At 28.2% G+C, this 57671-nt stretch carries 37 protein-coding genes (2 of these 37 cut by a window edge); 33 read left to right on the top strand and 4 right to left on the bottom strand.

All coding sequences use genetic code 11. The annotated features are described in order from the left end of the window. The 4 genes from pepT to ACY1IQ_RS12900 form a co-directional block, all read left to right on the top strand. Positions 1-524, top strand: the 3' portion of a protein-coding gene (gene pepT / locus ACY1IQ_RS12915; RefSeq protein WP_461614326.1) for a peptidase T. It extends 697 nt beyond the left edge of the window; the window shows 524 of its 1221 coding nt (coding positions 698-1221); the start codon falls outside the window, past its left edge; the stop codon is at positions 522-524. Positions 525-881: 357 nt separating this feature from the next. Then, positions 882-2063, top strand: a complete 1182-nt coding sequence (locus tag ACY1IQ_RS12910; RefSeq protein WP_461614319.1) for a S1C family serine protease — start codon at positions 882-884, stop codon at positions 2061-2063. A 979-nt stretch (positions 2064-3042) separates the two neighbouring features. Then, entirely contained in the window at positions 3043-4221 is a 1179-nt protein-coding gene (locus ACY1IQ_RS12905) for a S1C family serine protease (RefSeq protein ID WP_461614318.1), read from the top strand. A gap of 376 nt (positions 4222-4597) precedes the next feature. After that, positions 4598-4723, top strand: coding sequence for a hypothetical protein (locus ACY1IQ_RS12900; protein WP_461614317.1), 126 nt, complete (start codon positions 4598-4600; stop codon positions 4721-4723). A gap of 188 nt (positions 4724-4911) precedes the next feature. Here the strand turns inward: ACY1IQ_RS12900 and ACY1IQ_RS12895 are convergent, their stop codons facing one another. Further along, the gene (locus ACY1IQ_RS12895) at positions 4912-6900 is read right to left on the bottom strand and encodes a fructose-1,6-bisphosphatase (protein ID WP_461614316.1); all 1989 of its coding nucleotides are present in this window, start codon (positions 6898-6900) and stop codon (positions 4912-4914) included. Between the two features lie 783 nt (positions 6901-7683). Here ACY1IQ_RS12895 and ACY1IQ_RS12890 point away from each other — a divergent pair. The 3 genes from ACY1IQ_RS12890 to ACY1IQ_RS12880 all read left to right on the top strand — a co-directional run bounded on the left by ACY1IQ_RS12890 (position 7684) and on the right by ACY1IQ_RS12880 (position 9692). Further along, positions 7684-8061, top strand: coding sequence for a CoA-binding protein (locus ACY1IQ_RS12890; RefSeq protein ID WP_461614315.1), 378 nt, complete (start codon positions 7684-7686; stop codon positions 8059-8061). Positions 8062-8326: 265 nt separating this feature from the next. Beyond that, positions 8327-8893, top strand: coding sequence for a LemA family protein (locus ACY1IQ_RS12885; protein ID WP_461614314.1), 567 nt, complete (start codon positions 8327-8329; stop codon positions 8891-8893). Between the two features lie 10 nt (positions 8894-8903). Beyond that, entirely contained in the window at positions 8904-9692 is a 789-nt protein-coding gene (locus ACY1IQ_RS12880) for a TPM domain-containing protein (RefSeq protein ID WP_461614313.1), read from the top strand. A 216-nt stretch (positions 9693-9908) separates the two neighbouring features. On the opposite strand, the gene ACY1IQ_RS12875 is transcribed toward ACY1IQ_RS12880, so the two are convergent. Next, positions 9909-10439 (bottom strand): DUF4230 domain-containing protein, encoded by a 531-nt coding sequence (locus ACY1IQ_RS12875; RefSeq protein WP_461614312.1) that lies wholly within the window; start codon positions 10437-10439, stop codon positions 9909-9911. A gap of 613 nt (positions 10440-11052) precedes the next feature. After that, positions 11053-11286 carry a hypothetical protein gene (locus tag ACY1IQ_RS12870; RefSeq protein WP_461614311.1) on the bottom strand — a complete coding sequence of 78 codons (234 nt, stop codon included), beginning with the start codon at positions 11284-11286 and terminating at the stop codon, positions 11053-11055. Positions 11287-11522: 236 nt separating this feature from the next. Between ACY1IQ_RS12870 and ACY1IQ_RS12865 the strand changes: the two genes are divergently transcribed. From ACY1IQ_RS12865 to ACY1IQ_RS12810, 12 genes are all read left to right on the top strand, one after another. After that, positions 11523-12149 (top strand): RusA family crossover junction endodeoxyribonuclease, encoded by a 627-nt coding sequence (locus ACY1IQ_RS12865; RefSeq protein WP_461614310.1) that lies wholly within the window; start codon positions 11523-11525, stop codon positions 12147-12149. Positions 12150-12237: 88 nt separating this feature from the next. Then, on the top strand, positions 12238-13260 hold the full coding sequence (gene tsaD / locus ACY1IQ_RS12860; RefSeq protein WP_461614309.1) for a tRNA (adenosine(37)-N6)-threonylcarbamoyltransferase complex transferase subunit TsaD: 1023 nt from the start codon (positions 12238-12240) through the stop codon (positions 13258-13260). 400 nt (positions 13261-13660) lie between these two features. Beyond that, the gene (locus ACY1IQ_RS12855) at positions 13661-15667 is read left to right on the top strand and encodes an aminopeptidase (protein WP_461614308.1); all 2007 of its coding nucleotides are present in this window, start codon (positions 13661-13663) and stop codon (positions 15665-15667) included. A 1388-nt stretch (positions 15668-17055) separates the two neighbouring features. Continuing rightward, positions 17056-19083 carry a urocanate hydratase gene (locus tag ACY1IQ_RS12850; RefSeq protein WP_461614307.1) on the top strand — a complete coding sequence of 676 codons (2028 nt, stop codon included), beginning with the start codon at positions 17056-17058 and terminating at the stop codon, positions 19081-19083. Positions 19084-19752: 669 nt separating this feature from the next. Beyond that, complete coding sequence (locus ACY1IQ_RS12845) at positions 19753-20787, top strand: hypothetical protein (RefSeq protein ID WP_461614306.1); 1035 nt, start codon at positions 19753-19755, stop codon at positions 20785-20787. Between the two features lie 210 nt (positions 20788-20997). Beyond that, positions 20998-21357 (top strand): four helix bundle protein, encoded by a 360-nt coding sequence (locus tag ACY1IQ_RS12840; protein ID WP_461614305.1) that lies wholly within the window; start codon positions 20998-21000, stop codon positions 21355-21357. A gap of 355 nt (positions 21358-21712) precedes the next feature. Further along, positions 21713-22573 carry a formate/nitrite transporter family protein gene (locus tag ACY1IQ_RS12835; protein ID WP_461614304.1) on the top strand — a complete coding sequence of 287 codons (861 nt, stop codon included), beginning with the start codon at positions 21713-21715 and terminating at the stop codon, positions 22571-22573. A 628-nt stretch (positions 22574-23201) separates the two neighbouring features. Then, positions 23202-24110 carry a Yip1 family protein gene (locus tag ACY1IQ_RS12830; protein WP_461614303.1) on the top strand — a complete coding sequence of 303 codons (909 nt, stop codon included), beginning with the start codon at positions 23202-23204 and terminating at the stop codon, positions 24108-24110. Positions 24111-24597: 487 nt separating this feature from the next. Then, positions 24598-25185, top strand: a complete 588-nt coding sequence (locus tag ACY1IQ_RS12825; RefSeq protein WP_461614302.1) for an Ig-like domain-containing protein — start codon at positions 24598-24600, stop codon at positions 25183-25185. Between the two features lie 944 nt (positions 25186-26129). Continuing rightward, a complete protein-coding gene (locus ACY1IQ_RS12820; RefSeq protein WP_461614301.1) occupies positions 26130-29810 on the top strand; it encodes a cell wall-binding repeat-containing protein in 3681 nt (1226 codons plus the stop codon). A gap of 970 nt (positions 29811-30780) precedes the next feature. Then, a complete protein-coding gene (locus ACY1IQ_RS12815; protein ID WP_461614300.1) occupies positions 30781-30942 on the top strand; it encodes a hypothetical protein in 162 nt (53 codons plus the stop codon). Between the two features lie 83 nt (positions 30943-31025). After that, positions 31026-31382, top strand: a complete 357-nt coding sequence (locus ACY1IQ_RS12810) for a hypothetical protein (protein ID WP_461614299.1) — start codon at positions 31026-31028, stop codon at positions 31380-31382. 289 nt (positions 31383-31671) lie between these two features. Here ACY1IQ_RS12810 and ACY1IQ_RS12805 read toward each other — a convergent pair whose 3' ends face one another. Further along, complete coding sequence (locus tag ACY1IQ_RS12805) at positions 31672-32580, bottom strand: alpha/beta hydrolase family protein (RefSeq protein WP_461614298.1); 909 nt, start codon at positions 32578-32580, stop codon at positions 31672-31674. A 952-nt stretch (positions 32581-33532) separates the two neighbouring features. Between ACY1IQ_RS12805 and ACY1IQ_RS12800 the strand changes: the two genes are divergently transcribed. The 14 genes from ACY1IQ_RS12800 to ACY1IQ_RS12735 all read left to right on the top strand — a co-directional run. Beyond that, positions 33533-34090, top strand: a complete 558-nt coding sequence (locus tag ACY1IQ_RS12800; protein ID WP_461614297.1) for a sigma-70 family RNA polymerase sigma factor — start codon at positions 33533-33535, stop codon at positions 34088-34090. Between the two features lie 409 nt (positions 34091-34499). Continuing rightward, complete coding sequence (locus ACY1IQ_RS12795; RefSeq protein ID WP_461614296.1) at positions 34500-38420, top strand: cell wall-binding repeat-containing protein; 3921 nt, start codon at positions 34500-34502, stop codon at positions 38418-38420. Positions 38421-38675: 255 nt separating this feature from the next. After that, positions 38676-38897 carry a hypothetical protein gene (locus ACY1IQ_RS12790; protein WP_461614295.1) on the top strand — a complete coding sequence of 74 codons (222 nt, stop codon included), beginning with the start codon at positions 38676-38678 and terminating at the stop codon, positions 38895-38897. A 435-nt stretch (positions 38898-39332) separates the two neighbouring features. After that, positions 39333-40226, top strand: a complete 894-nt coding sequence (locus ACY1IQ_RS12785; RefSeq protein ID WP_461614294.1) for a hypothetical protein — start codon at positions 39333-39335, stop codon at positions 40224-40226. A gap of 962 nt (positions 40227-41188) precedes the next feature. Then, entirely contained in the window at positions 41189-44395 is a 3207-nt protein-coding gene (locus tag ACY1IQ_RS12780; protein ID WP_461614293.1) for a cell wall-binding repeat-containing protein, read from the top strand. Between the two features lie 380 nt (positions 44396-44775). Then, complete coding sequence (locus ACY1IQ_RS12775; protein WP_461614292.1) at positions 44776-45000, top strand: DUF1659 domain-containing protein; 225 nt, start codon at positions 44776-44778, stop codon at positions 44998-45000. Between the two features lie 185 nt (positions 45001-45185). Further along, a complete protein-coding gene (locus ACY1IQ_RS12770; RefSeq protein WP_461614291.1) occupies positions 45186-45407 on the top strand; it encodes a DUF2922 domain-containing protein in 222 nt (73 codons plus the stop codon). 93 nt (positions 45408-45500) lie between these two features. Then, positions 45501-46928, top strand: a complete 1428-nt coding sequence (locus ACY1IQ_RS12765; protein WP_461614290.1) for a cell wall-binding repeat-containing protein — start codon at positions 45501-45503, stop codon at positions 46926-46928. A 373-nt stretch (positions 46929-47301) separates the two neighbouring features. Continuing rightward, the gene (locus tag ACY1IQ_RS12760; protein WP_461614289.1) at positions 47302-49953 is read left to right on the top strand and encodes a cell wall-binding repeat-containing protein; all 2652 of its coding nucleotides are present in this window, start codon (positions 47302-47304) and stop codon (positions 49951-49953) included. 408 nt (positions 49954-50361) lie between these two features. Then, the gene (locus ACY1IQ_RS12755) at positions 50362-51900 is read left to right on the top strand and encodes a YifB family Mg chelatase-like AAA ATPase (RefSeq protein WP_461614288.1); all 1539 of its coding nucleotides are present in this window, start codon (positions 50362-50364) and stop codon (positions 51898-51900) included. Continuing rightward, positions 51901-52983, top strand: coding sequence for a DNA-processing protein DprA (dprA, locus tag ACY1IQ_RS12750; RefSeq protein WP_461614287.1), 1083 nt, complete (start codon positions 51901-51903; stop codon positions 52981-52983). A 987-nt stretch (positions 52984-53970) separates the two neighbouring features. After that, positions 53971-54519: a hypothetical protein gene (locus tag ACY1IQ_RS12745; protein WP_461614286.1), complete on the top strand. Its 549-nt coding sequence runs from the start codon at positions 53971-53973 to the stop codon at positions 54517-54519. Between the two features lie 403 nt (positions 54520-54922). After that, positions 54923-55171, top strand: a complete 249-nt coding sequence (locus tag ACY1IQ_RS12740; protein WP_461614285.1) for a hypothetical protein — start codon at positions 54923-54925, stop codon at positions 55169-55171. Between the two features lie 463 nt (positions 55172-55634). Next, positions 55635-57671, top strand: partial view of a cell wall-binding repeat-containing protein gene (locus tag ACY1IQ_RS12735; protein ID WP_461614284.1) — the 5' portion only. It continues 861 nt past the right edge of the window; the window shows 2037 of its 2898 coding nt (coding positions 1-2037); its start codon is at positions 55635-55637; its stop codon lies beyond the right edge, outside the window.

The raw sequence follows: 57671 nt of genomic DNA, 5'->3' as shown, positions 1-57671 counted from the left end.
ATGCTAGCTTAATAGCTATGGAATATATAAATAAACTTCCTGAAAATGAAAGACCTGAAACTACAGAAGGATATGAGGGTTTTTATATGCTTGACGAAATTCATGGGGAAGTAGAAGAAGCGAAAGCATCTTTCCTAATAAGAGACTTTTATATGGATAAATTCCAAGCTAGAAAGAACTATATGAAAGAAATAGCTTCAGAACTAAATAAAAAATATGGTGAAGGAATTGTTGAAATAGATATAAGTGATACTTATTATAATATGAGAGAAAAAATTGAAGCTGAAATGCATATAGTTGAAACTGTAATAGAAGCTATGAAGCAATTAAATGTAGAACCACTTGTAATACCTGTAAGAGGAGGTACAGATGGATCAAAGCTTTCTTACATGGGATTACCAACTCCAAATATATTTACTGGTGGACATAACTTCCACGGCAAATTTGAATACATTGTAATTGAATCAATGGAAAAAGCTGTTGAAGTAATACTAAAAATTATAGAGATTTATGCAAATAAATAAAACAGTTTAGTCAATTCAGAATTGACAATGGATAATTGAAAATTAAGGAGAAATTTAATTTTAACCAAATTAATTTCTTTAAATATATTTTTTGTAGCGGCGAACATTGTTCGCCATTTTTCTTTTGTACATAAAATTCTTCATTCTTCATCATTAATTTTTAATTAATAGGTTGTGAATTAAGCTCATAATGATAAGAAATCTATCTCAAAAATTATTAAAAAAGATTAACTATATTTAATTTTATTAAAAATAAAATTTTTATAATGACACAGAATTGACATTATACAGACACAAAAAAAACATATAACTATACTAACATTTAGTTATAACATTAACGGAAGGAGATTATATATCATGAATGAGTTTAACGATTCTAACAATACAACTGGTAAAGAGGTAGAAAAAACCTACATATATGATGCGAAGTTTACAGTAGACAACCCTAAAAGACAAAAAAAGAGTAAAAAAGCTGGAAGTCTTATAGCAATAGCACTTATTTGTTCATTACTTGGAGGGGCTGTAGGAGGTACAGCTACTTATACTGTAATAAATAATATTAATAATAATAGTTCAGTTTCTAATAAAGAGACAGTTACTAATACTTCTACTACAGTAGACAATACATCACCCATGAGTATACCAGAAATTGCTAAAAAAGCTTCGCCAGCAGTTGTAGGAGTTGCTACAAAATCTATAAATCAAAATTCTCTTAGATGGCAATCTGAATTACAAGAAGGAATTGGATCAGGATTCATATTTAATGAGGAAGGATATGTATTAACTAATTATCATGTTATTGAAGGTGCTTCTGAAGTTAAAGTAATATTCTATGATGGCAAAGAAGTCACAGCTAAAGTCGTAAATTACCAAGAAGATGCAGACTTAGCTGTTGTTAAAATAACAGAAGAAGTTGAATTGCCAGGAGTATTAGAGATTGGTAATTCAGATGAATTAGAAGTTGGAGAACAGGTTGTAGCTATAGGAAATCCGTTAGGAAAAGAATTTTCTGGTTCTGTAACAACAGGTATTATAAGTGCTTTAAATAGAGAAATACAATTTGATGGTGGTAAAACATTAAAATTAATACAAACTGATACTGCTATTAATCCAGGAAATAGTGGAGGTCCATTGCTAAATTCTAAGGGACAAGTAATTGGTATAAATACTGCTAAAATAGGCCAAGAGGGAGTTGAAGGTTTAGGATTTTCAATACCAATAAATGAAGCATCTAATAAACTTGATAACTTATTAAAACCAATATTAAAGTTAGGTATCACTGCTTTAAATCTTAATGAAGAAACAGCAAAAGCTAATAATTTACCTGTTGGAATTTATATAGAAAATGTACAAAGTTTAAGTGTAGCTCAAAAAGGTGGACTTCAACCAGGAGATGTAATAGTTAAATTTGACGGTAAAAAGGTAAGTACAGTTGAAGAGCTAAATAAGATTAAAGAATCTCACAATGAAGGGGACGTAGTATCCGTAGAACTTATGAGAAACGGAAAAACAATGAAAGTTAATTTAACATTAGAATAGATTAGACATATAAAATAATTAGTCAAAGATGCTAAAAACCAATTAATTTACGCAATTAGTTAACCTTAGATAATTAATATCTATCCCCCTTTTTTAATATTAAAATATTAAAAAACCGAAACACAAGCAATACCCACAACAAGATAGCCTCCTTGTTGTGGGTATTGTTTTTTGCTTAATCGGTACACAACTTAGAATAATTTACAATCTAAAATTCACTATTTTTTCACCTCTAGGGAACTTAATTAATGGAGAATTGAGAATGGAAAATTGATAATTATAGTTGAAATTAATTTTGTAAATTAATTTCTTTACATAGATTTTTAATAAAACAATTTAAGATTTTTCCATAAAGGAGAAGTATCAATAAGTACCCATTGTCAATAGTCAATTCTCAATTGTATAAGGGTTCCACTGAGGTACAGTATAGTTTGGAGCAATACACGATAAATTTAACTAATTTTATGGAGGATTTATGATAATTAAAAATTAAGTATAAAGAATGAAGAATTATGGTTAAAATTATTTTTGAACCAAATAATTTTTTTAACACATTATTGTAGCGGCGAACATTGTTCGCCACTTTAAGTAGAACTTTTTATTAGCAATATAGCTGTCATCTTTTACAAAAAGTTACTATGTAATTTCAAAAATTCAATTTTCAATTTCTCAATTTTTGCTGAGAAATGTCTATGATTGTCCATTGACAATTTTCCATTATCCATTGTAGAAGGGGGAGGTTTACACAAATTCTTATTCTTCGTTATTAATTAATAGAGTATTATCTTTAATTAACATAGAGATAATACTAATAAAATAATGTTTTGAATAACATTTTCACATACAATATAGGGGGAAAGATTTTATAAAATTTTAAAGTTTTTTATAATGACATTGAAATGTCATTGTAAAGACACAAAATTGACATATAACTATACTAATATTTAGTTACAGGGTTGAGATAAGGAGGTTAAATACTATGAGTGAGTTTAATAATTCTAATGACTCAAATAATGAAGTGGAAAAAACCTATATATATGATACTAGTTTTACAGTAGAGAAACCTGTAAAACAAAAAAAGAATAGAAAATTTGGTGCTTATATAGCTATAGCTCTTATTTGCTCACTCTTAGGTGGAGCAGTAGGAGGTACTATAACTTACAGCATAATAAATAATAGCAATAATAAAAATATATCTTCTAAACCACAAACAAATAATGATACCTCTGCACCATTGACTAATACAGCTTCAATGAACATACCGGAGATTGCTAAGAAAGTTTCTCCAGCAGTTGTAGGGGTTGCTACTAAAACTGTAAGTTCGAACTTCTTTGGATGGCAATTTGAACCTCAAGAAGGAATTGGTTCGGGATTTATATTTAACGAAAATGGAACTGTTTTAACTAACTATCACGTTATTAAAGGGGCTTCAGAAGTTAAAGTAATATTCCATAATGGTAAAGAAGTTTCTGCTAAAGTTGTAAATTATCAAGAAGATGCAGATTTGGCAGTTCTTAAAATAACAGAAAAAGTAGAAATGCCAGGAGTATTAGAGTTTGGTGATTCAGATGCACTAGAAGTTGGAGAGCAGGTTGTAGCTATAGGAAATCCATTAGGAAAGGAATTCTCTGGTTCAGTAACAACAGGTATTATAAGTGCCTTAAACAGAGAAATGAAGTTTGAAGATGGTAAAACATTAAAGCTAATACAAACTGATACTGCTATCAACCCAGGTAATAGTGGTGGACCACTAATTAATTCTAAAGGTCAAGTAATTGGAATAAATACTGCTAAAATAGGTAAGCAGGGAGTAGAAGGTTTAGGATTCTCAATTCCAATAAATGAAGTACTTGATAAACTTGATAATTTAACAAAACCAGTACTAAAGTTAGGAATTTCCTGTATAAATCTTAATGAAGAATTAGCAAAGGCTAATAAGTTACCTGTTGGAATTTATATAGAAAAGGTAGAAAGCCTAAGTGTAGCTCAAAAAGGTGGGCTTCAACCAGGAGATGTAATAGTCAAATTTGCTAATAAAAAGGTAAGTACAGTTCAAGAAATAAATAAAATTAAAGACTCTTACAAAGAAGGGGATGTAGTACCTGTAGAATTTGTAAGAGATGGAAAGACAATGACAGCTAACTTAAAATTAGAATAGATTAGGCATCTAAAATAATTAGTAAAGATGCCAAAAACCAATTAATTTACGCAATTAGTTAACCTTAGATAATTAATTGACGCTAGTTGATAAATTATCTTTAGGTAATTAATATCTATCCCCTTTTTAATATTAAAATATTAAAAAACCGAAACACAAGCAATGTCCACAACAAGATAGCCTCCTTGTTGTGGGTATTGTTTTTTTTGCTTAATCAACGCGCAACTTAGAATAATTCACAATCTAAGGAGGAATTTAGTATTAGCTGAACTAATTTCTTTAATAGATTCTGTAGCGGCGAACATTGTTCGCCATTTTTTTCACCTCTGGGGAACAGTAGTGAAGCCCTTTAGGGTTCCCTTGAGGTGCAGTATGGTTGGAACAATACGTGATAATTTTACTAGTACTATGGAGAATCTATAAGAATGAAGAGTTAAGTATGAAGAATGAAAAATTAGATAACAATACAATTGATATTTTATTAGAAAAAGTTACTGTGTAACTTTAGGATAAATCAATTAAAAACTTCTCCTATAAGCAAGAAGTATCCATAAATTTTTCATTCTTCATTATTAATTTTTAAGATGTGAATTGTGAATTGAATTAAATAAAGTAAAGTTTTCATATAAAAAAATAGGGGTCAGCTTTCACCTTCCCCTTTTGGATTGTTAAGAATTTTTAAATATATATTTATTTAAGCTCCTTAATAAGACCTTTTCTATAAGCCATAAGGAGTTTTTCTAAATCATTAATTTGAGTTATTAACTCTTTTCCTATGTCTGTATCTCTTATTTTTTGCCTTGATTTTGTAGTTTCAAGTATTATAGAGGAAGATAATATATCTTTTCCTTCTTCTATTGCTTTTTGTGTAGATTCAAATGGTTCATGTGATACAAGCTGTAATCCATAGGAGTTATAAATTAGTGTATATCCTGCAAGTCCCGTTTCAGGCTGATATGCCTTTGAAAAGCCTCCATCTATAACTAGCAATTTACCATTAGCTTTTATAGGACTTTCTCCCTTAACAGCTTTAACAGGAACGTGTCCATTTATAATATGAGAACTAGTTGGATCTAATCCAAACTCTTCTAATATCTTATTACAAATTTCTTCTTTATCTCTAAATCCAAAATAAGGATCCTTACATTCTTTATGAGTTGTTTTATCATTAATAAAATATCTTTCAAATGTTGCCATTTTATTTTTCCCAAATAGAGGAGAATCTTCTCCACACCATAAATACCATAAATAATCTATGGCATATAGGTCTGTTTCTGAATTGCCTTTATTAAAATAACCTTCTCTTGCAATTCTATCAGCTATATCTAAATAAGCTTTACCACTATATTGTCTTCCAGCAACTTTACTTTTTCTAAATTTACCATTTTCATCTAGTGGAATGCAAGCATGATATAAAAGATTTGAGTTATAAGTTAAATATAGACTTCCTTTAGAAAATAAATATCTAGTGTGTCTTTGAAGCTTTTCACTACTTAAAAATGAAGATTTTAATCTAGAAACTAATTCTTTTTCCTCATCATTAAGTTTATATGGATTTTTAGGATCGATGGTAGGAAAGTTTATATCGTTAAGCTCATATTCTTTATCATCTACCATTACCGTACCTTTTTCAAAATTAATTTTATCTAAAAGTAATCTATTTTTCATATTAAAGCTTGGTCTTCTTTGGATTATTTCTCCTTCAAGCTTAAATTGAATTATGGAAATTGCTTTATGCATTTGAGACATAAGCTTTAAATCTTTTTCTTTATAATTCCCAGCAGTATCTTTTGGTTTAAAAGATTTACAAGGGTCATCTTTATAAGTGTTCATAGCAAAGGTAGCTAGTGGCAATAAATTAATGCCATAACCTTCTTCTAATGTCTCTAAATTAGCATATCTTGTAGAAATACGGATAACATTGGCAATGCAACTTTCACAGCCAGCAGCAGCTCCCATCCATAATATGTCATGATTGCCCCATTGAATGTCTATATTATCATATTTCATTAAACTTTCCATTATGATATGAGCTCCAGGGCCTCGATCATAAATATCTCCAACTATGTGAAGTCTATCAACTATAAGTTTCTGGATAACATGAGAAATAGCAATAATAAATTCCTTTGCTCTTCCAATTCTTATAATTGTATCTAATATACCATTAAAATAATCTTGTTTATTTGGTCTGATTTGCTGTTCATGTAATAGTTCTTCAATAATATATGCAAAATCAGGTGGTAAAGCTTTTCTGACTTTAGATCTAGTATATTTAGAAGAAACCAATTTACATATCTCTATAAGATGATATAGATTTATTCTATACCAATCATCAAGTTCCTTTTCTTCTTGCATTACAAGCTCAAGCTTTTGTTCAGGGTAATATATTAATGTACATAACTCCTTTTTTTCGCTCTCTCTTAGAGTATTTCCAAAAATATCATTAACTTTTCTTTTAATTACTCCTGAAGCATTTTTTAAAACATGATTAAAAGCTTCATATTCACCATGAATATCTGTAAGAAAGTGCTCCGTTCCTTTTGGTAAGTTCAATATAGCTTGAAGATTTATAATTTCCGTACAAGCATCTGAAATTGTAGGGAACTTGTGAGATAAAAGTTTAAGATATCTTAAATCATCCTCAATTATATCAACACTTATTTCATTTAATGGCAACATTTTAAATCTCCTTTTCTATTGCTTAACTTAATTAATTAACCAGCGAGAGAAAACAACTTAATCAATGCATAATGCACAATTCACAATGCAAAATTAAGGTAGAAATTAATTCTTTACGAATTAATTTCTTAAATAAACTTTTTACTAGCAATTTTATTGCTAGTTTTTTATAAGAAGTTACTGCGTAACTTCAAAAAATTAATTCTAAATTTCTCAGCTATTGCTGAGAAATATCCAAAATTGCGAATTTTGCATTGTGAACTGTGAATTATATAAGACTGTTCTCCAACGGTTCTATCTCCATTAAATAATGTGTTACACTATATACACAATAATATAGCACTTATTTTATATATTATATTATATAACAAAGATTGGATTAGTGCTAACACAAAAATATTAGATTTTTATACATTATTTACAAAAATCTTTAATAGGTATAATATAATATAAATATATTGTGATATTTTAGAATAATGGTTAAATTTTATATCGCTAGAGCTAATAATTTTATAAATTGTTAGATGTTTTTGTAATAAGATGATGATTATTTTAAAATATAAACATTATATATGAGTTTACTGGAGATAATAATTTAATAAATATTAATTAAGGTATTGATAAATAGCTATTCAATATGATATGTATTTTCTTTTAATTTGATTTAGTGTAATTTGCTTATATATCATTATTAGTGTAAATTATTCTGTATTCAACAGAAAATATTCTTATTATATTTAACTAGTTATTTTATTACAAATACCTAAGGAGGAGAGATGTATTATGAATAAAATGCTTGAGATAAAAAAGTGGGCTGTTTTAGGTGCAACAGATGATCAAAGTAAATTTGGATACAAAATATTAAAAAGGTTAGGAGAAAAAGGTTATACAGTATATGGTATAAACCCTAAATATGATGAAATTGAAGGAATAAAAATAGCTTCTTCTGTAGAACAATTACCAGAAAAGGTGGAAGGTATAAGTGTAATTGTAAATCCTAAAATTGCATTAAATTCTCTAGAAACTATAAAAGAACATGGAATAAACAACCTTTGGTTCCAACCAGGTTCCTATAATGATGAAGTAATAAATAAAGCAAAGGAATTAGGATTCAACATAGAAAATAATCAATGTTTATTTGTTGAACTTGGAAAACTGTAAAACAATGCAGAATTTATAATTCACAACTTAATCAATGGAAAATGGGCAATTGACGATTGACAATTAAGGATGAAATTATTTTTAAATAAAATAATTTCTTTTAAATAGATTTTTTGATTAGCAATGTTATTGCTAATCTTTCATAAAAAGTTACTCTGTAGCTTCAAAAAACAATTAATTTTGAATTTCTCAGCTTTTGCTGAGAAATATCCACAATTGTCCATTGTCAATCGTCCATTGTCAATTGTTAAAGGAGGTTTTTAAAATGGGAAAAACTTTAAGAACAGTATTAATAGTAGTTGTTGTATTTGTTATTATGTTATTTCCAGTAGTGGGAACATATAATAAACTTGTTTCATTAGATCAGCAGGTAAAAACTGCTGAAGCAAATATCGATGCTCAGCTTCAAAGAAGATCAGATTTAATACCAAATTTGGTATCTACCGTTCAGGGTTATGCATCACAAGAAAAAGAAATTTTTACATCAATTGCAGAATCTAGAGCAAAATTATCTGGTGCTCAAACAGTAGAAGAAAGAGCGAATGCAGATGCAGAGCTTTCAAGTGCATTATCAAGACTTTTAGTAGTTGTAGAAAGGTATCCAGAATTAAAATCAAATCAAAACTTTAAGGATTTAACTATTGCCTTAGAAGGAACAGAAAATAGAATAGCAATTGGAAGAGAAGATTATAATAGAATTGTATCTGAGTATAATAGTAAAAGAAGAAAATTTCCAACTAATATTGTAGCTTCTATGTTTGGATTTGATGAAAAACCATTCTATAAAGCAGCTGAAGGTGCTAAAGAAGTTCCAAAAGTTGAGTTTAAGTAAGTGATAATCTATGAGAAGGCTAATTAAAAATAATAAGTTAAAAACTTTAATTTTAAGCTTTTTTTTATTAATTACTTTTATACTTCCTAAAGCTGCGTCGGCAATAGATTTTCCTAAAGTTACAGAATATGAATATATAAATGACTATGTAGGAATAACTGATAAAAGCACTAAAGCACAGTTTATAGCAATAGGAGGGGAAGTTGAAAGGAAAACTTCTGCAGAAATGACCACTGTAATAATAAAATCTTTAGAGGATTATCCTATTGAAGATTATGCTAATAAGCTTTTTAGAGCTTGGGGAGTAGGTAAGAAAGATAAAGACAATGGGCTTTTAATACTTGTAGCAGTAGAAGATAGAAAATGGAGAGTTGAAGTAGGGAGAGGTCTTGAAGGAGCTATACCAGACATATACTCAAATCAAGTGATGGAAGAGGTTGCAAAACCTAGATTTCAAAATGGAGAATATAGTTTAGGGCTCTTAGAAGCATATAGTACATTTGCTGATGCTATTGCCAAAGAATATAATGTAACCTTAGAAAAAAATTTGAAAGTTTCTCGTCCTCAAGAAAGTGGAAACTCTATTTTAGGAAATATAGGTATAGGTTTTATAATATTCTTAATAATAATAGATGTTATATTTAATAGAGGAAGAATATGTAGAATGTTATTCTTTAGTGGGATTGGACGAAGAGGCGGAAGAGGTGGCTCTGGTGGTTTCGGAGGTGGATCCTCAGGAGGTGGTGGCGGCTTCGGTGGAGGCTCATCCGGTGGAGGAGGTTCATCTGGAAGCTGGTAGTTAGACAATTGAGAATTGAAAATGGACAATTGACAATTAAAGATGAAATTAGTTTTAATCAAACTAATTTCTTTAATAAATTTCTAAACTAGCAATTACATTGCTAGTTTTTTTTATAAAAAGTTACTGTGTAACTTAAAAAACAATCAATTTTAAATTTCTCAGCAATTGCTGAGAAATATCCTCCATTCTCCATTGTCAATTGTCAATTCTCAATTATTTAAACTCCACTATTACCTCATAATTAAGTTCTTCAAAGAAATTTTTTAAGAATTCTTCAGTGGTGGCATTTGCTTCATTTAAAAAACCACTTTTAATTAGTTCTTCTTCTCTTTCTTTTTTAGATTTTAAAATTTCTTCGAATACATCATTGCTTTGAATTGGATTAAATATAGAAGTTCTTTCATCCAGTATTGATATATCGTCCTCGTTTATAATATGGTCCAATATAATCGAATTAGGTAAGGTGATAATTAGTTTATTACCTTTTAGCGTTATCTCTGATTTATCTAAAATTACCCCAGCCTTTATATAACCATCATATTTCAAAATAAGAGATTTTTCAGTAAAAGGAATTACTAAATCATTAAATTTAAAACTATCTTTTAGTGATATTATATGAGAATAATTATATTTAACAGTAATAAGTTCTTTAACATCTATTAATTGATGGTATATCATTTCTTTTTTTACTTCTCTATTATTTTTTATAGATAAATTAATAGAAAAAATTATAACTAAAATCAAAAGAAAAATAGCAACTAATGATATTAATTTAGTTTTTAAAGAAATATTTTTTAATCTAATAAAATCACCACCTTTTAGTTATTTATATGTATAATTAATTTGGTAAATAACTATTGAATTATTAATAAATTATTTTTAGTAATCGTAAGTTTTGAACTGGGCACTGTGAATTTAATTCACCTCAAGGAACAATCTAATTAATGGAGAATGGACAATTGATAATTGAAAATTTAGGTTGAAATTAGTTTTGATAAAACTAATTTCTTTAATTGATTTTTTTCTAGCAATACAATTGCTAGCTTTTTTCACTCTGGGGAACAGTAGTGAAGCCCTTTAGGGTTCCCATGAGGTGCAGTATAGCTTTGAACAGTGTCTAATAAATTTAACTAATACTATGGAGAAACTACAATTACTAGTTTTTTATAAAAAGTTACTGTGTAACTTCAAAAAAGAAATCAGTTTAAAACTTCTCTTTATAGAAGAGAAGTATCCACGATTGTCCATTGTCAATCGTCAATTTTCAATTGCATAACTTTGTTAATTAAAAAAGGATACCTGAAGTATTCAGATATCCTTTTGGTTAAGTAACATTAATTATTTTTATAAAAAGTCTCTAAGTATTTTTTTTATTTTTAGTTTCAGGTTCAACAATAGCTCCTTTTTCTTCTAACTTACAAGTTATAACCTGAACTACATATATAACTCCAAAATAAATAGCACCAGCTATAAAGATTTCATGTATTGCTTCATTTCTTCTATAAGAATCAATAAGAAGGAGAAATCCTATAAATACTATAGTATTAATAAGAGTTACTGAAAGACTTTTTGTATATTTGTTTTTTGCCATAATGTGCCCCCTGATTGCTTAAATACCTATTATTAGGTTATGTTATTTAAATATATATTATATATTAAGCCCAATATTAATTCAAATTCAAGTTATTTTAATGTTAAATAGGTCATGAAAATGTTAAATTTTATGAAGTAAATTATGTGCAAACATATGTTTTGTGTTATAATTTTAGAATTAGGAAAACAATTATTTATAATTTAGTAATGTTAATTGATCGAAAAGGAGTATTTATGAGTAAGAATTATGCAAAAGTTATAGTAAAAGGTTCACCCATTTCTAAATCTAATTTTAAGCTTTTTAATATAAATGGTAGAGCTATACTTCCTTATAGATCAGGAAAATATCATGATAGATATGCACTTTATGAGGAAGAAATAGCTTATGAATGTAGAATACAAAATCCTAATATAGTACTTAGCGAATCATTAATCGCAATTTTAAAAGTTTATTATAAATCTCGAAAGCGTCATCCTGATACAAATAATATAACTAAAAGTATTTTTGATGGTGTAGAGAAAAGTGGACTTATTATAAATGATGCTCAAGTTAGAAGAATTATAATAGAAGAATTTTATGACGAAAAAAATCCTCGTTTTGAGCTTGAATTATTTGGAGAAAGTATCTATAAAATGAATTATTCCATAGAGAAATTAGATAATCCTCAAGAACCTATAGAATATTCGCCGCCTTCAAATAAAAAAAATCAGATAGGTAACAATAATTTAAAAGAAAAGAAAGAAAATAATAATACTCTACTTTGTGAAATTTGTGGGAAGGGCATTTCAAGAGAAAATGCTATATCTGCAAACAAAGGCAAAACTCTTTTATGTAAAGCATGCTTTAAAAAGTTGTTCTAGAAAAATTGATTACAAACATAATGAAAGTGTATAATAGTAAGGATTAATAACTTTTTTAATCAAACAAAGTAAAAAAGTAGGTGACATTATGAAGAAGGATTTTAAAATACTTGCCATAGAGTCAAGTTGTGATGAAACTTCTGCAGCGGTAGTGGTTAATGGAAGAGAGGTATTATCTAATATAATATCTTCTCAGATAGATATACATCAAAAATTTGGAGGAGTAGTTCCAGAGGTAGCTTCAAGAAAACATATAGAAGCCATAAGTGCAGTGGTTCAAGAAGCATTAGATGAAGCTAATTTAACTTTTCAAGATATAAGTGCAATAGGAGTAACTTATGGACCAGGATTAGTTGGGGCATTATTAGTTGGACTTCAATATGCTAAATCTTTAGCTTATTCCTTAAACATACCGTTAATTGGAGTAAATCATATAGAAGGACATATAAGCGCAAATTTTATAGAATATAAAGAGTTAGAACCGCCTTTTGTAACTCTTGTAGTATCAGGTGGACATACTTTTGTAGTACATATGAAAGACTATGGAGATTTTGAAGTAATGGGAGAAACTAGAGATGATGCAGCAGGGGAAGCCTTTGATAAAGTTGCTCGTGCTTTAGGACTTGGATATCCTGGAGGACCTAAAATTGATAAAATTGCCAAGGAAGGAAATGAAAATGCAATAAAGTTTCCTAGAGCAAACTTCCATGAAGAAAGCTTAGACTTTTCTTTTAGTGGAATAAAATCGTCAGTTTTAAACTATTTAAACAAAATGAAAATGAAAAATGAAGAAATAAACGTAGCTGATACTGCTGCATCTTTTCAAAAGGCAGTAGTAGATGTACTTGTAGATAATGCTATAAAAGCTTGCAAAATAAAAAAAGTAGACAAAATTGCTATAGCTGGAGGGGTTGCAGCTAACTCTGCTTTAAGAGAAGCCATGATAAAAGCTGGAGAGCAAAATGATATAAAAGTATTGTTCCCTCCAATGGTGTTATGTACCGACAACGCAGCTATGATAGGAAGCGCAGCATATTTTGAATACTTAAATGGAAGAACCTCAGACTTAACCTTAAATGCCATACCAAATTTAAAACTTGGAGAAAGATAGTTAGGCAATTAAGAATTGTCAATTCTCAATTCTCAATTGTTGAAGGGTGCAGTACAGTTCGGAATAATACCCAAAATTTAAGCTAATATTAGTGGAGATAAGCAATATAATTTAGATATTAATTAATATAAATATTGCAGTATATTACACTGCACCTCAGGGATGGAGGATAATTTTGTAGCGGCGAACATTGTTCGCCATTTTTTATGCATATCATAATGTAATAGTTATGGCAAACACTATTCATCGCTACAGTTAATCAATTTTAAATTTCTCAGTTTTCACTGAGAAATATCCACAATTGTCCATAATTGTGAACTATGCATTGTGAATTGATTTATACGTTGTCTATTTTCTCAATATATGGTAGTATTTTATACAATAAAAGGGGGGACGCACTATGAATCTTTGCGATTTTAATGAGGTAGATTATAAAAACTCTGTAGCTATAATAAAATCTATAGCTGCAAAAGAAAAATGTTGTTGTGATATTAGTAAGTTTTGCTTATTTTTAAGAGAAATAGCAGCATTTATATCTAATCTTTGTGATTTGGAAGAAAAATTAAATGATGAGTATTTCAAATCTAAAAGCTTTGAAGAATTACTTGAAGAAAATCATAAACTTTACGAGCCTATAAGAGGTGAAAATTACAAGACAAGCTATTGTAATCCAAGCTATGCTGTTGAGGTTTTTGGGGAAGAATTAGGTAAAATAGCCTCAATGTTAGCTAATAAATACAGAGAATATATAAAATATGCTTTTTTGCATAAAAAAGCTAGAATTAATGCTTACAACAAATTATTTTTAGATTTATATAATTATGTTATAAATCATGAAGTCAATGCAGAACAAATAAAAAATCTTATTTTTGAATTTGAAAAATCAGTTGTAGAATTTGAAGCTAAAGAAAGATTATCAGATTTATTTATAAACACAAGTTCTTATGTAAAAACTATAGTTGAAAATGAAGATTTATCAGATTTAAGATATCTATTTAAATATGGTGAATATATAAGTGACAATGAAATAAAAACTGCTAAATTTTTAAATGATTATGACAAGATAGATACAATAGCAAATACAGTATGTGAAGCTTATATTAGTGGATTTAAAAGGGATAATAAAGATTACACTAAAAAATCTACAGCTTTACTTATAGTTTATGTAGGACAAGAACAAATAACTAGAGCTCTTATTAAAAAGCTTAAAGTATATGGACTGGATTCAATTTTACCAAAGGCAACTACTACAGATGCTAATAAGCAATTAACTTACGACCATAGGTTTGATATTGGATTATTCTTTAATAAAGAATATGCTGATTTAAAAATAGAAGCTTCTAAGAAAAAACTAGAAGAATTTAAAGAAGATCTTGCAAAATATTCAGGAATATTAGTTTTTGAAAGTTTTGGAGAAATACCTTTCGCGCCAGAAAGTAAAAAAGAAGCTTTAAAATTGAGTGAAGAACAATCAGAGTTATTCCAAGAATGTAATAATAATATCAGAAGAGAACAAGATAAGTATCTTCCGGAGTCAGAGACAAGTTTTACAATTATAGCTTTCCCAACTCCTGAAATAGGAGAAAAATTTGAGGAAATCTTTGAAGATACATTAGAAATAAACATGTTAGAGAGTAAGAAGTATGAAGTAATTCAACAAAAAATTATAGATGTATTAGATAAGGGTGAATTTGTTCATGTAAAAGGAAAAGGTACAAATAAAACAGATATAATGGTTAAAATGCATGAGCTTAAAAATCCAGAAAAAGAAACTAACTTTGAAAATTGTGTTGCTGATGTTAATATTCCAGTAGGAGAGGTATTTACGTCTCCAGTATTAAAAGATACTAACGGAATACTTCATGTTGAAGAAGTTTATTTAGATGATTTAAAATACAATAATCTTGAACTAAAATTTAAGGATGGATTTATTGAGGAATACAATTGTACTAATTTTGAAGAGGAAGAAGAAAATAAAAAATATATTCAAGAAAATTTATTATTCCCAAATAAAACTCTTCCATTAGGGGAATTTGCTATAGGCACTAATACACTTGCCTATGTTATAGCACAAAAGTATGGAATAGTTAATTTACTTCCAATACTAATAGTTGAAAAAATGGGACCTCACTTTGCAGTAGGTGATACTTGTTTCTCATATTGCGAGGATTTACCTGTTTATAATCCGGACAATAAAGAAATTATTGCCCGTGATAATGAAAAATCTATATTAAGAAAAACAAATCCAAAGGAAGCATATACAGGTTGTCATACAGATATAACCCTTCCGTATGATGGACTAGAGTTTATCTCGGTAATAACAAAAGATGGAGAGAAAATAGATATAATTAGAGATGGAAGATTTGTAGTTGAAGGAACAGAAGAATTAAATAAAGTTTTTAAATAGAGAAACAACTTAATCAATGGAAAATTGACAATTGACAATTGAAGTAGAAATTAGTTTTGATCAAACTAATTTCTTTAATAGATTTTTGTAATGGCGAACATTGTTCGCTATTTTTTATAAATATCATAATGTAATAGTTATGGCGAACACTATTCGCCGCTACAGTTAGGTAATTAACAAGAAAATTAATTTTCACTAGCGATATAATTGCTAGTTTTTTCACCTCTGGGGAACAGTAGTGAAACCCTTTAGGGTTCCCCTGAGGTGCAGTATAGTTCAGAACAATACCCAAAATTTAAGCTAACATTAGTTAAGAGAATCAATATAATACAAATACTAACTAATATAAATATTGTGTTATATTATACTGCACATCAGTGATAGAAGATAATTTTGTAGCGGCGAACATTGTTCGCCATTTTTTATATATATTACAATATAATGGTTATGGCGAATACTGTTCGCTACTGTGGTTTAGGTAATTAACATAAAAATTAATTTTTACTAGCAATATAATTATTAATTCTTTATAAAAAAGTTACTGTGTAACTTCAAAAAAATAATCAATTTTAAATTTCTCAGTTTCTACTGAGAAATATCTGCAATTCTCCATTTTCAATCGTCAATTCTCAATTGCATAAGTCACTTTAACGCGTTAATGTAATAAAGTAAAAATAATGAATTTATGTATCAAAAAGATATAATGTACTAATTTGTGAAAAAAGTTAGTATTTTTGGAAGGATTTTTTGAGTTTATAAAGAATATAGAGTAATGTGTAGTTTAATATTTCTTTGTAATGCATTATTTTATTATTTTATCAATTAAGATAATGTCATAGACAATTGATAATGATATGCAAATGATATTAAAAACATAATAATTTGAAAAAATAATTATGTAAAGTAAAATCATAATATCAAATTTAAAAGTTCTCAATTATTTTTGAGAATTATATGCAGTTGACAATTAAGAAAGATAATTTTGTACAATTAAGAATTCATAATGGGGTAAAGACAATTCTTTAAAGTTTAGTTAATTTATATATTGTAAATTGTATTTTGGAAATTAATTTTTAATATATTAATTTCTTATTATAAAAGTAATTTTTAAGTAATTTATAGAAATTATACACAATTGATGATTGAGAGAAATAACTTTGTACAATTAAAAACTTGTAATAAGGTACTTGAAAAAATAAGCAGCCACTATATTAGCTTATTTTACATCATATTATGTTGTCAGATATTACTATGAGTATAAACTGATAATTTGTTCGATATAAAATAAACTAATATCTTTGACTTGTTGTTTTCTTTCAGATACCTGTAAAAGGTAATTTTAGAGATAGAATTATTTTAAATTGTAAATTGTATTTGGGGGTGGCTATATGTTAAATAATTTAGATATTGAAAAAGCTATGATTATTAAATTAGAAGATGAACTACCTAATATGCCAAAATTTCAAGACGATATTAGAAGAGCTCCGGATAGAGGCTTTACATTAACAAAAGCTCAAGCAGAACTTGCGCTTAAAAATGCACTAAGATACATACCAGAAAAGTATCATGCAGAGCTAGCTCCAGAGTTTATGGAAGAATTATTAACAAGAGGAAGAATTTATGGTTACCGTTTCAGACCAGAGGGAAGAATTTATGGTAAATCTATAGATGAATATAAAGGAAATTGTATGGAAGGTAAAGCCTTCCAAGTAATGATAGATAATAACCTAGATTTTGATGTAGCATTATATCCTTATGAGCTTGTTACTTATGGGGAGACAGGACAAGTATGTCAAAACTGGATGCAATATAGACTTATAATGAAATACTTAGAAAATATTACTGATGAACAAACTTTAGTTGTTGAATCAGGACATCCATTAGGACTATTTAGAAGTTCTAAGAAGGCTCCAAGAGTTATAACTACTAATGGGCTTATGATAGGTATGTTTGATAATCCAGAAGATTTTCATACAGCTACCCAATTAGGGGTTGCCAACTATGGTCAAATGACTGCAGGAGGATGGATGTATATAGGACCTCAAGGTATAGTACATGGAACCTTCAATACTATATTAAATGCAGGAAGGTCAAAACTTGGAGTTCCTCAAGATGGAGATTTAAGAGGAAAAATATTTGTAACATCAGGACTTGGAGGAATGAGTGGTGCACAGCCTAAGGCTATAGAAATAGCTAATGGTGTTGGAATAGTTGCAGAAGTTGATTATTCAAGAATAAAAACAAGATTAGACCAAGGCTGGGTATCAATGGCTTCAGATAATCTTGATGAAATATTTAAAGTAGCTTTAGAAAAAGTTAAAAACGAAGAAGCAATTTCAATTGCTTATCATGGAAATGTTGTTGATTTACTACAATATATTGTAGATAAAAATATTAAAATAGATTTATTATCAGATCAAACCTCATGCCATGCTCCTTATGAAGGTGGATATGCACCTATGGGCATAAGTTTTGAGGAAAGAACTAGACTTTTAAAAGAAGATAGAAAGAAATTTAAAGAATTAGTAGATAAAACCCTGCTTAAACATTATGAACTGATTAAGATATTGGATTCTAGAGGAGTATATTTCTTTGATTATGGTAACGCCTTTATGAAAGCAGTATATGATGCAGGAGCAAAAGATATTGCTAAAAATGGTGTAGATGAGAAAGATGGTTTTATATTCCCATCTTATGTAGAAGATATAATGGGACCTATGTTATTTGATTATGGCTATGGACCATTTAGATGGGTTTGTTTAAGTAGAAATCATGAAGATTTAATAAAAACTGATAAAGCAGCTATGGAATGTATTGATCCAAATAGAAGAGGACAAGATAGAGATAACTACATCTGGATTAAAGATGCAGAGAAAAATAAGCTAGTAGTTGGAACAGAAGCTAGAATACTATATCAAGATGCACAAGGAAGAATAGATATAGCATTAAAGTTCAACGACATGGTAAGAAAAGGTGAAGTTGGACCAATAATGTTAGGTCGTGACCATCACGATGTAAGTGGAACAGACTCTCCATTTAGAGAAACTTCTAATATAAAAGATGGAAGTAATATTATGGCTGATATGGCTGTTCAATGCTTTGCAGGAAATGCGGCAAGGGGCATGAGTCTTATAGCACTTCACAATGGTGGAGGAGTAGGAACAAGCAAATCGATAAATGGTGGATTTGGTCTTGTGCTTGATGGTAGTGAAAGAGTAGACGATATAATTAAATCTTCTATGGCATGGGATGTTATGGGAGGAGTTGCTAGAAGAGCTTGGGCAAGAAACCCTCACTCAATAGAAACTTCTATAGAATACAATCAAAAACATTCATCAACAGATCATATTACATTACCATATATAACTGATGAAAACCTAATTTCATCAGTGGTAGAAAAAGCTTTAAATAAATAAGCATTTAATTTTAAATAGGGAATAGAATATAAAGATGAAACTATTTTTAATTTTTAATTGATAACACTTGAACTTAAATATAAATTAAAGGGATACCTAAAGTAATTTAGGTGTTCTTTTTTTATATGCATAAAAAAGTTAGTCAATTAAATTCCACCTTTGGGGAACAGTTTAATCAATGGAGAATTGAGAATGGACAATGCATAATTATGGTTGAAATTAATTTGATAAATTAATTTCTTTAAATAGATTTTTTAATAAAAGTGACTGCGTCACTTTTAAAAGAAATGAATTCAAAACTTCTCTTGCAAAAGAGAAGTATAAATAATTGTCCATTGTCAATAGTCAATTTTCAATTCTCAATTGTTTAAGGGTTCAGCATAGTTTGAAGCAACATTAATAAACTTAGCTAATACTATAGAAAAAATTATAGTTGCTAGTTCTTTATAGGGAGTTACTATGTAACTTAAAAAAGAATCGATTTTAAATTTCTCAGTTTTTGCTGAGAAATGTCCATAATTGTCAATTGTCAACTTTCAATTCTCAATTGTATAACTTTTATTATTAAAATTACCTTAAATAAAACCTTTCTGTATTGATACACGTATATATTAAGGAGTATAATTATTCTCGTGATGTAGGAAAAGTATGAGTAAGGGAGTAGAGGAAATGCTAGTTAAGAAAGGAAGTAAAAGTAAGAAGTTTGTTAATTTATTATTGCTTTTTGTCGTGTTAGCTTCCTGCTTATTATATGGTTGTGATAAGAAAGATGATAACAAGGTTAAATTGACAGAAAAAGCACATCTAAAAGCTGTTTTTGAAAGAAACAACAATATATACATTTATGATGAAAAGAAAGAAGAAATAAAAGTAGTAGGAGATCCAAGTAAAAGAAAAGAATTACTTGTTCTAAGTCCTAATCATAAAAACATAGCCTATAAATTTCAACAAGATCAAAATACGATAAATAATTCACAAATTGTGATTCAAAATATAAAAAAAGAAAAAATAGATGTTATAGATATAGAGGATGAAGATTTAAAAAACATAACAGAGATTAAATGGTTAGATGATGAACATATATTAGTTACAGCTCATATAAATCCATCTGTATTATCTTATGGAATATATGATATAAATTCTAAAAAGCAAGTGAATTCTGTTAAAGGCATTTTAATGGGAATATATAATGATGGTCAAGAACTATTATATAGTAAAACTAAAAGAAATGATCCTAGCCATAAATCTAATTTATATATAAATGATAAGTTAATATATGAGATGGAAAACAATGAAGAACAAATACAAGATGCTGTAATTTCAAAAGACTATAGTAAAATAGTATTTAAAACATTTTCCTTAAATTTAGAGACTGGTGAGGTAAAAGATTGTATATATAGTGCAAATTTTAACAAAGACTATAAAATCTCTAATATCGAAAGAACAGAATTACCTCCAACTGTATTTGGTAACTTAAAATTAGATGAAGAAAATAACCTATATATAATAAATCATGAAACTGCCTATAAAGTTCAAGGAACCTTCTTCACAGAAACAGAATACAAAGAAGAAGGATTAGAAAAGCCAACGGAAGAAAAGCTAACAAAATTCAAACAAATACTAGCTAAAACCTTCCCAAAAGAATTCATAACAGACTACCTGCAACTAGATGAACTGCAGATATATAATATACAATGGTTTTAGCAATGGAGAATTGACGATGGACAATTGACAATTAAGGAGGAAATTAATTCTTAACGAATTAATTTCTTTAACTGATTTTTTTACTAGCAATATAATTGCTAGTTTTTTTCATAAATTATCCATTATCAATTTTTAATTCTCAATTGTATAATGTATAGTATTTCCTATTTATGTTAATTATCTATATAAATTAAATTTAGGAGGTTTACTGTGAGAACTAATTTAATAGAGGAAAAATCCTTTAGATTTTCTATCTTAGTTATAAATTTGTATAGATATTTAAGTGAGGAGAAAAAAGAGTTTATTTTATCAAAGCAATTATTAAAATCAGGTACAAGTATAGGTGCAAATATAAAAGAAGCATTAGAAGCACAAAGTAAAAAAGACTTTTTATCAAAAATGAACTTATCTCTTAAAGAAGCAAGAGAATCAGAATATTGGCTGGAACTATTAATAGAAACAAAATATTTAGAAACAGAAGAAGCAAGGCATCTATTAACGGAATGTAATGAAATATGTAGAATCCTTAACTCTATAGTAAAAACAACAAAAGAAAATTTAGCCAATTAAGGACTTAGTCAATGGAAAATTGACTATGGACAATTGACAATTAAAGAGGAAATTAATTCTTAAAGAATTAATTTCTTTAACTAATTTTTAACTAGCAATGCAATTGCTAGTTTTTTTCATAAAAAGTTGCCGTGCAACTTTAAAAAGAATCAATTCTAAATTTCTCAGTCTTTACTGAGAAATATCCACAATTGTCCATTGTCAATTTTCAATTCTCAATTGTCAATTGTCTAACCTTGACTTCCTTCTAAAGCTAAAATATAATAATCACGGTGCTGTTTAATATAACGATTATGAAAACCTTTAAATGTGTTAAATACATGCTTTAGAGGGGTAAAGTGAAAGGGGCAAGTAAATGGAAAAGTTGATGTTATCACCACTAGAGATAACAGAGTATGTTGAAGAAATGGGGGTTAAAAAAGCTAAAAATAGGACATCTCAGACATTGCTTCTTGGAATGTTGGCAGGAGTATTTATAGCGTTAGGAGCATACGGATCAGCGGTGGCTTCACATAGCATAACTAATTTCGGATTACAAAAAGTTATGGCCGGTATAGTTTTCCCAGTAGGATTAGTATTTGTTTTGGTATGTGGAGCAGAGTTATTTACTGGAAACTGCTTATTATCAGTAGCAGTAGCACAAAAGAGAATATCAATTAGTGATATGATAAGAAACTTAAGCTTAGTTTATATAGGTAATTTTATAGGAGCAGCAATAATAGCAGGACTTGTGTATGGAGCAGGATTACTTGAGTTAAATGGAGGAGCCGTTGGGGGATATGCCATAAAGGTTGCAGCTACAAAAGCAAATCTTACATTATCTCAAGGATTCTTTAGTGGAATTTTATGCAACATAATAGTATGTCTTAGTGTATGGGGTACATATGCAGCAAAAGAAGTGCCAGGAAAAGTATTAATGGGGTTTATACCAATTTTCGTATTTGTTATAGCTGGATTTGAACACTGTGTAGCAAACATGTATTATTTTTCAATAGGCTTACTTGCAAAAGGTAATGCATTATTTGTTGAAGCATCTCATGTAACACCAGAAAAATTATCTAACTTAACAATAAAAGGAGCAGCACACAATTTATTACCAGTAACTCTAGGAAATATGTTAGGTGGAGCTATAATGGTAGGAATAACCTACTGGTTAATATATAAAAAGCTATCACATAAGAAGCATATTACTAATAAAAAGGACATAGCAGCGTAAGGCAATTGAGAATGGAAAATTGACAATTGACAACTTATTCAATGGAGAATTGACAAAGGACAATTGACAATTAAGGTGGAAATTATTTTTAATCAAAATAATTTCTTTAATAGATTTTTTATAACGGTGAACATTGTTCATCGTTTTTTCACCTCTGGGGAACTTAATCAATGGAGAATTGAGAATGGAAAATTGATAATTATGGTTGAAATTAATTTTGCAAATTAATTTCTTTAGAGAGATTCTTAATAAAACAATTTAAAACTTCTTCATAAAGGAGAAGTATCAATAATTGTCCATTGTCAATAGTCAATTCTCAATTGTTTAAGGGTGCAGTATGATTTGGAGCAAGACCTAATAAACTTAGCTAATCTTATGGAGAAACTATAATAATTAAGAATTAAGAATGAAGAATGAAGAATTAAGGTTGAAATTATTTTAATCAAAATAATTTCTTTAATAGATTTATTATAGCGGCGAACAGTGTTCGCCACTTTATTGTCCACTGTCCATTGTCAATTTTCAATTGCCTAACGTTTATAAAATAAGAATCTTTTGCAAAGGATATATGTAAATATAATTGTATAAGTTACAATTATAGTAAATACTAAAATAAGGAGGAAGTAAAATGAAGCGTTGTAAAAACTGTGACATACGATATGATGAAGATATAAGCTTCTGTAAAGTATGTGGTAAGGAACTAGAGGAAGATTCTTCTGTAGAGGAAAGTACAGAAAAGAATGAAGCTAACAATGAAAATGCTGAAGTTAATGGTGAAATTATTAATGAAGAAACTTTCCAAGAGGAAATAAAACTTGAGAGTTATACACCAGAAGAAAATTTTGAAGAAAAGTACAGTATTTTAAATTTGATAAAGGGAATGTTCATAAGGCCTTTTGAAACAATGAAGGGAATCACAGAAAAGCTTACCAGTGGTACTACTTGGATATTACTAGGAATTATATCAATAATAAATTCATTATTTTCAGCGGGTATGGTAAGAGTGGTAATTAATCGTCTAGTAGCCTCTTTAAATGCTACTGCTGGAGAAGGTATGTTATATGGAGGAATGCCTTATGGCTTCAGTACCTTTGCAAATGAGATACAAAATAGTAAAATTTTAAGTGCAGGTAGCATATTTTGCCTTTCGTTAGTTTCCATGATAATATTTGCTCTATTGATAACATTATGTATTTATATAATGTGTAAAATATTTAGAAGCAAAAACACTTATATGGATATATTTAAAATTGTAACTTCATCATTATTGTATTACACTGTAGGATATTTAATATTACTTCTACTAATATTAATTAATGCTAATTTTATATTTATGGTAGCAATACTAGCTACATTAATGGTAGCTTTCTTTGTATCAATAACTCTAGGATTAGTTAACAGCCTCAGAGTAAATAAAGACAGAATAATTTATATAGTATCCTTAGGATATATGTTAAATATAATAATAAACAATTATTTATTAGAATTTATAATGAATTTATTTCTACGAAATGTTTTTATGAATAGAATGCTTTAGCCAATGGAGAATTGACAAAGGACAATTGACAATTAAGGACGGAATTATTTTTAAGCAAAATAATTTCTTTAATGGATTTTAAACTAGCAATTTTATATTGCTAGTTTTTTTATGTGTGAAAAATTTTAAAACTTTTCTTCTTTATGAAGGAATTTAAGTTCTATAGTGGAATACTACTGTAAAATAATGGTAATATTTATTAATAGAAATTAAAATAATGCACAGTGCACAACTTAAAATAATGCACAATGCACAGGGCACAATTCACAATTAAGGAGGAAATTATTTTTAGGAAAAATAATTTCTTTAATAGATTTTTTGATTAGCAATGTGATTGCTAATCTTTCATAAAAAGTTAGTCTATAACTTCAAAAAGAATCAATTTAAAATTTCTCAGTAATAACTGAGAAATATCCACAATTGTGAATTATGCATTGTGAATTGTGAATTGAATAAAGTTGTCAATTGTAGAAGGGAGATGTTTTATATGAAAGGTAATAAATTTTTAACTTTTATAGTTATACTTATGTTTGTGGTAGGAGCAAAGGCGCTAAACGCATTTCCAAAGGAAGTTAAGATAGTATCACCACAGGGAGAAAAAAACATAGCATTGCTTACTAAAGGCGATGATGATGTAGAAAAACTTTTAGTAAATTATGATATATCTCTGCCTAAAATTTATGAAGGAAAAGAAATTACTTGGTACAATCCTCAGGGAGAAGAAACTACCTATATAGATACCACTTATCTTGGGGAATATAAATATATTGGTAAAGAAAAAGATTCCGATAAAAAAATAACTAAAATTTTTTCAGTAGAAGAGGATATAACTTCTATACAGGATATAAGAGTAACTTTAAAACCAGAAGAAAGTTATGTATTACCTAATAAAGTACAAGCTATTCTTGAAAATGGAGAAAATGTATATAGAGAAGTAGTTTGGTATGATGTCACTGGAAAAGGAACAACTATTGTGGAAACTCATAGAGAAGGAAAACAAATTTTCTTTGGAAGAGTAAAAGGATATAAAAATCCAATAATGGCTACTGCAGAAGTTCTAAAATTAGTTAATTAATAATATATATGGTAAAGGTTAGCATTTAATATAATGAATTTTTAATTAAAAATAAACTTTTTAGAAAATTTTAAAATAAAATTGATAAGAATTAAAACTTTTAATTCTTATAACCTAAATACTAACGGAAGCCTAATTATTCAAGAATTCATAGAAAGTTAATTGAAGGAATTACAAATTGTTTTGCAATTATTACACAAATGTAGAAAAAACACAAAATTTGTCGGTTAAATTATGGTAAATGAACCAAAATTTTTAGATAAGTTGTATGAAATTTAAAAAAATAAAAAACAATAAAAAAAGACAAAAAAAATAAAAAAATATAAAAAAAGTTGAAAGGAAAAAGAAGAAAAAAAGAGAATATCTTATCCGTAATAGTAAATAAATGCACAGCTATCTTTTTGTAGATAGTGACTATCCAATAATGGATAGAAAATATCCTAGCATGATAAAATGTCTAAATATAAAAATATTGCAGTATTTTTATATTAAAGGTAGTGCAAGTTTACGGATAAAATATTCCATAGAAAAATAAAAAGATGAAAATTTTAATAAAGATTAAATCTTTATTAAAAAATAATTACTTGGTAACTTTTATTATACTATAAACGTATACTCTATGGAAAGAAAAAAATCCATAAAACTTTGTTAATATCATGGGGGATTTTAATTTAGTTTAAAATTAACTTTGTTAAAAATTAACTTTGTTAATTATTAATATGTAAATTATACATGTAAAGCTCTAATGCAGCTGAGGCACCTCAGTATAATTATGGAACATACCCTTAATACATTAGAAGATATGGTAAGGATCGCAGACGAGATGAATTTAAATATCTTGTAGTGAATGTACTAAAGAAGGAAATGTTCTATAAAATGCTGAGAGAAGCGTAAGCTAGCATTAGACAGAATGAATTTACTAAAAAGAAAAGGGGAGTAAAAAGATGAAAAAAAGTTCAAGAGTTATTTCAACACTATTACTTGGTGCTACTCTTACAACAATGAGCGCTAATGTGTTCGCTGTTGAATCAAAAGAGACTATCGAGAAAAAATTATTAGCTGGAAACAACAGATACGAAACAGCTGTAAAAGTAAGTGAAAAATGGGAAAAAGCTGACAACGTAGTTTTAGTTAACGCTTTAGCTATGGCTGACGCATTAGCAGCTACACCGCTTGCAAAATTAAAAGATGCTCCAATTCTTTTAACAGATGCTAAAGAATTAACAAAAGCTACTAAAGAAAGAATTGAAAAATTAGGAGCTAAAAACGTATTCGTAGTAGGTGGAGAAGGCGTAGTTTCTAAAGAAGTTGTTGCTGAATTAGAAAAAGCTGGATTAAAAGTAGAAAGAATATCTGGTGTTGACAGATTTGAAACATCAGCAAAAGTAGCTAAAGAATTAGATGCTAAAAAAGTTGCTGTTGTTAACGGATTAGATGGAAGATTAGCAGACGCATTATCAGTTGCTGCACCAGCTGCTGAAAACAATATGGCTATCTTACTTACAAACGGTAAAGATTTAGGATCAGTTAAAGATGCTGCTAAAGACAAAGAAGCTGTAGTTGTTGGAGGAAGCGCTGTCGTTGCTGACTCAATCAAAAGCGATTTAAAAGCAGAAAGACTTGGCGGAGCTAACAGAAATGAAACTAACGCTGAAGTAATGAAAAAATTCTACAGCGATAAACAAGTTAAATCAGTATATGTTGCTAAAGATGGCGCAGCTCAAGAAAACCAATTAGTTGACGCATTAGCAGCAGGTCCAGTTGCTGGTAAAGAAGGAGCTCCAATAGTATTAGCTGGAAGCAAATTAGCAGATGGACAAAAGAAATTCTTAGAAGGACAAGGCGCAGTTGCTACAGTTTATGAAGTTGGTGGCGGAATCAACACTAGCACTGTTAAAGACTTAATGACAGCTCTAGGAGTTAAAGATGTAGTAGACAAAGCTGAAGTTGCTTCAGTAAAAGCTACTAACTTAAAAGAAGTTGTAGTTACATTTGGAATGAAAGTTGATTTAGATTCAGCTGAAGATGCAACTAACTACTCAATAAACAATGACATTAAAATAGAAGACGCAGTTCTACAAGAAGATGGAAGAACTGTAGTATTAAAAATAAAAGAAAGTGATAATGGAAAAGTATTATCAAACCAAAAGAAATATAAATTAACTGTAGATACAGTAATAGCTGGAGACAAAGAAATAGTTGCTAAAGATTTCGAATTCACTCCAATGGATAATGCATATCCAGAAGTTAAAGAAGTTAAATCTTTAGGAACTAAAGCAACTAAAATTGTATTTAGTGAACCAATTAAGAAAATCACTTCTAACAATGTTAAATTAGATGGAAAGACTTATTATGGTCAAATCGACAATAATGGTAGAGAAATAATATTAAAACAATACAGCTCAGACAAACTATCAGTAGGAGATCATAAAATAGAAATTGAAGGAGCAGAAGATTATGCTGATTTCAAATCAATATCTTCTGAACACAAGTTCACAGTTGTTGAAGATAAAACAGCTCCAACTGTAGAAAAAACTGAAGCAACATTAGAAAAAGTTATAGTAACTTTCAGTGAAGATGTTGATCCAGATTCAATAAGCGAATCAAGCTTATACTACAAAAAAGATGATAAGAAAATAAGAGCTAACAAATACAAAAAAGTAGACGGAAAAACTTATACATTCTATTTCGAAGGAGAAGAAAAAAGACTTCCTGGATATGAAATGACAATGTATGTAGAAGACGTTAAAGACTACAGTGATAATGAAATAAAAGAAAAAGAAATAAAAGTTAAACCAGAAGTTGACCAAACTAGACCAGTAGTTAGAAATGTAAGTGTTGATGAAGATGGTAAAGTTATAACTGTAAAATTCAGCAAAAACATTCTTAAGGATTCTTTAAAAGAAAAATATTTCGTTATAAAAGACAAAGATGGAAAAGTTAGAGGAATAGACAAAATTGAATTTGGTAGTGACAACAACATAGTAGAAATTACTCTAATAGAAAAACTTCCAGCAGGAAAGAACACTATCAAAATTGATGGAGTTCAAGATGCAACTTATTTAAAAAATACTATGTTACCTTATGAAAAGGAAATAGATACTAAAAATACAGATAAGCCTAAATGCACAGGTATTGCTACAAGCGAGAAAGATAGAACTATAATCTTAAGCTTTGATAAGAGAATGGATGCTGAAACATTACGTACAGAAAGCAATTACTCAATATTATTCGATGGTGCAACTCGTGGATTACCAAAGGATACAGAAATTGAAGTAATTGAAAATGGTAAAGCTGTAAGAATAATTTTACCAGAAAAAATTAACGGAAAAACAGTTGAATTTGGTGTCAACTTAAAGAAAATTGAATTCTATGGATTAAAAGATATTGATGGTATGCAACTTGAAGGATTCAAATCAGAACAAGAAATTAAAACTGATAAAGAATCAGGAGCAAAATTAGCTGTTTATGATACAAAAATATCTAAAACTGCTAACGGTGATGCTAAAGACAGAAACACTATAAAAGTTAGATTTAACCAATCTATTGGTGGAGTTTCTACTAGTGACTTTGAGCTTAAAGACAAAGATGGAAAGAATATCTCTATTAAGAAAGTTAGCTTTGAAGGAGCAGTTGTAACAATAACTACTGATGATAAGTTACCAACATCTACTAAAGACTTCACATTATCAGTTAAAGAAAACAACTCAATAAAAACAGCTGCTGGATTAAAAGGCGCTGCTAAAGAAACAGCTGAATTACATGATGGTATATCACCAGAAGTAGTAGCTGATACAAAAGAATATAAAGTTAATGGAAATATAATAGAAGTACCATTCACTGAAGAATTAAAAGACAATGCAAGCTTAATAGGATTATATGCTGAAGACTTCAAAGTTACTAAAATAGGTAGCAAAGAATCAGTATTAACTGCAGGTGAAGATTATGTTACTTCATTAAAAGATGATAAGAAGACTATCCAAATAGAAATAAAAGTAGACGGAACTGCTAAATACAAAGTTGAATTAGCTGGAGACGGAAAAGAAGCTAAATACATCCAAGATATAGCAGGAAATACTTCAACATTAGAAGATACACATTATGCTGAAAAAGAAGTAACTGGTAAAACAGATGCACAAAAAGATGCAGAAGAAAAATTAGCAGAAGCAGTAAAAGCATTCAATACTGAGAAAGAAAGAGTAGAAGGCTTAAATTTAGATGAAACTAAATATACAACAGATAGTTGGACAGCATTAGCAAATGCGTTAAAATTTGATGTAACAGGAAAAACATTAGAAGAAGTTAATGCAGCAAAAACAGCTATAATTAATGCTGAAAAAGGGCTTGTAACAAAAGCAGTAAATAATAACCCAACTGTAAAAACACCTATAACAGCACAAGCAGGTGCAGTTGGAACTGAATTAACAGTAGATTTAAGCGATTTATTTGAAGATGCTGATGGTGATGCACTAACATTAACAGCAGATAAAGGAACTGTTGCAGGAAGCAATTTCAAATATACTCCTCAAGCAGGCGATGCAGGTAAAAAAGTAACAATAACTATTACTGCTGATGATGGAAAAGGTGGAACAGTAACAAGCACATTTGATATAAATGTTGCATAAAAATAAGTAATAGAAAAATATTAAAGCAAGGACTAATCATATTTATATGATTAGTCCTTATTTATATATAATAGAGCAATATTAACAATTATATATGGATAAAAGTTATTTTATATTTTTAAAAGAACTTAAAAATTAAACAACTGTTTTTCATTTCTAAAAGAAATATAAGAAGTTAAAAAATTAGTCAATGATAAACTTACGTAAATTGGAAATTAAATATGAAGGATAAATAATTATGATGGGAATTAGTTTTGGTCAAACTAATTTTTTATTACCAATATAATTGCTAGTTTTTTTCACCACTGGGGAACAATAGTGAAGCTATTTAGGATTCCACTGAGGCGTAGTATAATTTGGAACAATACTCAAGAAGCTTAACTAAGTACTATGGATATATGCAATATAATTAAAGTATTGCTTAATGACATAGATATTATGCCATGCATATTATACTTGTACCCCAGATATAGAAACTAACACCATGGAGAGATTACGATAATGAAGAATTAAGATGGAAATTAATTCTTTAATAGTTTTTTATAAGGAGTCATCCTATAACTTTTAAGATAAATTAATTAAAAATTTCTTTTCTTATTAGAATGTTTTCCATAATCATCAATTATATAATTAATTTATTATTTATTTAAAATAAATTGAAAATCTTTACTAAATGATGTAAAATACTTATGCAATGGAGAATTAACGATGGACAATGGACAACTTATATAATGCACAATGCACAGTTCACAATGCACAATTGAGGTGGAAATTGTTTTTAGGAAAAAATAATTTCTTTGAATAAATTTTTTTGACTAGCAATGCAATTGCTAGTTTTTTTGAGAAAGAAGTTACTGTGTAATTTCAAAAAAAGAAAAGAATCAATTTAAAATTTCTCAGCAATCGCTGAGAAATGTCTACAATTGTGAACTGTGAATTGAATAAAGATATTTACATAAAGAGGTGACTCATGAGGTATAAGATTGATTTAGCTGGGTTTGAAGGCAGAAAAGTTGAAGTTGAGAGGATAGGATTTAAACCTCCCTGTTTACTTATTGATGATATTCCAGTGGAAAAGATAGGAAAGCGTGAAATGATTATTACTAATAACAAGGCATTTTCAAGAAAATAACAATCCAGTATATTAGCCTATTTTTCATCATGCTGCGTCGTCAGAACCTGCACATAGACCCACTATGAGCAGAACCTAACTCCTTGCCTGATAAAAAATATACTAAATATCTTTGGCTTATTATTTTCTTTCACATGCCTAATGGTGAGAATTGCCTAGCTTCTTGGACCAATAAAGCTTTTAGCATGGATCCAATTCCTAAACTTAAAGTTGGTGATGAGGTAATTCAAGTAGTAGAACTATTAAAATGGTATACTAAAATTTGGTATTTATTACCTTTACTTCTACTTTACTGCGGTGCTGCAGTTTCTATCAATTATGGCATTTGTAGACTACAAATTAATAAATTTTTAAAGTTTCTATTTACTCTAATTGTATCTGCATTAAGTTTCATTGCAGCTAATGTATTAGCTTATTTTATTCTATCTTTATTAGGATAAACAATTTATACAATGGAGAATTGACGATTGACAATGGACAATTAAGGATGAAATTGATTCTTCACGAATTAATTTCTTTAAAAAAATTTAAAAACTAGCAATACAATTGCTAGTTTTTTATTGTAGGGGCGAACAGTGTTCGCCAGTTTTTTTGACTATATCTTATAATTTAATATTAATCAACAATATGTGGCGAACACTGTTCGCCGCTACAGGATCAATTTTAAATTTCTCAGCTACTGCTGAGAAATATCCACAATTGTGAATTTTGCATTGTGAATTGAATTAACTATTTCTTCTCCACATATGAATCAAATATATCTGCGCTTAACTGTATAGCTTCATCTAGGGATTCGTTATGATCTCCATCTATAGGTATTAGTTTATATGGTACATTAAATTTTTTGGCTTGATTTTCAAATTCTTCTGATAAGTACATTACTCCTGCATCGTCCTTACCTACGAAGGAATAAACAGGTGTTTTTATACTATTTATGTACTCATAAGATGAGCGTATATGTATTTCATCTTTATTATATTCAAATGGTATACGTTCTTTTCTTTGTTCAAAATAAATTTCTGTACCATATGATGCACCGTTAGTGGCAATAGCTTTATATGGTGAATCTGTTAATGATGCTAAAACTCCTAAAGAACCTCCTGCACTATGTCCCATTAAAAATACATTGTTTTCATCAACATAAGGAAGACTAGCTAAATATTTTCCAGCAGCAATGCAATCCTTTACCTCACCATAAAAATATTCAAAATTACCTGGGTTTCCATTTTCACCACGAACCATAGGTGTCATAACTACATAGCCTCTATCGATATAATCTTCCGCAACAGCCCAATCACTTTCATCAAATGAAAAACCACCATGCATGAAAACCACAGCAGGGTATTTATAACCATCCTTTGGGTCATTTAAAACCCATGCTTTAAGTTTTAATCCATCAGATTCATATTCAATTTTTGAAGCATATGGTGGAGGTGTTGAATTTTCATATTCATCAATTGAAGGAGCTTTTTTCACAAAAGATGATTTGAAAGTTTGTATATCCTTCTCATAGGATCCAGAGAAGGTATTATTCTTAGAAGTGTTGTCCACTTTAGGAGTATTACTACTAGAGCAACCTACTAAAAGCAATGAACACAATAAAATACTGGCAAAAATATTGTATACTTTTTTACTCATAAATTCTCCTTTGTTTCTTAGTCATCTGAAAAATAATGAATTCAAGACGACTACTTAAAATTGTTAGTTATTTTTGTTTTTTGAATTCTTTTTTGAAGATATAAAAATACAGATTATACATATAAAAGCAAGTCCTACAGAACCATATTTAACAACTTCATACATAATATTTCTCCTCCTATACATAGATAATTGCAACTTGTATAAAATACAATAATTCATAAAATATACCAGTTAATTATATCACAATAATACCAAAATTTACAACAAAATAAGATAAAATTCTCCTATGATTTTTACCTATAAAAACAGGTTAATCAATTGAAAATTGAGAATGAAAAATTGACAATTATGGTTGAAATTAATTTTGTAAATTAATTTCTTTAATAGATTTATTGTAGTGGCGAACAGTGTTTGCCAGTTATATTTTGTATATGTATCGTAATTAAATATTAATATAAAAGTATTATGGCGAACACTGTTCGCCGCTACAGTTAGGTAATGGAGAGCTTAATCAATGCAGAATTGTGAATTAAATCCACCCTTAAGGTGGATTTAAAATATCTACAAACTACTCCATAAACCCTTATTTATCAACATATGGACAAGTTTATTGTCGTAATTTTTCTATATGTTTCTATTGAAAAATGTAATAAAAAGTAATATAATATAATTATAGGAAACAAGTGCAAGTCAACTTATCATTTGAATTAAGCCCTACCTTATTGTTAATTAAAATAAATCATATAGTAACTTAAAAATCATATTAAGGTACTATTCTGCAACCTAATTTATAGGCAAGTATTAATGCTTCCTTAAATGTTTTAATTTATAATTATAGATATTTCTCAATTCATAATGAGGAATATCTATAATTCTTTCTATTGTTTTTCCATAAGAAGATTTTAAAATTACACTTTTTAATTAAATTTTTAAAGGGGGAAAATAGAATATGTATAATGATTTAAATGAGCTAGTGGTGCGTGCAAAAGATGGTGATAAGGTAGCCATAGAATCCATAGTGGACAGATTTAGAAACTATATAAAATACTTTAGTAGAAGAATTTATGTGGCTGGATATGAAGTAGAAGATTTAGAACAGGTTGGTTTTCACAGCGTATTAAAAGCGATAGTAGCTTGTGATATAACCAAATATTCTTTTACACCCTATGTAATTGCTTCAATTAAAAATAATTATTATGCACTTATAAGAAATAAAGTAAAAGAAGGGTACAACCTTAGCTTAGAAGCAGATTACAATGGATTTAAAATAATAGATGTATTAAATTCTAGTGATAACATAGAAGAGAAGTATATATTTAAAGAAACTCTACAGCAACTTAAGAAATCAATAGACAACCTATCCCCCATAGAAAAAGAAATATTAGAAAACATATTCTTTCAAGAAAAAACCATAAAACAATATGCAGAGGAGAAGAATTTAAAATATCATAATGTGATATATAGAAAAAACTTGGCGATAGAAAAGTTTGCAATAGAGGACATATAGGGATTAAGAATTAAGTATGAAGAATGAAGGATTATGGTTGAAATTAGTTTTGATAAAACTAATTTCTTTAAATAGATATTTGTAGCGGCGAACAGTGTTCGCCATAATACTTTTACATTAATATTAAACTTTGATATGTATATAAAAGTGGCGAACACTGTTCGCCGCTACGATTAGGGAATTAATATGAATATTAATTTTTACTAGCAATTTCATTGCTAGTTTTTTATTATAAAAAGTTACTATGTAACTTAAAAAGAAAATAAATTTATAACTTCTCCCATAAAGGAGAAGTTTCCATAATTGTCCATTGTCCATCGTCAATTGTCAATTGAATTAGTGTCATATCCTCCCATAATTTCATATATTAATTATATCGGTAAATTGATAAAAATAGGGAGAGGATATGGTGAAGAAGAGTTTTAAAATTGTTTCAACTTTGATTCTTGGGTTAACTTTTACAATGAGTAACTGTAGAGTTTTTGCTGTTCAGTCTAGGGATACAATTGAAAAGAAATATTTAGGTGGAAATGACAGATATGAAACTGCAGTTAAGGTCAGCGAAGAGGGATGGAGGTCTTCAGATAATGTGGTTTTAGTTAATGGAACTGCTATAGCTGATGCACTTTCTGCTGCACCTTTTGCTAGAGAAAAAAATGCACCAATATTATTAACAGGTAGTGATAAATTGACATGGACAACTAAAGATAGAATAAGAGAGCTTGGAGCTAGAAAGGTTTATATTATTGGAGGTACAGGTGTTGTAAGCAATTCTATAGTTAGAGAGCTTGAGAATATGGGAATATCTGTGGAAAGAATTCATGGATTAGACAGATATGAAACTTCAGCAGAAGTAGCTAGAAATTTAAATACCAATAGAGCTTTTGTAGTTAATGGTATAAAGGGACTTGCAGATGCATTATCTATTGCAGCACCAGCTGGAGAAAATAATATGGCAATTATTTTAACAAATGGTAGTAATATAGGTAATGCTAGAAGAGTAGTTGAGGGAATGGACATTACTGTTGTTGGAGGAACTGGAGTAGTTAGTGAAGGGCTCCGTCAACAGTTAAGAGCTGAAAGAATATATGGAAATAACAGAAATGAGACTAATGGAGAGGTCTTAAAGGCCTTTTATGGCAGCAAAGAAGTTAAGGAAATATATGTTACTAAAGATGGAACTTATAAGGAAAATGAATTAGTTGATGCATTATCAGCAGGACCTCTTGCCGCTAAGAATTCTTCTCCAATATTATTAGCTGGAGATAAACTATATTATGAGCAAGAAAGATTTTTAAAATCACAGGAGAAAATTAGCAAGGTTTATGAAGTAGGTGGAGGAGTAAACTACAGAACGGTAAATTATATACTTAATGCTTTAGAATATAAAGCTGTAGTGGATAAAGATGAGGTTACCTCAGTAAAAGCTACAAATGTAAAGGAAGTTATAGTTACTTTTGGAGCTAGAGTAAATAAGGAAAGTGCAGAAGATAAAGATAATTACTCTATAAATAAAAATATAAAAATTGAAAGTGCAACTTTGTTAGAAGATGAAAGAACAGTTATTTTAAATATTAAAGAAGTGAATGATAGGGTTTTAAAAAATCAAGAAAAATACACTTTAGAACTTTCTAAGGTATATTCCTATAGTAATAGAGAGATTTATGGAAAATTTGATTTTACTCCATTAGACAACACATTACCAGCAGTGGAAAAAGTGGTCTCTCTTGGAACTAAAGCTATTAAGGTTATATTTACTGAGCCAATTAAAAAAGCCAGTTCTAATAATTTTACATTAGATGGTAAAAACTTTTATGGTTCAGTGACCAACAATGGAAGAGAGTTAATATTGACAGCTTTTGATAGGGATTTATTAAAACCAGGAGAGCATAAGCTTGCAGTTGATGGAGTAGCTGATTATGTTGGATTAAGAACAGTTTATTCTGAAAATAGGTTTTTGGTAGAGGAAGACAATACTCCTCCAAGAGTAGAACATGTTACTGCAACCTTAGAAAGATTAATATTAACCTTTAGTGAAGATGTAGATCCAGATACTATGAGAGCTGAAAATGTGTACTATAAGTCTGGAGGAGACAAAATAAGAGCTAATAGAATGAATAAATTAGCAGGAAATAAATATGAATTTTATTTCTCAGAGAGTTCTAATAGACTTCCAGCTTATGAAGTTATGTTATATGTAGAAGATGTTAAAGATTATAGCGGAAATAAAATTAGAGAGACAAACGTAAGAGTAAGGCCAGAAGTAGATGTTAGCAGGCCACAGGTTAAATCTGTTACTGTAGATTCAAATAACAAAACAATAATTGTTAGATTTAATAAAATTCTTCATAGGGATTCTAGAGATAGTAGATTCTTTACTATAAAAGATAAAGATGGAAAAGTACTTGGAATTAAGGATATAAATTGGGGAGCAGACGATTATAAAGTTTTAGAGGTAATTATGTATGATAAGCTCCCAGAAGGTAGAAATTCAATAAGAATATTTGGAATAAAAGATGGAACACATCTTCAAAACGTAATGTTAGATTATAATGAAGATTTTGTGGTAGGGGATAGTACTCCTCCTAGAATTTTATCTGTTGCAAGTAATAGAGAATATAGAAGAATAGTTATAACTTTCTCCGAAGTGATGAATTCAGCTACTTTGGAAGATATATCTAACTATTATGTGTATCTTGATAATAAAATGACTCCATTACCATCATCAACAGATATAACTGTTGTGCAAAATGGAAGAGGTGTTATGATAACTTTACCAGAGAGAATAGATGGCAAAACTGTATATTTAGGAGATAATCTTACAGAGATACAAGTTATGGCAGTAAGAGATTTGGCAGGTAATATATTAGAAGATATCTATAAGAGAGAACCTATAGATAGGGATTCAAAGGCAAAGGTAGCTGAAAGATATTCAGAGGCAATTAGAGAAGGCAATGCTGTTGCAGAAGATAGAAGAACTATAAAGGTTAGATTTGATAAGTCAATTGAAAAAGCATATAGTGATGCTTTTAAATTAGATGTAAGATACAATAATGAAGATATAAGAATATCAGAGGTTTATACTGATGGTACAGATATTGTAAAAATTCGTACTAATAGAGACATGCCAACAGATATTAGAGAAGATGCGTTAACGATAACTGATGGATATAAAATTAAAACATCAGCAGGTAGCTCAGTAGATACCTCAAGACCAATTAAAATTGTAGATAAAATTTCTCCAGAGGTAGTTTTAGAGTCTTCAAGAGGATATAGAATAGAAAATGGTAATGAGATAATAATACCATTTAGTGAAAACTTAGATACAACAGTAAATCCACTTTTCATAAAAACAGATTTAGATATTTTCTCACAATACGAACCAAACTATCCTCTTAAAGTAACAGAATTTGAAGTGGACTTTATTAAAGATAGTAATGGTAACTCAAATAAACTTAAAGTTACAATAAATCCAAGTGAAAGTGCAGTAAAAGCAAGATATGTAATTAAGTTTAATAAGGATGATAATGGTAAGGTAAGAGTTATAAAAGATTTAAAAGGTAATAGAGCTTTAGCAAAAGAACCAACATCAACAGATGGGGAAATTATAGGAACACATTTAGTAAACTTAATTACCAATTATAAAGTTTTACCTGGTAGCAGTAGTGGAACAATAAAAATTGATTATAATGTTGCAAATAGCAGAAATAAATTAGCCTATGAAATAAGTGACAATCCACTAGCGACACCAACAGTAGGTAGCAAAAAGATAGTAGGTAATGAAGGAGTAATAGGATATAATAGCGGCGAAAATATAAAAGTTAATTTAGGCAAATATGTATCACTATATGAACTTGATTTAGAAAATAAAATAACTAAATTTGTATGTTTTAAAGTAGAAGATGCTCACAGAGTTCCAAATGTTACAATAACTAAAGTAGCTTATCAAAATGGAAATATCCAAAATCCAAAAGGGATATTAACTATAACAGGAACAAATTTTAATGAAATACGTACTGTAGGCAAAGATATAAAATCCCAAATAGATTGGAGTAAACTTTCAATAGTAGCTAATGATGGAACAAAAGATGTTATTCATAAATTTAATTTTTCTAACAATGGAAATGCTATTAATCATATAGAAGAAGCCAAAATAGAAAATGAAACAACAATTAAAATAACATTAACTGCTGATAAAACTATTTTACTAGATACAGATTTAGGTGTATTGGATGGGAAAGATAAAGTAATTATAAACTCTGGTTTCTTAAAAAATACAAAATCAATACCGACCTTTGTCAATGGAGAAACTATGATAATTAAGAATTAAGTATGAAGAATGAAGAATTACGGTTGAAATTAGTTTTAATAAAACTAATTTCTTTAATAGATTCTTGTAGGGGCGAACATTGTTCGCCTTTTCTTATTAGGAAAGTAAATGTCAACATTAAAATAATGATAGTCAAAAGATACTCATGTATGTGGGTATCTTTATATGTTATTATAAATTAATGATGTATTTATTGGTTTGAATGCAATATAATGGTCTTAAATTTTACAACTAGTATAAATAGGGGGGATAACATTGAATACAAATTTCATGAAGATAGTTACATATATACTTTTTGGTGTTATGTTTTATTCTAGTAAAAAAGATTTTGAAAACTTTAAGAAAAATGAATGTGATTTAGATTCAAATAAAAATGAAATAATTAGATATATCCATAGATGTGAAATGAGGATAGGTATTATATTATTTTTCATCATGCTAAATATAATGGCTATAGCAGTACAAATATCTAAATAAATCTTCTATTGAATAAATTTATACCATCTATATTAAACATACTTCTTTCAAATGAATTCTTTAGCATTATTATATGTTTTTGCAAAAAAATTGTAGATGAAGAAAATATGATAATTAAAAATTAAATGCTATGAAGAATGAAGAATTTTGATGGAAATTAATTTTACAAATTAATTTCTTCAACAGATTTTTGTAGCGGCAGGCAGTATTCGCCACTTTTTTCTGCAAAATTACTTTGTAACTTCAAAAAAGAATCAATTTTAAATTTCTCAGTTTCTACTTAGAAATGTCCATAAACTTTTTATTCTTCATTATTAATTCTTCATTTTTATGACCTGTTTCTATAATATGATAAACTTTCCATAATTTTTCACGATATAAGAAGTGTAACAAAGTATATTGTGATTACAAATTTATAATAAAGGGGGGCTATATATGAGAATATCTTTTTCATCACAACAGTACGTGAGACCAGTAAGTTTACATCATTCTTCTAATAGTAGTTTTATTAAAAATTCTAATGATAACAATGGAAGAACTGAAAAAAATAATACTATGAATAAAAGTAGTATGGCTGTATCTTTAGGACGAAAGTCAAAGAAAAACAATATGCTTGAAAATTTAATTGAGCGAAAAGTAAATTTAATGGACAGAAAAAATGATATTATTGAAAAAGCTTTAGAGAATGGTGAAAGTCCGTCAGCAATAAAAGAAAAGCTACATGATATTAATAAGCAAATTAATGAAATCAATGAGCAAATAAGTAAAATTCAATGTGAAGAACAACGTAAATCACTTGGTACTGAGGATGTAAGTAAGAAAAAAGAGAAACTTAAAGAAAAATCAAATAAACTTTCTGCTAAAGAAAGTAATGGAGATAACTCTGAAGAAAAAATGACTAGTGTTTTAAGTCTTTCTAATAATTTATCTCAAGCTAAAGCTTTATCTTCTCAAAGAACTTCAATGTCTGGTGAGGTAAGAGTTTTAGAAAGTGAGATAAAGCTAGATGAGTCAAGAGGAATTGAGACTATTGAAAAGAGAAAATCTGTTGCTAAGATAAAGGAAAACATTGAAAATATTACTGAAAAAATTAATGACAAATTAACAGATACAAATAATAAATTTGAGAATAGTGTAGGAAGTAATAGATTAAATAATATTACCTACAAAAGCGAAGAAAGTAAGAATACTAGCAACAATGATAATACACAAAATGATGATAAGCTATTAATAAAGCAACAACAAACTGCTGAAAATATTAAGCATTATAGTGAAAATATCAATGATAAAGATAAGTATGAAGGAGAAAAAATTGATGCTATAGCTTAGAAAGCATATAAATATGTACTTTTTAAGTTTTAATTAAATTAATTTTTTACTGACTTTTAACTAGCAATAGAATTGCTAGTTTTTTTATTGTAGGGGAACTTAATTAATGCACAATGCACAGTTCACAATTCACAATTAAGGTTGAAATTATTTTCTAGCAAAATAATTTCTTTGAATGCATTTTTTTGACTAGCAATACAATTGCTAGTTTTTTATTGTAGTGGTCAACAGTGTCGTCAGCCTTTTTAATATGTCTTATAATTTAATATTAATCAATAATATGTGGCGAACACTGTTCGCCGCTACAGTTAATCAATTTTAAATTTCTCAGTGGCAACTGAGAAATATCCACAATTGTGAATTGTGCATTGTGAACTGTGAATTAAGTTAAGTTTGTCGCTACACTTAATTAATGGAGAACTTATGAAAATTAATAACTACGATTGAAATTAATTTCTATTTAAAATTAGTAAAAAATATAAAATTTTAACTATTTCTTAATAAATTTCAAAGCTTTTATGAGTATACTAAAAGAAATTAAATTATTTATATGCAATGCTTTAATTAAAATTTATATATTTTGTTGATAATTTATAGTAAATTTTTGGAGCTAATTTTAGGGAATTACATTTAATTACAGGCCAATATAGTATGTTTTCGTATTTTTTGGTATAATTAAACTGTTAAAAAATTATATCATTGGGAATAAAATCATTAAGTGCAGATGATGATAAATTACGATTTTAGATTTTTAATTAAAAAGGCAGAAATTATAATAATTTTTTATTGATTAAATAAGATAGACTTTTAATAAAAAGCAGATTATTTATTACTTAAAGAAATGTAATTTTTAATTACTTGGTAAATTCATATAGTGAAATTAAATAAAAGATTAATATATAAATTAATTAACTATATATTACACATTCGAATTTAAAAAGATGAAAAAGGAGAATAAAAAGATGAAAAAGAGTTCAAAGGTTATTTCAGGGTTGTTACTTGCTTCTACTTTTGCAACAATGAATTCTAATGTTTTTGCTGTAGAGACAAATAAGACTATTGAGAAAAAATTATTAGCTGGAAATAATAGATATGAAACAGCTGTAAAAGTTAGTTCAAAATGGAGTAAAAGTGATAATGTAGTTTTGGTTAATGCTATGGCTATTGCAGATGCACTTTCTGCTACACCTTTTGCAAAATTAAAGGATGCACCAATATTATTAACAGACTCAGGAAAATTAACAGAAGCTACAGGAAAAAGAATTAAAGAATTAGGTGCTAAGAATGTTTTCGTAGTAGGTGGAGAGGGTGTAATCTCTAAGGATGTAGTTAAAGAATTAGAACAAAGTGGACTAAAGGTCGAAAGAATATCAGGAGCAAATCGTTTTGAAACTTCTGTAAAGGTTGCAGAAAAACTAAATCCTAAAAAAGTTGCTGTTGTTAATGGATTAAATGGTAGACTTGCAGATGCGTTATCTGTGGCAGGGGCAGCAGCTGAAAATAATATAGCAATACTTTTAACAAATGGTACAAGCCTTGGAGAAGTTAAAGATATGGCTAAAGGCAAAGAAGCTATTGTAGTTGGAGGAGAAGGTGTTGTTTCAAATTCTATAAAAGATGATTTAAAAGCTGAAAGGCTTGGTGGAGCTAATAGAAGTGAAACTAATGCTGAGGTTGTTAGAAAGTTTTATGGTGGAAAAACGCTAAAATCTGTTTATGTAGCTAAAGATGGGGCAGTTCAAGAAAATCAATTAGTTGATGCATTAGCAGCAGGACCAGTAGCTGGAAAAGAAGGTGCTCCAATAATATTAGCAGGAAGTAAGCTATCTCTATCTCAAGAAACATTCTTAAAGTCTCAAGGTAAGGTAGAAGAAGTTACATTAGTAGGTGGAGGTATAGGTGATAATACTACAGAAAGTATTGCTAGTGCTTTAGGTGGCAAGTTTAGAGATCCATCTCAAGTTGTTGAGAAGGCAGAAGTTAGTTCAGTAAACGCAACTAATTTAAAAGAAGTAGATGTCACTTTTGGAATTAAAGTAGATAAAGATTCTGCAGAAGATGTATCAAACTACTCTATTAATAACAGTGGAGAAATAGAAAGCATTGAGTTGTTAGAAGATGAAAAAACAGCTAGATTAACTATGAAAAAGCCACTAGCAAATCAAGAAAAATATAAAATTAAAGTGGAAAAAATTCTAGCTAAAAATAATGAAATGATATATGCAAAGGATATTGTGTTTACTCCAATAGATAATGCCTATCCAGAAGTAAAACAGGTAATAAATTTAGGTACTAAAGCAATTAAAATAGTGTTTAGTGAGCCAGTTAATACAGTACCTATAAATAATATTAAGTTAGATGGAAAGAAATTTTCAGGCTCTGCTAATATTACTGGGAGAGAAGTGGTGTTAACTCCATATGATAAAGATTTATTAAAACCAGGTGAGTATAAGTTAACAATTGAGGGAGTTACAGATTTTAATAGCTTCAAGTCAATATATTCAGAGCATAAATTAAATGTAGTTGAAGATAAAACACCTCCTAGAATAGATAAAGCTGTTGCAACTTCAGAAAAGTTAGTTATAACTTTTAGTGAGGATGTGGATCCAAGCACTGTAAAAATAGATAATGTTTATTATAAAGTTGCTGATCGTAAAATAAAAGCTAATGATATGAGAAAATTATCAGGAAATAAATATGAGTTTTATTTCTCAACTTCAGCTAATAGGCTTCCAGGTTATGAAACTACAATGTATATAGATTATGTTGAAGATTATAGCGGAAATAGAATAAGAGAGAATACTGTAAAGGTTAGACCAGAGTTAGATCAAACTAAACCAGAGGTTAAAAATGTAACCCTATCTCCAAATAGAAAGCAAATAACAGTTATTTTTAATAAAAATATGCATGATGATTCTCAAAATACAAAATACTTTACTATAAAAGATGAAAAAGATAATGGAGTATCAATTAAAGCAGTTAAATTTGCAGATGGTGATAGAAAAATTATAACTATTGAACTATATAATGAGTTACCACAAGGAAAAAATATAATTAAAATTTCTGGTTTAAGAGATGCTACTCAAAATCAAAATTTAATTAAGGATTATAGTAAGGAGATTGTAGTTAGAGATACTACTCCTCCAACTTTAGAATCAATATCAAGTGATGGAAGAACTAGAACAATAGTTTTAACTTTCTCAAAGAAAATGGATATTTCAACTTTAGAGAGTACTTCAAGTTATTTAATTAATTTTAATGGCATAATGATACCTTTACCTGGAGATACTAGCATAACTCCTATACAAGGTGGTAAAGGGGTAAGATTAATATTACCAGAGGAAATAGATAATCAATATGTTAACTTTGGAAGTAATCTTATAGAAATTCAATTAACTACTCTTAAAGATGAAGCAGGAAATATATTAAAAGATTATATGGTTAAAAAGCCTGTGGTTAAGGAATCAAAGGCTAAGGTAGCTAATATATATTCTGAGGACGTTAAAAACGGTAATGCAATTACAGAAGATAAAAGAACTATAAAGGTTAAATTTGATCAAACTATACAAAGTGCTTCTAAAAATGACTTTAAGTTAAATCTTAAAGGAATAGAGATACAAGATGTTATAACTAATGATTCAAGTATAGTTACAATTAAAACTGATAGAGATATGCCGACAGATACACAAGATTTAACAGGTAATGATTTAATACTAAGAATTAATGATGGTAATAGCATTAGGACTTCAGCTGGTTCAGGAGTAGACAATTCTAATAAAATAAAAATTGTTGATAAAACAGCTCCAGAGGTACCAGAAGATAAGAGAGAGTACAGCGTTGATATAGCTAATAGCGATAGAGCTGAGGTATGGATGCCATTTTCAGAAGAGTTGTATAGAGAAAATCAAGCTTTATTTGCTCATGACTTAATTATAACTAGCTCTTTAGATGAAAAGGTAAGATTGACTCCAACTATTGACTATACAACATCATTGAGCAGTGATGGAAAAACTATAAAAGTTCTTATCAAAAATACAGAAGCAACTAAAGGAAAGCAAACAAGATATAAGATTGAGATAAAAGAAAATGCAAACTTTATACAAGACTTAAATAAGAATAAGGCAAATAGAAAAGAACCATTAGAAACAGATAGAAATTTAGAGTTTTAATTATAGTCTAAAAAAACAGATATATGCAGCATTTTGTATCTGACTTTGCCAAAAATACTGGCATATCTATTTCAATTTTAAACTGTAATTAGTATAAAAAAACTAGCAAATTAATTTGCTAGTTTTTTTGCTTTACTGTAGTTGATTTTTATTACTGGTGATACTATAGAGGCGAACTTAATTAATGGAGAATTGGCTATGGATAATTGAGAATTGAGGTGGAAATTAATTTTGCAAATTAATTTCTTTAATTGATTTTTGTAGCGGCGAACAGTGTTCGCCACTTTTACATATTAAATAAAAAATATAAAAATTTTGAATCAACTTTATAAACTTCACTAATTTATGCATATCTAATTAGTGAAAGGAGTGATTAGAACATGGCAATATCATCAATTAAAACAAGTTCATCAGTTTTATTAACTTATAAGGATGGCGTTAATTCAAAGGGGGAGGATCTTTACAAGAATCAAAGATTTTCTAAAATTAAAGTTACAGCTAAGGATGAGGATGTTTATTCTATTGCTGGTGCTATGGCAAATTTACTAATGAATGATGTAACAGAAATAACAAGAGAAGATAAAAGTAAGCTTATAGAGGCATAGGTTATGATAAAGAGGATAGTGGAGTTTTTAAATAATATTCTATCCTCTATAATAGTAAAAACTTTTCGAGCTAATTTTTCTTATGAAATTAATCATGAAGGACATGAGATCAAAAGAATGATTTTTTTCTTAGGAAAACATGTAAAGATTATTATTATATTATAGAAAGAATAGGGGGAATTTTTATGGCAAAAGATTTAATTATGACATTTATAAACACTAAAGGTAGTAAATCTAATATGACAGTTAAAAATGTTAAAGACAATTTAACCACAGAGCAAATTAGTAATGTTATGGATTTAATTGTAGGAAAGAATATCTTTGAAACTAAGCAAGGAGATTTTATTTCTAAAAGCGGTGCTGTCTTAGTTGAAACAACTAAAACAAAATATAATATAGAGAATTAATTAGTAATAAAGGCCTCTAATTTTTAGAGGTCTTTTATTTTTCAATCACACTAATTTATAGTATAGTAGTATATTGAAGGAGGGATTAATACAATGAAAAAAAAGAAAGTTTGTACTTTCTTTTTTCTTACTTTGATATTAATATGTTTTAGTATTAAAACTTATGGTTTTGGAGAAAAAGTGGATTATATTATTGGAGTGGATAGATATGAGACATCTGCCTTATTAAGTAAAGCTAATTATGAAAATTCTCCATATGCTGTTATTGCTAGTGGAGAAAGTTATATAGATGCTCTAACTTCTTCACCTTTAGCCTTTAGTAAAAAAGCACCAATTCTATTAACAAATAAAAATAAGTTAAATGAATTTACCAAAAAGGAAATTTTAAGATTAGGGACTAAAAATATATACATAGTTGGTGGTATCGGTGCTGTATCTCAAGGTGTTGAGGAAGAAATAAAAAAATTAGGAATCCAAGTTACTAGATTAGGCGGAATAAATAGATATGAAACTAGTGTGAAAATTGCTAAAGAGCTTGGTGATATAGAAAATATTATAATATGCAGTGGAAATGATTATAAGGATGTAACCTTAATTTCTAGCTATGCTTCTATGAACAAAAATCCAATTATTTTATACGATGATGATAAAAGTTATTTAGAGAATTATATGAGTGAAAAGGATGTTAATAGCGGATACATAATAGGAGATTTAAACTTGAATTATGATATTTTTTCTGGCTTTAAAAAGGTGGATAATAAAAGAACTGGAGATATATTAAAAAGTTTTTATGGAGATATAGATGTTGAAACATTACTTTTAACTACTTCTTCTAATTTTGCAGATGCACTGTCATCAGCTCCTATTGCAGCAATGAAAAAATCACCTGTAATACCTTTAGGACAATATGCTGAAAAAGAAACAATTAATTTTGTGAAAGAGAAAGGATATTTTGATGTTATTGTAGTTGGTGGAACAGTATCTAAAGACGCGGTACAAGCTATAGTTAATAGGACATATATATCACCAGAATTTACTGAAGAAAACTCTAAGATAAAGCCATTACCAGATAAATATGAAATGGTATATTTAGAACAGCTAGAAAAAGAATTATTTAATTTATGTAATAAAGCAAGAGAAGAAAGAGGTCTCGCACCATTAGTTTGGGATGAGGAATTGTATGAGATATCAAAATATAAATCAAAAGCAATGATGCAGTTAGAGTATTTTGGACATAACAATATAAATTATGATAATAGAATGGCTCAGGCATTAGCTGAAGCTTTTGATTACACACCTACATCTATAAAGGAAAATATATTATATACTACTAAATATTTATCAGAAATTGATTCTAATCATATATTTAATCTTTGGATGAACTCTGAAAGTCATAGAGAAAATATACTTTATTCTAAACATACTAAAACAGCTATATCTGTAGCTTATAGTGATAAATATTATAGTAAGTACAAAAGAAATAATATATTATTTGCAACACAACATTTTTCTAATAAATAGTTAGACAATTGAGAACTTAAAATAATGCACAATTCAAAATTCATAATTCACAATTTAGGTTGAAATTAATTCCTTACGAATTAATTTCTTTAACTAATTTTCTACTAGCAATTTCATTGCTAGTTTTTTATAAGAAGTTACACAGTAACTTCAAAGAGAAGTGATTCTAAATTTCTCAGCTCCTGCTGAGAAATATCCATAATTATGAATTTTACATTGTGAATTGTGAATTGAATAAAGTCTAAACTGTAAATTATTTAAAAATAATTTACAGTTTTTTTAGTTATTTTCAAGTATAATTTTAACATTAATTACCATATGTGTTAAAATTAAAATATATGAAAATTTTTAGTTGAATAGTGGGGGAGAGGTTGTGTTTAAAGGAAAAAGGTTAGCTATGATAATAGCACTATCTTTAATATTATGTAGCAAGAAGGTTTATGGAAGATCTTTTGAAAAGCTTGAAAATATGGACAGATGTGAATTATCTATAACTGTGGCAAAAGAGCTTTGGGATGATGCTTATAAGGGTGGAAAAACAGCAGTTTTAGCTTTAGAAAAGGATGAAAATTTAGTTGATTTACTTTCTATTTCTACTTTAGCCTATAAGAAAAAAGCTCCTATTATATTAATCAGTAATGGAGAAAAAATTGAAGATGAACTTATAAAAAACTTAAAGAACAGGGATGTTAATAAAGTTTATTTACCTTCTGGAGAAGGAGTTTTAAAAGAGGAGTTAGCATTTCAATTGAAAAGCCATGGAATAGATGTTATTAGGTTAGGGGGAATGAATAGAATTGAAACAAGTATTAATATTTCAAAGAAATTAGGAGAATATAAATCAGTAGCAGTTATAGGATATAACGGCTTACCGGACTCTATTTCTTTAAGTCAAATTGCAGTAAGAGAAGAAACAGCTATTTTAGTTTCAGATAATAATGGAAATATAAAAGAAAGTTTTTATTATGATAATAAAAATAATTACGTAGTTGGTGGAGAAAAGTTAGTTAGTGTTGAAAGTGAAAACAAGTTAAAAGCAAAACGGATATATGGAGAAAATAGGTATGAAACAAATTTAAAAGTAGTTGAACATTTTAAGGATAAGCTAAGTTTTAATAAGATATATATTTCTAACGGACAAGATAATCAATTAGCTCAAGCTTTAATAATAGGACAATTAGCTACTGTAGATAAAGCACCGTTAATTCTCTTGGATAAAGACAATGAACCTAAAGCAGAGGAATTATTAAAAGATAGCATTAATAAATATACAGAAATAAACTTTTTTAATTATGAAAATAAAAATTTATTTAAAGATATATTAAATAGGAATAATTCACTTTCAGATAGGGAAGAGGTGAATAATAAATATGGACAAGATGTTGGTACAGTTAAAGAAGAAGAGAAAAGCTCAGACAATAAGGATGAAGAGAAAAACATAGAAATTGAAAAAGATAAATTAGAAGAGCTACCTTATAAAGGATATAAAAAGATTAGTGATAATGAAATTAATATAGAGTTTGATAGTGAAGTAAAAATTAATAATAAAGAAAAAATTGAAGTAATAACAGAAAATAATAAAGAAATAAAAGAGTTAGCTATAGAAAAAGAAAATCTATTGATAAGCTTAAAAGAGCAGGGAGATTTTAGTGGAATAAGAATTAAAGACGAAGCTATAGCATCGAAGGATGGAGCAAAAATCTATAAGGGAATAGATTTAATTTTAGAAGACAATAATACACCACAAGAAAATTTAATACCACCTAAAATGTTAAACTATGAAATTCATGATGGAGAAATAACATTAAAATTTGATAGGAAAGTTGAAATAGATAAAAATATAAGTGAAGAAATTTGTATAGATGGAGAAGATATAATTATTCAGCAAATTAAAGTTGAAGGTGAAATAGTTACAATAAACTTTAAAGGAGAGATAAGTTCTCTAACCATACCTAAAGGATTGATAAGATGTGAAAATTTAGCTTCAGAAGAAATAAAAATATATATAGAAAATAAATATATTAGAAATCCTAGTATAACAGTAGTAGATAAAACTATTAAATTGAGTTTCTCTGAAGATATTGAGCTAAATACAAAGGACTCATTTTGGAAATATATATCATTAACTTTTAAAGAAAAAGAAGCAAGTAATGATATTATAGTAGATGTTGTAAAAAATCAGTTAATTGTAATAGTAAAAACAGGCGGTATAGTTGAAAAAATTAATATTAAAGAAGGTTTTATAAAAGGTAAGAATTCTAATAAAATAAATAACAATATTGAAGAAAATGTTGAAGTTATAATTCCTTACAATGAAGTGAAAGTAAGAAATAAAGAAGCCTTTGAAAGGGCTATCAATAGTAAAGTGACACAAAAAATATATGTGGAAAATGATATTGAAGGCTTAGGAGAAATAATTTTGGACAGGCCTATAGTAATTAGTGGTAGCAGAAATAATCCTAAAATAGAACTAGAAAATTTGATAATTATCAATAAATCCGTAGTATTAAATCAAATTATTGTTAAGGGGACAAATAGTGAAAAGCCCACTGTAAGTATAAATAACGTAGAAATGACTAAAAATGAAGGCATTATGTTTAATACTATTGAGATAGAAAGCAGTGGCACAGCACTGGAAATTAATAATTCAATAATAAGATTAAAGAATGTAAATTTAGAGTATAAAGAAATTGGATTAATTATTAATAATTCTGATGTACGCTTTTTAAGGTATTCAGATGGAAACTATCTTTTAACTAAGAATACATTGGAGGAAAATTATAATCCTGCAATAATGATAAACAGAGACAAGAGATTTAATAATTATATCTTATTTTTAGCTGAAAAAATAATTCATGAAGGCATAAATAATAATCCAGTTATTATAATACGTGCTTCTTCAACAATGGATATACTAAATGGCAATATAGATAGCTACACTGAGTTAATAAAAGAAAATAATTTTGATGAAAAGAAAGAGTATAAAATATACTTAGTCAATGGAAAATTGACGATGGACGATTGACAATTTAGGTTGAAATTATTTTTACGCAAAATAATTTCTTTGAATAGATTTTTGTAGCGGCGAACAGTGTTCGCCATTTTTTTACATATTTAATATCATCAAATCCTTCCACTTGATTATACAAATATAATTTAGCATAATAATATATTTATCAATTTTGATATTAGGACAATATTTTGAAATATTAACTATCTGTTCTACATCTAATAATGGGAATGAATTTGGATCTTATGGCGAACACTGTTCGCCGCTACAGTTATTTAATTCTAAATTTCTCAGCTTTTACTGAGAAATATCCACAATTGTGAATTGTGAATTGCACACTTTGAATTAAGTTGTCAATTGAATAAATAATTTAAGAGTGGATATAAATTACATATAAGATAGGGTTAAAGGAGGAGAGTAGGAATGGCTTCAGTGGTTAATAGTTTTGCTATAAGTGGCGTTGATGGATATTTAGTAAATATAGAAACGGATGTTATAGGTGGGCCAGCATCTATAAATATTGTAGGGTTAGGCGATGCTGCAATTAAAGAAGCTAAGGAAAGACTTCAAGCATCAATTATAAATTCTAGATTTCATTTTCCTAATAAGAAAATCATTATAAATTTAGCTCCAGGGGATATTAAAAAAAGTGGTTCTCATTTTGATTTAGGTATGGCCATAGGTTTAATAGTTCAAAGTAAACAGGTTACATTTCCTCACCTTGAAAGTTATGGATTTATTGGAGAGCTTTCATTAAATGCAGATTTACGCCCTTGTAGTGGAGTATTGCCAATGGTTATGGAGGCAAAGAGAATAGGAATTAATAATATTATTTTACCTAAAGAAAATATAAGGGAAGCATCTTTAGTTAGTGACATAAATATATTTGGATTTAATAAGCTTTTTGAGGTTGTTGATTTTCTTCAAGGGGTTAGCACTTATACAATAGAAGATTATAAAGATGAACATATTATAAGATCTGAAAGTATTTTAGACTTTAAAGAAGTAAAGGGGCAAGATGATGTTATTGAGTACATAGTTGCAGCGGCAGCAGGTGGACATAATATATTGATGTCAGGCACTCCAGGTTGCGGGAAGTCAATGATAGCAAAGCGGTTTCCTACTATATTGCCAACTCTTTCAGAAGAGGAAGCTTTAGAAGTTACGAAGATTTATAGTGTAGCAGGCCTTATAAAAAGCAAGGGCGATTTAATAAAGGAAAGACCTTTTAGAGCACCTCATCACAATGCTTCTACGAACTCTTTAATTGGTGGCGGGAATAATGCTATTCCTGGGGAAATATCTCTTGCTCATAATGGGGTTTTATTCTTGGATGAAATTGCAGAATTCAATAAGAAGACTTTAGAGGCATTAAGACAGCCTATGGAGGATAGAGTAGTTACTATATCAAGAGTTAAGTATACTCACACATATCCTGCCAACTTTATGTTGGTTTCGGCCATGAATCCATGTCCCTGTGGATATTTTGGTCATGATCGATGTAAATGTAGTGATTATGAAGTTTTAAAATATAGACAAAAAATATCTGGACCTATTCTAGATAGAATTGATATACAAAAATATATGAATCCAGTGGATTTTATTGATTTATCAGAATTCAAACCTTCTTTAAGCTCTAGTAGTTTAAGGGAGAGAGTGGAGTTTGCAAGAAATATTCAAAGAAAAAGATTTAAAAATATATCTAATGTTAATTGTAATAATCAAATGAAAGATAGTCATGTAAGAGAGTTTTGCGTATTAGATAATGAAGGTAAGGAAATTATGAAAAAAGCATATGATATATTTAAGTTTAGTGCTAGAAGTTTTAATAAATTTTTAAAGGTAGCAAGAACTTTTGCAGATTTGGACGGAGCTAAAAATATTGAAAAGTCTCATATTATAAAAGCGTTGATGAGTAGAGATTTGGAAAAAGAAGAAGGAAGAATGGATGTGGTTTCCTAAATGGACAATATAGAAGTATTTTATATTTGGCTTAGTAAGTTGAAAAATGTAGGAGTTAAAACCACAAGAATTTTATTAAAAGAATTTGACTGTCCTTACAAAATATATATTTCTAATAAAGAAGAACTTAGTAAAATAAAAGGATTAAGAAAAATTTCAATAGAAAGCATATTAAACAGTAGAGATTTAAAAGAGGCACGAGAAATATATAATAAATGTATAACTTTAGGGATAAAAATATTAACTTATAAAAATAGCTTATATTCCAATTATGCTAAGGAGTGTGATGAAAGTCCAATAGTTCTTTATTATAAAGGTGAACTAAGGGAAGTAAAAAATGGAGTAAGTATTGTAGGTGCAAGAAGATGTAGTGGTTATGGAAAAAATGTAACCAGAGAAGTAGTAGAGACTTTAGTTTTAGAAGATATTCCTATAATTAGCGGCTTTGCTAAAGGTATAGATAGTCAAGCACATACTGTAGCAATAAAAAATGGTGGATATACACTAGCTTTTTTAGGAAATAGTGTTGACATATGTTATCCCGCAGAGCAAAAAGAACTTATGAGAAAAATTATAGATAATGGTGCAGTACTATCTCAGTTTCCACCTACAACTAAACCTGAATATTATAATTTTCCTAAGAGAAATTATTTAATAGCATCATGGTGTAGAAAACTTTTAGTAGTAGAAGCTTCAGAAAAGAGTGGTGCTTTAATAACTGCAAATTTTGGGAGAATGTTAAATCGAGAAATATATGCAGTACCTAATAATATATATTCAAGAGAATCTATAGGAACAAATAAACTCATATTAGAAGAAAAAGCGAAAATTTTTATGAATACCTCTCAGTTGATAGATAATAAAAGAGTAAACGCTAATGTACAGTTAAGTTTATTTGATAATTTAACAGGTTTAGAAGAAGATATAGTAAATCTATTAATGGAAAGACCTATGTGTTTTAGTGAGTTAGTGAGTAGAATGGAAAAAAGTTATTTAGAAATAAGAAATTTAATAAATACTATGGAATTTCAAGGCAAGATTCAAAGTAAAGGTGGGATTATTTCTTTGTTAAGAGCATTTTAGGTCGTTATATTAGTAAATAATTAAATATTGTATTTATTGAAAATAATTTAGTAAAATGTACCGATTAAAGATTTAATTTTAAATTAAGTTTAATATAGGGTAAATCTAATATGATTTAATAAATTATTTTAAAGCATATTAAATAACATAACAAAGAAAATAAGTTAATATGTAATTTGTCGATTTTTACATATAATAAACATAAAAAATATGATTTTTATTAATTTATAAAAAGAAATTTGTTAAATCTAATTATCTTTTCCATTTAAATTATGTACAAGTATTAAGGATTTGAGAGTAATTTGTTAATATTATTTAAAAAACATAAAAACATATAAATTATGATGTATAATGGAAAACATATAGCAAAAACTTTAATATAGTTATTTTCATTAATTATTATAATACTGCAATTATGGAGGGAGTATTATATAAAAAAAATGCAATAATCTTTACTTTGTCCCTCATTTTAGCTTTTAAGTATTTAAAAGCTTAAGCTCTATGAAATTCATAGAGCTTATTTTCATTTATAATTTAATTTTTTAATGGATTTTTTTTATTAGCAATTTCATTGCTAGTTTTTATAAGAAGTTATTGTGTAGCTTCAAAAAGAGTCAATTTTAAATTTCTTGTTTATGATGAGAAATATCCATAATTATGAATTAAATTAAGGTTATGTTAGAAATTAACTCTTATAACAAACAATAGTAAAATAAATTTACATATTAGAAATTTGTGAGATTTTAATTTAACTTTAATTTAGTCTTTAAAAAAGTAACCTTTTTCAATTCTAGCCATAATATATAGAAGAGCTTCAAAGAAAATTAACTTAATGGAGCAAAATATTCACAGCCAAAGAGAAAGCTTTATAAATATACCTAAAGATAATTATATAACTTAAATTTAATTTATAGGTAAGAAAATAAGATTTAATAACTAGCTCTTTTAATAATATAAATAAGATAAAAAGTGATGGGGGAATTATTAATGTATAACGAAAAAAAATATGAAAAAGATTCTGATTATAAATATTGCTACGACTTTTATGAAGAAGAGAAAAAATGTGATAAAAAAGAGAAAATGAAACATCATAATTATTATGATCCTTGCTATTACTGGTGGTATAATTGGCATAAAGAATGTCATTGTAAGAAACATGACCATGATTATGGTTATGAAGATGAATATGACTACGATTATTATGAAGAAGATAAATGTGAAAAAGAAGAAAAGAAATGCCATAAACACCATCCATACTATGACCCTTGCTATTACTGGTGGTATAAATGTCATTGTAAGAAACATGACCATGATTATGGTTATGAAGATGAATATGACTACGATTATTATGAAGAAGATAAGTGTAAAAAAGAAGAAGATAAATGTAAAAAAGAAGAAGATAAATGTGAAAAAGAAGAGAAGAAATGTCATAAACACCATCCATGCTATGACCCTTGCTATTACTGGTGGTATAATTGGCATAAAAAATGTTGTCATAAAAAACATCATCCTTACTACGAATATGATGAAAGATAGAAATAGTTTTAAATACTAAAAAAATTAATTATAGAATTAATGAATTTTTAAGGTATTGGCTTGTGCCAATACCTCTTTTTTTTAAATTTAAGACTAGATGAAATTTCAATTTTTAATTAAATACAAGATATTCTAAAGCTTATTTAACAATAAGTAAATAATGAAATAAAGATATTAAATATATATTTTTGTAAAAAATTTAATATGATTTAATTTTAGAAGAAACTTTTTTGAGCTTTATTCATAGTATATATAAGAAAGCTTAAAAGTAACAAGAATAAGCTTTCATAACGAAAGAAAGAATTTTTTAAAATTAGCCATTAGGTAATATAATATTTGATTAATTAAAAGCTAGCATCAGTAATTTTTTAAAAATATAAATAAAATAATGGGGGAAGTTTTTATGTATAACGAAAAAAAATATTACTATGAATATGATTATGACTATGACTATGGTTATGAAGATGATTATAAAGATGATTATGGTTATGGATATGGAGAAGATAAATGTAAACCTAAGAAAGAAGATAAATGTAAAGAAGAAAAGAAACATCATAAACCTCATCCATGTGATGACCCATGCTATTATTGGTGGTATTGCTGGCATAAAAAATGCTGCCATAAGAAACACCATGACAAAAAAGAAAGATAATATAATTTATCAATTATAAAAAATAATTAAATCTCTAAGGTATTGGCATATGCCAATACCTTTTTATACCTCTGGAAAATTTAATTAATGGAAAGCCCACAGGAATTAAGAATTAAGTATGAAGGATGAAGAATTATGGTTGAAATTAATTTTGCAAATTAATTTCTTTAACTGATCTTTTTATTAGCAATACAATTGCTAGTTTTTTATAAAAAGTTACTGCATAACTTTAAAAAGAATCAATTCTAAATTTCTTAGTCTTTGCCGAGAAATATCCTCAATTGTCAATCGTCAATTCTCAATTTTCAATTGCATGAGGTTGTTAATTTTTCATAAGACTATTAATTATTTCTATATAAGTACGATATACATTATATAGACACTATTATTAGAAGGAATATTATAGCAATATGCAGAAATATAAATAATTATAAGTTATGCGTAAGAAAAGGAGAGTAGAGAGATGAAGAAAACTTTCAAGATTTTGGGAAGCCTTGCTATAAGTACATTTTTGCTAGCAAGTGGTACAAAGGCTTTTGCATCAGATTATGACAGAATAGATATTAAAAAAATTTATGGTAAAGATAGATTTTCTACAGCAACAGAAGTAAGTCAAGAAGGATGGTATTATAGTGATTATGCCATTGTTGCAAATGGATTGGGATTTGCAGATGCTCTTTGTAGTACGCCACTTTCTAAAGCAGTAGATGGACCTATACTTTTAACTCATGCTAATAAACTACCAGAAGTTACTAAAAATGAAATTAGCAGACTTGGTGTTAAAAAAGTTTACATAGTAGGTGGTACAGGAGCTGTAAGTAAAAATATTGAAAACCAAATAAAATCAATGGGTATTCAAGTGCAAAGATTAGGTGGAAAAGATAGATATGAAACTTCTCTGCTTATTGCAAAAGAGATGGAGAAATTAGTTTATGTTGATGACATAGTAGTTGTTCCTGGAGATGAAAAATTTGAAGGAGCAGATGCATTATCTATTGCACCTATCGCTGGTTCAAGAAATATGCCTATGTTATTAGCTTCAAAGAATGAGATTTCTCCTAGTATTAAAAAATGGATAGATGGTATGAATGCAAATAATACTTATGTAGTTGGACAAACTGGAGCTATTTCAGATAAGGCTATTAAAGATATACCTTCTGTTGTAAAGATAAATGGTAAAGATAGATTTGATACTAATCTTAAAGTCTTAGATGAATTTAGTTATTATTTAGAATATGAGCGTGTTTACACTTCTAAGGCGGTTGATTCATCAATAGTAGATGCCTTAACAACAGGGCCATTGGCAGCAAAAAAATCTTCACCATTACTATTAGTTGGAGATAAGTTAACATCTGCACAAAGTAAATATTTATCAACGTTAGTTTCTAGAGAACTTGTAGCCATTGGAGGAGAAACTCCGAATGATGTAATTTTAGGATTAGGAAAGCTTTTAGATAAAAATGCAGCATCTAAAATTAAATCTGTAACAATAAATGAACCTAGGGAAATAATTATAGAATTTGATGGAATAGTTAAAAAATCTAAAGCAGAAAGCAAATATAATTATGAAATTCCTGGAGTTCGCATATTAAGGGCAGAACTTATGGATGGATATAGTATAGTAAAATTAACATTAAGAGATGATTTAACTAAAAGTAAAATATCTAATTTAGAAGGAACAGTAGAAAATATACTTGGAGACAATATAAAGGTAAGATTCAGTAAAAAGAATTCTTCATATGATGATAAAGTCACAGATAATGTTAAACCAACTATTACTGGAGTAGAAGTTTCAGATATATCAGGTACTTCATTAAAGAGAATAAAAATTAAATTTAGCGAAAAAGTTAAAAAAGCAGATGCTACTAATTTAAATAATTACAGTATAAAAGATAGTAAAGGTGCAAATGTTAAACTTACAAGTGCTTCTTTTGATAATAAGGATGAAAATGAAGTAACATTAGTAACAGAAAGAGTAATAAATAGTAATGGAAGCTATAAATTAGAAGTTAAGGGAATTAGAGATTTATCTAATAACATTATGAATCCATATGGTAAGCCAATAAGCTTAAAGGATACTACTAAACCAAAAGTTACTTCTTTTGAAGTTACAAATACTTCTAATCCAAATATAAAATATATAAATATAACCTTTAGCAAAGAATTAAATGAAGCTTCTGCTATATCAAAAGGTAACTATGTTATAAAGGATGAAAAAGGCAAAAGCTATGCAAACTCTATAAGTAAGATTGAGTTTAATAAATATTATAAAGATAGAGTAACTGTTACTATAAGCAATGTAAGTATGGATGGAGAATGCTTTATTGAAATTAAAAATATCAAAGACTTATCAGGAAATGCAATGGAGCCATACAAGAACAATCTAAGCTTCTCTTTAGCTAGACCAAATGTTATTCAACCATTAGAAATTAAAGATGTTAAAGCAAGTAATAGTAAAATTATAAAAGTAAGATTTGATAGAGATATGAATAGCAGTGAT

The sequence above is a fragment of the Clostridium sp. Marseille-QA1073 genome (assembly GCF_054863625.1).
Note: the sequence above shows the minus strand (reverse complement) of the source record. Positions and strands in the feature narration are given on the sequence as shown.

Excerpts from the sequence above, each read along its gene's own strand:
- ACY1IQ_RS12895 (WP_461614316.1), bottom strand. The coding sequence starts at position 6,900 with ATGTTGCCATTAAATGAAATAAGTGTTGATATAATTGAGGATGATTTA.
- ACY1IQ_RS12805 (WP_461614298.1), bottom strand. The coding sequence starts at position 32,580 with ATGAGTAAAAAAGTATACAATATTTTTGCCAGTATTTTATTGTGTTCA.
- ACY1IQ_RS12825 (WP_461614302.1), top strand. The coding sequence starts at position 24,598 with ATGAAAGGTAATAAATTTTTAACTTTTATAGTTATACTTATGTTTGTG.
- ACY1IQ_RS12870 (WP_461614311.1), bottom strand. The coding sequence starts at position 11,286 with ATGGCAAAAAACAAATATACAAAAAGTCTTTCAGTAACTCTTATTAAT.
- ACY1IQ_RS12745 (WP_461614286.1), top strand. The coding sequence starts at position 53,971 with ATGTATAACGAAAAAAAATATGAAAAAGATTCTGATTATAAATATTGC.
- ACY1IQ_RS12815 (WP_461614300.1), top strand. The coding sequence starts at position 30,781 with ATGAGGTATAAGATTGATTTAGCTGGGTTTGAAGGCAGAAAAGTTGAA.
- ACY1IQ_RS12890 (WP_461614315.1), top strand. The coding sequence starts at position 7,684 with ATGAATAAAATGCTTGAGATAAAAAAGTGGGCTGTTTTAGGTGCAACA.
- ACY1IQ_RS12820 (WP_461614301.1), top strand. The coding sequence starts at position 26,130 with ATGAAAAAAAGTTCAAGAGTTATTTCAACACTATTACTTGGTGCTACT.
- ACY1IQ_RS12755 (WP_461614288.1), top strand. The coding sequence starts at position 50,362 with ATGGCTTCAGTGGTTAATAGTTTTGCTATAAGTGGCGTTGATGGATAT.
- ACY1IQ_RS12830 (WP_461614303.1), top strand. The coding sequence starts at position 23,202 with ATGAAGCGTTGTAAAAACTGTGACATACGATATGATGAAGATATAAGC.
- ACY1IQ_RS12910 (WP_461614319.1), top strand. The coding sequence starts at position 882 with ATGAATGAGTTTAACGATTCTAACAATACAACTGGTAAAGAGGTAGAA.
- ACY1IQ_RS12865 (WP_461614310.1), top strand. The coding sequence starts at position 11,523 with ATGAGTAAGAATTATGCAAAAGTTATAGTAAAAGGTTCACCCATTTCT.
- ACY1IQ_RS12885 (WP_461614314.1), top strand. The coding sequence starts at position 8,327 with ATGGGAAAAACTTTAAGAACAGTATTAATAGTAGTTGTTGTATTTGTT.
- ACY1IQ_RS12800 (WP_461614297.1), top strand. The coding sequence starts at position 33,533 with ATGTATAATGATTTAAATGAGCTAGTGGTGCGTGCAAAAGATGGTGAT.
- ACY1IQ_RS12785 (WP_461614294.1), top strand. The coding sequence starts at position 39,333 with ATGAGAATATCTTTTTCATCACAACAGTACGTGAGACCAGTAAGTTTA.
- ACY1IQ_RS12850 (WP_461614307.1), top strand. The coding sequence starts at position 17,056 with ATGTTAAATAATTTAGATATTGAAAAAGCTATGATTATTAAATTAGAA.
- ACY1IQ_RS12880 (WP_461614313.1), top strand. The coding sequence starts at position 8,904 with ATGAGAAGGCTAATTAAAAATAATAAGTTAAAAACTTTAATTTTAAGC.
- ACY1IQ_RS12845 (WP_461614306.1), top strand. The coding sequence starts at position 19,753 with ATGCTAGTTAAGAAAGGAAGTAAAAGTAAGAAGTTTGTTAATTTATTA.
- ACY1IQ_RS12780 (WP_461614293.1), top strand. The coding sequence starts at position 41,189 with ATGAAAAAGAGTTCAAAGGTTATTTCAGGGTTGTTACTTGCTTCTACT.
- ACY1IQ_RS12770 (WP_461614291.1), top strand. The coding sequence starts at position 45,186 with ATGGCAAAAGATTTAATTATGACATTTATAAACACTAAAGGTAGTAAA.
- dprA (WP_461614287.1), top strand. The coding sequence starts at position 51,901 with ATGGACAATATAGAAGTATTTTATATTTGGCTTAGTAAGTTGAAAAAT.
- tsaD (WP_461614309.1), top strand. The coding sequence starts at position 12,238 with ATGAAGAAGGATTTTAAAATACTTGCCATAGAGTCAAGTTGTGATGAA.
- ACY1IQ_RS12835 (WP_461614304.1), top strand. The coding sequence starts at position 21,713 with ATGGAAAAGTTGATGTTATCACCACTAGAGATAACAGAGTATGTTGAA.
- ACY1IQ_RS12855 (WP_461614308.1), top strand. The coding sequence starts at position 13,661 with ATGAATCTTTGCGATTTTAATGAGGTAGATTATAAAAACTCTGTAGCT.
- ACY1IQ_RS12905 (WP_461614318.1), top strand. The coding sequence starts at position 3,043 with ATGAGTGAGTTTAATAATTCTAATGACTCAAATAATGAAGTGGAAAAA.
- ACY1IQ_RS12775 (WP_461614292.1), top strand. The coding sequence starts at position 44,776 with ATGGCAATATCATCAATTAAAACAAGTTCATCAGTTTTATTAACTTAT.
- ACY1IQ_RS12765 (WP_461614290.1), top strand. The coding sequence starts at position 45,501 with ATGAAAAAAAAGAAAGTTTGTACTTTCTTTTTTCTTACTTTGATATTA.
- ACY1IQ_RS12740 (WP_461614285.1), top strand. The coding sequence starts at position 54,923 with ATGTATAACGAAAAAAAATATTACTATGAATATGATTATGACTATGAC.